The organism is Aeromonas sp. 97A (assembly GCF_051919185.1).
In the GTDB taxonomy this organism is placed as follows: Bacteria; Pseudomonadota; Gammaproteobacteria; order Enterobacterales; family Aeromonadaceae; genus Aeromonas; species Aeromonas veronii.
This window is the reverse complement of record NZ_JBQBFF010000001.1, coordinates 1,152,883-1,209,811: the sequence shown is the minus strand read 5'-3', so window position 1 is coordinate 1,209,811 and position 56,929 is coordinate 1,152,883. Positions and strand designations below refer to the sequence as shown.

Annotated in this window: 55 protein-coding genes and 5 tRNA genes (2 of these 60 running past the window's edge); 34 read left to right on the top strand and 26 right to left on the bottom strand. The window is 56.9% G+C overall.

All coding sequences use genetic code 11. From position 1 onward, the window contains the following. The 5 genes from arcC to ygeW form a co-directional block, all read right to left on the bottom strand. A protein-coding gene (arcC, locus tag ACTG27_RS05500; RefSeq protein ID WP_439979247.1) for a carbamate kinase crosses the window boundary here: on the bottom strand, positions 1-339 show its 5' end (the start). 594 nt of this gene lie to the left of the window's left edge; the window shows 339 of its 933 coding nt (coding positions 1-339); the start codon lies at positions 337-339; its stop codon lies off the left edge, out of view. Positions 340-434: 95 nt separating this feature from the next. Then, a complete protein-coding gene (gene hydA, locus ACTG27_RS05495; RefSeq protein ID WP_439980498.1) occupies positions 435-1,859 on the bottom strand; it encodes a dihydropyrimidinase in 1,425 nt (474 codons plus the stop codon). A 114-nt stretch (positions 1,860-1,973) separates the two neighbouring features. Then, positions 1,974-3,191 (bottom strand): YgeY family selenium metabolism-linked hydrolase, encoded by a 1,218-nt coding sequence (locus ACTG27_RS05490; RefSeq protein WP_164536767.1) that lies wholly within the window; start codon positions 3,189-3,191, stop codon positions 1,974-1,976. A 139-nt stretch (positions 3,192-3,330) separates the two neighbouring features. Further along, entirely contained in the window at positions 3,331-4,530 is a 1,200-nt protein-coding gene (gene dpaL / locus ACTG27_RS05485) for a diaminopropionate ammonia-lyase (RefSeq protein WP_439979246.1), read from the bottom strand. Between the two features lie 156 nt (positions 4,531-4,686). Continuing rightward, complete coding sequence (ygeW, locus tag ACTG27_RS05480; RefSeq protein WP_439979245.1) at positions 4,687-5,874, bottom strand: knotted carbamoyltransferase YgeW; 1,188 nt, start codon at positions 5,872-5,874, stop codon at positions 4,687-4,689. 610 nt (positions 5,875-6,484) lie between these two features. Here ygeW and ACTG27_RS05475 point away from each other — a divergent pair. After that, positions 6,485-7,078 (top strand): hypothetical protein, encoded by a 594-nt coding sequence (locus ACTG27_RS05475; RefSeq protein WP_439979244.1) that lies wholly within the window; start codon positions 6,485-6,487, stop codon positions 7,076-7,078. Between the two features lie 41 nt (positions 7,079-7,119). Here the strand turns inward: ACTG27_RS05475 and ACTG27_RS05470 are convergent, their stop codons facing one another. Then, positions 7,120-8,124, bottom strand: coding sequence for a Wadjet anti-phage system protein JetD domain-containing protein (locus tag ACTG27_RS05470; protein ID WP_439979243.1), 1,005 nt, complete (start codon positions 8,122-8,124; stop codon positions 7,120-7,122). 212 nt (positions 8,125-8,336) lie between these two features. On the opposite strand from ACTG27_RS05470, the gene ACTG27_RS05465 reads away from it, so the two are divergent. The 3 genes from ACTG27_RS05465 (at position 8,337) to ACTG27_RS05455 (ending at position 11,184) form a co-directional block, all read left to right on the top strand. Next, positions 8,337-9,578 carry an esterase/lipase family protein gene (locus ACTG27_RS05465; protein WP_042080841.1) on the top strand — a complete coding sequence of 414 codons (1,242 nt, stop codon included), beginning with the start codon at positions 8,337-8,339 and terminating at the stop codon, positions 9,576-9,578. A 477-nt stretch (positions 9,579-10,055) separates the two neighbouring features. Further along, positions 10,056-10,259, top strand: a complete 204-nt coding sequence (locus ACTG27_RS05460) for a hypothetical protein (RefSeq protein WP_439979242.1) — start codon at positions 10,056-10,058, stop codon at positions 10,257-10,259. 298 nt (positions 10,260-10,557) lie between these two features. Beyond that, entirely contained in the window at positions 10,558-11,184 is a 627-nt protein-coding gene (locus ACTG27_RS05455; RefSeq protein ID WP_042055942.1) for a heme-binding beta-barrel domain-containing protein, read from the top strand. A gap of 36 nt (positions 11,185-11,220) precedes the next feature. On the opposite strand, the gene ACTG27_RS05450 is transcribed toward ACTG27_RS05455, so the two are convergent. From ACTG27_RS05450 to cmoM, 6 genes are all read right to left on the bottom strand, one after another. Next, complete coding sequence (locus tag ACTG27_RS05450; protein WP_439979241.1) at positions 11,221-11,748, bottom strand: DUF6979 family protein; 528 nt, start codon at positions 11,746-11,748, stop codon at positions 11,221-11,223. 158 nt (positions 11,749-11,906) lie between these two features. Continuing rightward, the gene (locus tag ACTG27_RS05445; protein WP_252657331.1) at positions 11,907-12,320 is read right to left on the bottom strand and encodes a septal ring lytic transglycosylase RlpA family protein; all 414 of its coding nucleotides are present in this window, start codon (positions 12,318-12,320) and stop codon (positions 11,907-11,909) included. A 438-nt stretch (positions 12,321-12,758) separates the two neighbouring features. Further along, the gene (gene mukB, locus ACTG27_RS05440; protein ID WP_439979240.1) at positions 12,759-17,186 is read right to left on the bottom strand and encodes a chromosome partition protein MukB; all 4,428 of its coding nucleotides are present in this window, start codon (positions 17,184-17,186) and stop codon (positions 12,759-12,761) included. 3 nt (positions 17,187-17,189) lie between these two features. Further along, positions 17,190-17,909 carry a chromosome partition protein MukE gene (gene mukE / locus ACTG27_RS05435; protein ID WP_005345759.1) on the bottom strand — a complete coding sequence of 240 codons (720 nt, stop codon included), beginning with the start codon at positions 17,907-17,909 and terminating at the stop codon, positions 17,190-17,192. After that, on the bottom strand, positions 17,890-19,224 hold the full coding sequence (gene mukF, locus ACTG27_RS05430) for a chromosome partition protein MukF (RefSeq protein WP_005345760.1): 1,335 nt from the start codon (positions 19,222-19,224) through the stop codon (positions 17,890-17,892). The genes mukE and mukF overlap by 20 nt, the downstream gene beginning before the upstream one ends. 100 nt (positions 19,225-19,324) lie before the next feature. After that, a complete protein-coding gene (gene cmoM, locus ACTG27_RS05425; protein ID WP_227273728.1) occupies positions 19,325-20,101 on the bottom strand; it encodes a tRNA uridine 5-oxyacetic acid(34) methyltransferase CmoM in 777 nt (258 codons plus the stop codon). Between the two features lie 101 nt (positions 20,102-20,202). Here cmoM and elyC point away from each other — a divergent pair, with 101 nt between their 5' ends. The 3 genes from elyC (at position 20,203) to pfkA (ending at position 22,985) form a co-directional block, all read left to right on the top strand. After that, a complete protein-coding gene (gene elyC, locus ACTG27_RS05420; protein WP_439979239.1) occupies positions 20,203-20,973 on the top strand; it encodes an envelope biogenesis factor ElyC in 771 nt (256 codons plus the stop codon). A gap of 135 nt (positions 20,974-21,108) precedes the next feature. Then, on the top strand, positions 21,109-21,864 hold the full coding sequence (gene tpiA, locus ACTG27_RS05415; protein ID WP_047440675.1) for a triose-phosphate isomerase: 756 nt from the start codon (positions 21,109-21,111) through the stop codon (positions 21,862-21,864). A 149-nt stretch (positions 21,865-22,013) separates the two neighbouring features. Continuing rightward, entirely contained in the window at positions 22,014-22,985 is a 972-nt protein-coding gene (gene pfkA, locus ACTG27_RS05410) for a 6-phosphofructokinase (RefSeq protein ID WP_005336840.1), read from the top strand. Positions 22,986-24,618: 1,633 nt separating this feature from the next. Here the strand turns inward: pfkA and ACTG27_RS05405 are convergent. After that, on the bottom strand, positions 24,619-25,860 hold the full coding sequence (locus ACTG27_RS05405; RefSeq protein ID WP_005352303.1) for a dicarboxylate/amino acid:cation symporter: 1,242 nt from the start codon (positions 25,858-25,860) through the stop codon (positions 24,619-24,621). A 270-nt stretch (positions 25,861-26,130) separates the two neighbouring features. On the opposite strand from ACTG27_RS05405, the gene ACTG27_RS05400 reads away from it, so the two are divergent. From ACTG27_RS05400 to ACTG27_RS05390, 3 genes are all read left to right on the top strand, one after another. Continuing rightward, positions 26,131-26,415 (top strand): pyrimidine/purine nucleoside phosphorylase, encoded by a 285-nt coding sequence (locus tag ACTG27_RS05400; protein ID WP_005336842.1) that lies wholly within the window; start codon positions 26,131-26,133, stop codon positions 26,413-26,415. 153 nt (positions 26,416-26,568) lie between these two features. Next, a complete protein-coding gene (locus tag ACTG27_RS05395) occupies positions 26,569-27,954 on the top strand; it encodes an L-serine ammonia-lyase (RefSeq protein WP_216953648.1) in 1,386 nt (461 codons plus the stop codon). Between the two features lie 275 nt (positions 27,955-28,229). Next, the gene (locus ACTG27_RS05390; RefSeq protein WP_005336844.1) at positions 28,230-29,600 is read left to right on the top strand and encodes an L-serine ammonia-lyase; all 1,371 of its coding nucleotides are present in this window, start codon (positions 28,230-28,232) and stop codon (positions 29,598-29,600) included. Between the two features lie 854 nt (positions 29,601-30,454). Here ACTG27_RS05390 and ACTG27_RS05385 read toward each other — a convergent pair. Continuing rightward, entirely contained in the window at positions 30,455-30,733 is a 279-nt protein-coding gene (locus tag ACTG27_RS05385; protein ID WP_439979237.1) for a YcgL domain-containing protein, read from the bottom strand. Between the two features lie 107 nt (positions 30,734-30,840). Between ACTG27_RS05385 and minC the strand changes: the two genes are divergently transcribed. The 5 genes from minC (at position 30,841) to mtgA (ending at position 33,960) form a co-directional block, all read left to right on the top strand. Beyond that, positions 30,841-31,560 carry a septum site-determining protein MinC gene (minC, locus tag ACTG27_RS05380; protein WP_120414345.1) on the top strand — a complete coding sequence of 240 codons (720 nt, stop codon included), beginning with the start codon at positions 30,841-30,843 and terminating at the stop codon, positions 31,558-31,560. A gap of 18 nt (positions 31,561-31,578) precedes the next feature. Then, on the top strand, positions 31,579-32,391 hold the full coding sequence (gene minD, locus ACTG27_RS05375; RefSeq protein ID WP_005336847.1) for a septum site-determining protein MinD: 813 nt from the start codon (positions 31,579-31,581) through the stop codon (positions 32,389-32,391). Between the two features lie 2 nt (positions 32,392-32,393). Further along, a complete protein-coding gene (gene minE / locus ACTG27_RS05370; RefSeq protein ID WP_005336848.1) occupies positions 32,394-32,660 on the top strand; it encodes a cell division topological specificity factor MinE in 267 nt (88 codons plus the stop codon). Positions 32,661-32,857: 197 nt separating this feature from the next. Further along, positions 32,858-33,184 (top strand): HI1450 family dsDNA-mimic protein, encoded by a 327-nt coding sequence (locus tag ACTG27_RS05365; RefSeq protein ID WP_005352317.1) that lies wholly within the window; start codon positions 32,858-32,860, stop codon positions 33,182-33,184. Next, the gene (gene mtgA / locus ACTG27_RS05360) at positions 33,169-33,960 is read left to right on the top strand and encodes a monofunctional biosynthetic peptidoglycan transglycosylase (protein ID WP_421341655.1); all 792 of its coding nucleotides are present in this window, start codon (positions 33,169-33,171) and stop codon (positions 33,958-33,960) included. The genes ACTG27_RS05365 and mtgA overlap by 16 nt, the downstream gene beginning before the upstream one ends. Positions 33,961-33,963: 3 nt before the next feature. Here the strand turns inward: mtgA and ACTG27_RS05355 are convergent, their stop codons facing one another. Next, positions 33,964-34,092: a hypothetical protein gene (locus ACTG27_RS05355; protein ID WP_256689486.1), complete on the bottom strand. Its 129-nt coding sequence runs from the start codon at positions 34,090-34,092 to the stop codon at positions 33,964-33,966. 147 nt (positions 34,093-34,239) lie between these two features. Between ACTG27_RS05355 and ACTG27_RS05350 the strand changes: the two genes are divergently transcribed. Continuing rightward, entirely contained in the window at positions 34,240-34,563 is a 324-nt protein-coding gene (locus ACTG27_RS05350; protein WP_005336851.1) for an HI1450 family dsDNA-mimic protein, read from the top strand. 55 nt (positions 34,564-34,618) lie between these two features. On the opposite strand, the gene ACTG27_RS05345 is transcribed toward ACTG27_RS05350, so the two are convergent. Both ACTG27_RS05345 and ACTG27_RS05340 read right to left on the bottom strand, forming a co-directional pair. Next, the gene (locus ACTG27_RS05345; protein WP_439979236.1) at positions 34,619-34,930 is read right to left on the bottom strand and encodes a DUF1289 domain-containing protein; all 312 of its coding nucleotides are present in this window, start codon (positions 34,928-34,930) and stop codon (positions 34,619-34,621) included. 1 nt (position 34,931) lies between these two features. After that, complete coding sequence (locus ACTG27_RS05340) at positions 34,932-35,810, bottom strand: CvfB family protein (RefSeq protein ID WP_005345791.1); 879 nt, start codon at positions 35,808-35,810, stop codon at positions 34,932-34,934. A 231-nt stretch (positions 35,811-36,041) separates the two neighbouring features. Here ACTG27_RS05340 and ACTG27_RS05335 point away from each other — a divergent pair, with 231 nt between their 5' ends. From ACTG27_RS05335 to ACTG27_RS05320, 4 genes are all read left to right on the top strand, one after another. Further along, a complete protein-coding gene (locus tag ACTG27_RS05335) occupies positions 36,042-37,256 on the top strand; it encodes a UPF0149 family protein (protein WP_421274498.1) in 1,215 nt (404 codons plus the stop codon). Between the two features lie 170 nt (positions 37,257-37,426). Then, positions 37,427-37,891 carry a MarR family winged helix-turn-helix transcriptional regulator gene (locus tag ACTG27_RS05330; protein WP_005336856.1) on the top strand — a complete coding sequence of 155 codons (465 nt, stop codon included), beginning with the start codon at positions 37,427-37,429 and terminating at the stop codon, positions 37,889-37,891. Positions 37,892-37,893: 2 nt separating this feature from the next. Continuing rightward, positions 37,894-38,082, top strand: coding sequence for a DUF4250 domain-containing protein (locus ACTG27_RS05325; protein WP_019445848.1), 189 nt, complete (start codon positions 37,894-37,896; stop codon positions 38,080-38,082). A 163-nt stretch (positions 38,083-38,245) separates the two neighbouring features. Continuing rightward, on the top strand, positions 38,246-38,425 hold the full coding sequence (locus ACTG27_RS05320) for a hypothetical protein (RefSeq protein ID WP_005336860.1): 180 nt from the start codon (positions 38,246-38,248) through the stop codon (positions 38,423-38,425). A gap of 182 nt (positions 38,426-38,607) precedes the next feature. Here the strand turns inward: ACTG27_RS05320 and ACTG27_RS05315 are convergent, their stop codons facing one another. Next, complete coding sequence (locus ACTG27_RS05315; protein ID WP_439980497.1) at positions 38,608-39,135, bottom strand: NAD(P)H-dependent oxidoreductase; 528 nt, start codon at positions 39,133-39,135, stop codon at positions 38,608-38,610. Positions 39,136-39,338: 203 nt separating this feature from the next. On the opposite strand from ACTG27_RS05315, the gene ACTG27_RS05310 reads away from it, so the two are divergent. The 6 genes from ACTG27_RS05310 to ACTG27_RS05285 all read left to right on the top strand — a co-directional run bounded on the left by ACTG27_RS05310 (position 39,339) and on the right by ACTG27_RS05285 (position 45,385). Next, positions 39,339-40,601, top strand: coding sequence for an IS1380-like element ISEcp1 family transposase (locus tag ACTG27_RS05310; protein WP_000608644.1), 1,263 nt, complete (start codon positions 39,339-39,341; stop codon positions 40,599-40,601). Between the two features lie 239 nt (positions 40,602-40,840). Beyond that, entirely contained in the window at positions 40,841-41,482 is a 642-nt protein-coding gene (locus tag ACTG27_RS05305) for an MBL fold metallo-hydrolase (protein WP_000134999.1), read from the top strand. 498 nt (positions 41,483-41,980) lie between these two features. Next, positions 41,981-42,871, top strand: a complete 891-nt coding sequence (locus ACTG27_RS05300; protein WP_421274497.1) for a DMT family transporter — start codon at positions 41,981-41,983, stop codon at positions 42,869-42,871. 84 nt (positions 42,872-42,955) lie between these two features. After that, on the top strand, positions 42,956-44,134 hold the full coding sequence (gene purT / locus ACTG27_RS05295) for a formate-dependent phosphoribosylglycinamide formyltransferase (RefSeq protein WP_439979235.1): 1,179 nt from the start codon (positions 42,956-42,958) through the stop codon (positions 44,132-44,134). A 125-nt stretch (positions 44,135-44,259) separates the two neighbouring features. After that, positions 44,260-44,919 (top strand): hexitol phosphatase HxpB, encoded by a 660-nt coding sequence (gene hxpB, locus ACTG27_RS05290; protein ID WP_439979234.1) that lies wholly within the window; start codon positions 44,260-44,262, stop codon positions 44,917-44,919. A 262-nt stretch (positions 44,920-45,181) separates the two neighbouring features. Beyond that, a complete protein-coding gene (locus tag ACTG27_RS05285) occupies positions 45,182-45,385 on the top strand; it encodes a CPXCG motif-containing cysteine-rich protein (RefSeq protein ID WP_005336871.1) in 204 nt (67 codons plus the stop codon). Between the two features lie 174 nt (positions 45,386-45,559). Here the strand turns inward: ACTG27_RS05285 and ACTG27_RS05280 are convergent, their stop codons facing one another. Beyond that, positions 45,560-46,177 carry a riboflavin synthase subunit alpha gene (locus ACTG27_RS05280; protein ID WP_429075062.1) on the bottom strand — a complete coding sequence of 206 codons (618 nt, stop codon included), beginning with the start codon at positions 46,175-46,177 and terminating at the stop codon, positions 45,560-45,562. 103 nt (positions 46,178-46,280) lie between these two features. Beyond that, positions 46,281-47,183, bottom strand: coding sequence for a DMT family transporter (locus ACTG27_RS05275; RefSeq protein ID WP_439979233.1), 903 nt, complete (start codon positions 47,181-47,183; stop codon positions 46,281-46,283). 130 nt (positions 47,184-47,313) lie between these two features. On the opposite strand from ACTG27_RS05275, the gene ACTG27_RS05270 reads away from it, so the two are divergent. The 7 genes from ACTG27_RS05270 (at position 47,314) to ACTG27_RS05240 (ending at position 49,694) form a co-directional block, all read left to right on the top strand. After that, on the top strand, positions 47,314-47,520 hold the full coding sequence (locus tag ACTG27_RS05270; RefSeq protein ID WP_005352334.1) for a YaeP family protein: 207 nt from the start codon (positions 47,314-47,316) through the stop codon (positions 47,518-47,520). A gap of 147 nt (positions 47,521-47,667) precedes the next feature. After that, positions 47,668-49,047, top strand: coding sequence for an MATE family efflux transporter (locus ACTG27_RS05265; protein WP_439979232.1), 1,380 nt, complete (start codon positions 47,668-47,670; stop codon positions 49,045-49,047). Positions 49,048-49,206: 159 nt separating this feature from the next. Continuing rightward, a tRNA-Val gene (locus ACTG27_RS05260) sits at positions 49,207-49,283 on the top strand. 13 nt (positions 49,284-49,296) lie between these two features. After that, positions 49,297-49,373, top strand: a tRNA-Val gene (locus ACTG27_RS05255). 18 nt (positions 49,374-49,391) lie between these two features. Beyond that, positions 49,392-49,468: transfer RNA gene (locus ACTG27_RS05250), tRNA-Val, on the top strand. A 34-nt stretch (positions 49,469-49,502) separates the two neighbouring features. After that, positions 49,503-49,579: transfer RNA gene (locus ACTG27_RS05245), tRNA-Val, on the top strand. A 38-nt stretch (positions 49,580-49,617) separates the two neighbouring features. Then, positions 49,618-49,694: transfer RNA gene (locus ACTG27_RS05240), tRNA-Val, on the top strand. A 170-nt stretch (positions 49,695-49,864) separates the two neighbouring features. Here ACTG27_RS05240 and ACTG27_RS05235 read toward each other — a convergent pair. The 6 genes from ACTG27_RS05235 to fadR form a co-directional block, all read right to left on the bottom strand. Continuing rightward, the gene (locus ACTG27_RS05235) at positions 49,865-51,700 is read right to left on the bottom strand and encodes a sigma 54-interacting transcriptional regulator (protein ID WP_439979231.1); all 1,836 of its coding nucleotides are present in this window, start codon (positions 51,698-51,700) and stop codon (positions 49,865-49,867) included. Between the two features lie 283 nt (positions 51,701-51,983). Further along, positions 51,984-52,448: a hypothetical protein gene (locus ACTG27_RS05230; protein WP_005360970.1), complete on the bottom strand. Its 465-nt coding sequence runs from the start codon at positions 52,446-52,448 to the stop codon at positions 51,984-51,986. Between the two features lie 224 nt (positions 52,449-52,672). Then, the gene (locus ACTG27_RS05225) at positions 52,673-53,557 is read right to left on the bottom strand and encodes an AEC family transporter (protein WP_005360972.1); all 885 of its coding nucleotides are present in this window, start codon (positions 53,555-53,557) and stop codon (positions 52,673-52,675) included. A 12-nt stretch (positions 53,558-53,569) separates the two neighbouring features. Next, entirely contained in the window at positions 53,570-54,127 is a 558-nt protein-coding gene (locus ACTG27_RS05220) for a YaeQ family protein (protein ID WP_439979230.1), read from the bottom strand. 188 nt (positions 54,128-54,315) lie between these two features. Next, positions 54,316-54,456, bottom strand: a complete 141-nt coding sequence (locus tag ACTG27_RS05215) for a TIGR02808 family protein (RefSeq protein ID WP_439979229.1) — start codon at positions 54,454-54,456, stop codon at positions 54,316-54,318. A 265-nt stretch (positions 54,457-54,721) separates the two neighbouring features. Beyond that, positions 54,722-55,435 carry a fatty acid metabolism transcriptional regulator FadR gene (gene fadR / locus ACTG27_RS05210; protein WP_026034983.1) on the bottom strand — a complete coding sequence of 238 codons (714 nt, stop codon included), beginning with the start codon at positions 55,433-55,435 and terminating at the stop codon, positions 54,722-54,724. Between the two features lie 333 nt (positions 55,436-55,768). Between fadR and nhaB the strand changes: the two genes are divergently transcribed. Continuing rightward, on the top strand, positions 55,769-56,929 hold the 5' portion of the coding sequence (gene nhaB / locus ACTG27_RS05205; RefSeq protein WP_120414355.1) for a Na(+)/H(+) antiporter NhaB. It continues 420 nt past the right edge of the window; the window shows 1,161 of its 1,581 coding nt (coding positions 1-1,161); it begins with the start codon at positions 55,769-55,771; its stop codon lies off the right edge, out of view.

Genomic DNA, 56,929 nt, shown 5'->3' with positions numbered 1-56,929 from the left:
CACCTGGGTCACCAGAGTGGCTACCGGCTTGTGGATGCCGCGTTCCAGCAGAGCTTCGCGCAGGGCGTTTTGCAGGTCATAACCGATATAACCCTGACTCAGGGCCACGCAGACCGACATGGGCAGATGGGGCGCCTTGGAGTCATGACGGGCCGCCACCTCGAACGCCTGCTGGATCATCCCTACCTGCGGGCCGTTGCCGTGGGTCACCACCACTTCATGCCCCTGAGCGATCAGGTCGGCAATGGTGCCCGCCGTGCTCTGCACCGCCTTCATCTGCTCGGGCAGGTTGTTGCCCAGCGCATTGCCACCAAGGGCCAGTACGATTCTCTGTTTCATCTTGTTATCTCCAGTGATGGGACAAGCCGGCGCGATACCGGCCCACCTTTCGTTGTTCACATAACCTTGCTGATTTGCGTGTTTCGAACGAATTGTCAGCCTGCAGCCACGGGGCAAGGCAAGTGCAGATCCGGCGCCAACGCCGGATCAAAGGGCGCTCTGGCCAGAAAGCGGCCATGACCACGCCGCCCCAGAAACTCGCCATCGCGAGCGACTATCTCGCCACGGCTCAGGGTCATTCTGATCCGGCCGGGACAGCGCATCCCCTCATAGGGGCTGTAGTCGCCGTTGTCATGCAGCAGTGGGTGAGAAATCAGGGTGTCACCGCGGGGATCCATGATCACCAGATCGGCGTCAGACCCCGCTTGCAGGTTGCCTTTGCGCGGCCAGAGGCCAAACAGGCGCGCCGGGTTGGTGCTGGTGAGGGCCACAAAGCGCGATGGCGAGATGCGCCCACCGAGCACCCCGTGGGCAAACAGCAGCAGCATCCGGTTCTCGACGCCCGGCAAGCCGTTGGGGCAGCGGCTGAAATCGCCCCCCGAGAGGGTCATGCGCTGGGCGTGGGAGAAGTTACAGTGATCGGTCGCCACCGTATCGATGTCGCCCGCAGCGATGCCGACCCACAGCTTGTCCTGCTCGCGGCGCGAGCGCAGCGGCGGGCTCAGCAGATAGTCGACCCCGTTCTCCTTGTAATAACACTGCTCATCGAGCAGCAGATATTGCGGGCAGGTCTCCACCCAGACCGGTTGGCCCTGCCGACGCGCCAGCTTCAGATACTCCAGCCCCAGTCCGTTGGAGAGGTGGACGATATAGAGCGGCGCATTGCCCGCGAGCCCCGCCAGGTTGATCATCCGGGCGATCGCCTCCGCCTCGCACTCCAGCGGGCGACTTTGCGGGTGATACCAGGGCTCATGGTGACCGGCGGCCAATAGGGCCGCCCGGCGCGCCGCGATGGCGGCATCATTCTCGGGATGGACGGTGGCAAGCGCCCCCACCTCTTTGAGGCGGGCCAAGGCACGCAGCACGTCATGGTCCCCCAGCTTGTACTGGTAGGTGAGATAGAGCTTGAAGCTGCTGATCCCCTCCTCCTGCACCATGGCGGCCATCTCATTAAGGATGGCGTCATCCACATGCTGGATCACGCCGTGAAAGCTGTAGTCGATCACCGCCTGATCGGCGGCGTAATCGTGATAGCGGGCCAGCTGGTGATGCAGATTGCACCCCGCCGGGCCAAATCCCATGTGGTCGATGATGGTGGTGGTGCCACCACAGGCGGCGGCACGGGTACCGCTGAAAAAGTCATCGCAACTGCGGGCAATCCCGACATCGATGTTGAAGTGGGTGTGGACATCGATGCCACCCGGCATCACATAGCAGCCGCTGGCATCGATCACCTCGGTTTCGCCATCGGGCTGGATATCGGCGGCACGGGCGCGGATCACCCCGTTTTCGATCAGCAGATCCTGACGATATTCACCCTGCGCATCGACCAACACACCGTTTTTGATCAGCCGTTTCATCCCCACCACCTCGAACATCACTTCAAACAGCAAAACCCCGCCTCAACACAGACGGGGCACTTGCCACACTTGCGACAGCCGGGCGGCGATGGCAGTCACCACCCGGCAGCCCCCTTACTTGTCCAGCTCGGCCAGATAGAGCATGGGGATCACGGCGTACATGGCGGCGCACTTGACCAGATGCTCTTTCCAGGTCTTCTCGTTCGGCGCGTGGGCTTCCGGCTCTTTACCCGGGCCAAAACCGATGACCGGAATACCGTGGCGCCCCATGATGGAGACCCCGTTGGTCGAGAAGGTCCACTTGTCTACCACCGGCTCCTTGTTGAACAGCTCGCGATAAGCCTTGGAGAGGGTTTTGACGGTGATGTGATCCTCTTCCACCTTCCAGGTCGGGAAGTAGCACTCGGTCGGATAGACCAGACCGGTGTAAGCCGGACGGTCGTACTGGTACATGGAGACCTCGGCACCGGCGGCTTGTACCGCTGGCAGGGCGCGGATCTCATCCAGCGCACCTTGCCAGGTCTCGCCCCAGGTCAGACGACGGTCGATGGAGACGGCGCAGCTATCCGCCACGGCGCAGCGGCTCGGCGAAGTGAAGAAGATCTCGGAGACGGTCAGGGTACCCTTGCCGAGGAAGTCGTCATGACCGAGGTTGTGGCTGAGCTCCTGCAATTCGCCGAGGATCGGGCCCATCTTGAAGATGGCGTTGTCACCGCGCTCCGGCGCGGAGCCGTGGCAGCTGACGCCCTGCACCTCGACGCGGATCTCCATCCGGCCACGCTGGCCACGATAGATCTGGCAGTCGGTGGGCTCGGTACTGACCACGAACTCGGGACGGATCTTGCTCTGCTCGATGATGTACTGCCAGCAGAGGCCATCGCAGTCCTCTTCCTGCACGGTGCCGGTCACCAGCAGGGTGTACTCGTCTTCCAGTCCCAGATCCTTGATGATCTTGCCCGCATAGACCATGGAGGCCATGCCCCCTTCCTGATCGGATGCACCGCGGCCGCCGATGATCTCGTGATCTTCCATCCCCTCATAGGGGTCAAAAGTCCAGTTGGCGCGGTTGCCGACACCGACGGTATCGATGTGGGCATCCATGGCGATCAGGTGCGGACCGTGGCCGATATAGCCCAGCACGTTGCCCATGGGGTCGATCTCGACCTTGTCAAAGCCAACCTTCTCCATCTCCTGCTTGATGCGCAGCACGACGCGCTCTTCATCGCAGCTCTCGCTCGGGATGGCGATCATGTCGCGCAGGAACTGACTCATCTCGGCCTTGTACTGGTAGGCCTTCTCCAACACCATTTCAAACGGAATTTGCTTGCTCATTGTGATTCTCCATAACAACTGAGAGTGCGCAGCCTGTTCGTCGGCAGCGCCCTGTGCCCGTTACCGCGCCCCGTTGGCGAGGCGCGATCAATGCTTCAATTCGTGTCTCTGCTCTCGCAGGGATTACTCACAGCCGGGGTTAATCGCAGGCAGGATGTTTGCCTTCCCACACCACTTCCCGGTAGTGCTTCACATCGGTGTCCCCTTCGGTGTTGATGATGAGTACCACCGAGTTGCTATCCAGCCCCAGACGTTCCATCAGCGCCGCGCGATCCGGGTGGTGACGCACTGCCGCCAGTACGCCGGTACCGACCGAGCCGGACTCACCGGAGATGATGCGGGGGTCATTGCCAAGAGGGTTGCCAAGCACTCTCATGCCCAGTGCCGACACCTTGTCGTGACAGGAGATGAACTGGGTGGTGCAGCCCCTGAGCAGCGGCCAGCCAAGCGGGTTGGGCTCACCGCAGGCGAGACCGGCCATGATGGTGCGCATGTCTCCCCCCACGTTGACCATCTCCCCCGCCACGCCGGAGCGATAGATGCAGTCGGCCTGATCCGGCTCGACCACGATACTGTGCAGGTTTTTCGCCCCGAAGCAGTCCACCAGATAACCGAGCACGCCGCCCGCCAGCGCCCCTACCCCGGCCTGCAGCAGCACGTGGGTGGGCTGCTTGATGCCCATATCCTGCATCTGCTCGACCGCTTCGTCGGCCAGGGTGGAGTAACCCTGCATGATCCAGGTCGGGATCTTGGTGTAACCCTCCCAGGCGGTGTCCTGCACTATGTGCCAACCGCGCTCTTCGGCCATCTTCATGGTCAGGCGCACGGTATCGTCGTAGTTCATGTCGGTGACGATGCACTCGGCACCGAGATTGAGAATGTGGTCAACCCGCTCCTGGGCAGAGCCCTTGGGCATGTAGACCACCGCATGCTGACCCACCTGCTTGGCGGCCCAGGCGACGCCACGACCGTGGTTGCCATCTGTGGTGGTGGCGAAGGTCATCGGCTCCTTGATGGTGCGTTTGATGAGATCGAAGGAGAAATCCTCGACTGCCACCCCGTATTTTTCACAGAGCAGGTTGGCGATGGCGTAGACGCCACCCAGCATTTTGAAGGCATTGAGACCAAAGCGTTTTGACTCATCCTTGACCAGAATATTTTTTACCCCGATATAGGCGGCCAGAGCTTTCAGGTCGCACAGGGGTGTCGGTTCATAACCGGCCAGTTTTTTATGAAAGGCGCGGGCCTTTTGTGCTTCGGCGCGAGAAAACAGGGGAGATGGTTCACCGGTAAAAAAACGGTTATCGGCAATATCCATCTTCAGAGAAAATTGGGACATGCGTACCTCATCCAGATTATGGGGTCGGGAGCCATCTCACCGAGAAATCCGATATTCAGATACCACGGGGAGAAAACTCACGACAATTCCGCTGTTGTTGCAGGCAGGGGAATGATTACCCCTGCCCTTTCTTTTATTTATTTCAGCCAACGCTACTTATTTAACCCGCTTCTGGGCCTCTTTCAGCAGCGTTTCGAGGGTCTCTCCCGGGGCGGAGAATTTACGAGCCATGATCATGGCGGCGATAATATAGGGCTTCCAGCTCGCCTCTTTATAAGTGGAGATACGATATTTCTCGAATACCCCTTCGGTAACTTCGCCCTCTTTACAGGAGACACCGGAAATATCGGCCGGCAGGCAGTGCATATAGAGCGCTTCGCCACCCTTGGTGAGCTTCATCATCTCTTCGGTGCAGTGCCAATCCTTGTGCTTGGCGTTCTGCTCAAGGCAGTGTTTCTCCAGATCTTTGAGGCCGGCGTGGTCATTGGCGCGCAGCAACTCGGTGCGCTGCTCCATCACCTTGTAGGGGGCCCAGGACTTGGGATAGACGATGTCGGCATCCTTGAACGCCTCTTCCATGGAGGTGACCTGACGGAAGCTGCCGCCGGAGGCCTTGGCGTTCTCCTTGGCCACTTCGATCACATCCGGGATCAGGTCATACCCCTCCGGGTGGGCCAGGGTCACGTCCATACCGAAACGGGTCATCAGGCCGATGATGCCCTGCGGCACGGAGAGCGGCTTGCCGTAGCTCGGGGAGTAAGCCCAGGTCATCGCAATCTTCTTGCCCTTGAGGTTTTCCAGGCTGCCGAAGTGCTCCTGCAACCAGGCCAGATCAGCCATGGACTGGGTCGGGTGATCAATGTCGCACTGCAGGTTGACCAGCGCCGGACGCTGGGGCAGCACCCCCTTCTCGAACCCTTCATCCAGCGCGGCGCCCACCTCGCGCATGTAGGCGTTACCGGCGCCCAGATACATGTCATCGCGGATCCCGATGGCATCGGCGCAAAACGAGATCATATTGGCGGTTTCACGGACGGTTTCGCCATGGGCGATCTGGGATTTGCCCTCATCCAGATCCTGCTGGGCCAGACCGAGCAGATTCAGCGCAGAGGCGTAAGAGAAGCGGGTTCGGGTGGAGTTATCGCGGAAAACCGAGATACCGAGCCCGCTGTTAAACAGTTTGGTGCAGATATTTTCGGCGCGCAGGGTCTTGAGGGATTCGGCCAGTTTCAATACCAGCTCCAACTCCTGAGGCGTTTGCTCCCAGGTCAGCAGAAAATCTTTTTCATGCAGGTTGGATTTGAGTGCTCTGATCTCTTTGATTAATTCGTTAACTGCTTTCATCGTTCGCCCCAATCATTGGATGAGATATGGATAGCTCCCCTTTCACTCACGATGTCACCAGCATCCCGGTTGTGGGTGAGCGCGTCGGTTAGCGTCGATATGAGGCAATCAATAACCGTGCCAAACCAATAAAATGCAGGCAGATATTAATAGATGGCGAAAGTGTGTGATGCCACCCACAAAATCAGCGGCTATTTAAGCGGTTTATTCAATAAAAAGGTGAGCAGATCAGCCAAACCATAAAATAGCAAGGTGATAATAATCAGAGGCGATATCTCGGCGTCGGTGAGAATTATCATCAAAGGTCAGTATCAGGGGCTGAAATGATATCAGCGGGGTTGCCGTTATCATTATGATAATGCCCGCAACACCTTTTCTCTTGGAATGATCTCTCCAGCGTTGACACTGCTGCTATCTCGCCTCCCCTGCGCTCCCCGCCCGAATCACCTCTCACCATATCTTCCGGCCACATCGCTGGGCGCGGTTGGCCCAAGGTGCTAACGTGAATACGCCAGCTGCGCATCTGTCTCGGATGCTCAGGATAGGCCGACGTTCACTGCCGCAACTGCGCGGATGAACCTGCATGACTTACATCTTTGAGGGATTATCTATGTCCAGGAATGCTGCTCTGCTCATCACCCTGACCCTGCTCGGGCTCACCCCTGCCCACGCCATCAGCGCCAAATATGCCGAGCAACTGGAGCGATCCGGCTGCACCCAGGTCACCGAGGCGCAGGGCTGTGACATTCACAAAACCAAAGCGGAAAATGCCAAGGCGGGATTTGGCACGGCCGCCCCGGCCGCGGAGGGCGGTCTGAATCTGAGCAATGAGCAGAAGCTGGAGCGCTCGGGCTGCACTCAGGTGAGCGAACTCAATGGCTGCGATATCAACAAGACCAAGGCTGAGAACGCGGCTACCGGTGTTGGCAATGCTCCGGCCGCGGCAACCAGCGGCAGCCCCTATGCGGGCAACTGGATCGCCACCTTCCCCCAAACCGGCGCCACCGTGGCCAATATCCGCATCGATGGCAAGGATCAGGTGTGGGTCAACGACAAGAAGGTCAATGCCAAGAAATCCGATGGCGCACTGGTGTTCAAGGATGGCATGGTCATCTACACCATTCAGGGGGATCGCCGCATCAAGGGTGAAGATGGCTGGGTCGATAATGATGCCGGCACCAAGGGGCCCATCAACGCCAAGTAAGCAGCTGACCACGAAATGACGGGGAGCACAGGCTCCCCGTTTCACCCCTGATTGCCCATATCTTCCAATGACCAGCTCCGCCAGTGAGGGGCCAGCATCAAAACCTCCTGCTCCAGCCAAGTCCCGTCTGTGATCAGTTTATCGAGCCAGGGAACATCTGCCGACGTGCCATGACCATCAACCTGCTCAGCCTGCTTCGTCACACGCCAGGGCACCTTGCCGCTGTCCGTTACAAAGGTGCGAACAGGGCGGGCATAGTGCTCCAGATAAGGTTGCAGCTCACAGGGAAGCCAGAGCATGGCCGGTCGATTTAGCTCGCGCGCCAGCTCGATGGCAATGTCGATACCCCGTTGATCGAGATCGCCAAAATGGGCCCACTGCACGCCCGCAGGCAGCAGCGGGATCAGCTGTTTGGCCAGGGTAGTATTGCGACCGGGGGCAAAGAGCAGCAGTTGCCCGGGTTGCAGCGGGTAGTCGACAAAGGCACCCTTGTTCTCCACCGTAATGACAAGCTCCCCTTGCCAGCCGATGGCCGCCAGCGTGCCCAGAGTCCGCTCCGGCAACGCCAACTCTCCCAGCAGCGCCATCATTGCCGTCATATCGTGCTGTTGACCTTGCCGATCGACCAGTGAGAGCGGTTCGAGGGTGCGGATGCGGATCACCTCATCTTGCGTGAGCGACAAGTTCGCAAGCTGTGGCGCTGCAAGGGATGCTGATCGCGGATGCTTGCTGTCCCCATGCCAGAGGGCATAAATGCAGGCCTGATTGAGCTGTGGAGGCAAACTCATCCCAAGGCTTCGCAGCTGCTTATGCTTGTCCGGTTTGGGGGGCGCTGCCCGAGCCAGTTGTCCGGTCAGATAAGCCCGCCCCGCGTCGGTCAACGCATAATGAGCACCTCGGCCAACCGGCTTGATCCCGGCCACTGCCTGCAACAGATGCTTCAACTCGCGGCCATGCCGACTCTCAAGGGAGCAGCCCTTTCCGTTCTGGCTATCGAGCAACCGTGCACACAAATCCTGTACCCGCATCTCATCAAACAGCGACATCCTCACCTCTCCATGTGGCTTCATATGACGAAGTAGAGGTGATTTTCCCTGTCATTACCGTGACCGGCTTCGCAAGCGGTTCTTATCAGCCCCGCCATGCATGGCCCGTTACTGGTAAACCCGCTACAAAGGGCGCAAGCTGGTTTGATATAGAGATACGCTGCGCTCTTCGCGGCACGACAACGCGACACCCGCTTTCACAAGGGCTTGCCATGACCGACGCCACAGACCCCTCGCCATCCTCTTCCTGGTATCTTTCGGATATCCGCGAGCTAGCGCACCTGCTGACTCTGGCGCTGCCCGCCGCGGTAGAGATCACCGAAGCGGTACATCAGGCGGTACTGAGTGGTATGGGGCTCAAGGGACGGGATGAGGGAAAAACAGCCGGGATCACCGGGCTGGTCTACAAGGGGGTACATGGCGCCGCCAACAACCTAAGCAGCGGCATCAACCAACTGCTCAGCCGCCTGCCAGCCACACCGCCGCTCCACCAGATCCCCGAGACCCCGAAACGTGCGGCCCTGATCGCCACACTCAACGGCGTGTTGGGGGACAAGCTGGTCGAGCACCACAATGCCCTCGCCACCCCCATGACCCTGCGCTATCAGGGCAAGCCCCTCGATTGGCAGGCGATGCCGGAGGATCTACCCCGCGAGGGACGGGTGCTGCTGATGATCCATGGCCTCTGCATGAACGATCTGCAGTGGCAGACCGAGCATCAAGGCAAACCGGTCAATCACGGAGAGCAACTTGCCAACGCGCTTGGCTATCAGCCTCTTTACCTGCGCTACAACTCGGGCTTACCCATTGCACAAAACGGACAGGCGCTGGCCCTGCTGCTGGAGCAGTTGCTCGCCCACTGGCCGGGAGAGCTCAAAGAGATAACGATAATGGGCTACAGCATGGGGGGACTGGTTGCCCGCAGCGCCTGCCACCATGCCAGCCAGACCGGGCTCACCTGGCCTGCGCACCTTGCCAACCTGATATTTCTCGGCACACCACACCACGGCGCACCGCTCGAACATGCCGGTCACTGGCTGGAGCAGTTGCTGCCCGCTACCGCCTACAGCGAACCCTTCGTCAGGCTGGCACGGCTGCGCAGTGCTGGCATCAGGGATCTACGCCACGGCAAGGTGAGCGATGAAGTGGCCCAACCCGACCCTGCCGCGCCCTTGCGCGATCCCCGCGTCCCACTCCCCTTGCCCGGTGGTGTCAACTGCTATGCCATCGCCGCGACCACTGCCGCCAAGCGCAGCCTGCTGGCCGACCGGCTGATTGGCGATGGACTGGTGCCGCTACGCAGCGCCCTCGGTCAGCACAACGAAGCGCGCCATCAGCTGGCTTTTCTTCCTGCCCATACCCTGATTGTCTATCGCACCAGCCATATGGCCCTGCTGGCCAGCCCGCAGGTTGGCCAGCAACTGCTGCGCTGGCTCAGCCCCTTGCAGCCATAACACTGGCTATTAAAGCAACAGAATGCTGGTTCACAAAGGAGCCCTGTGGCACTCTGGGACGTCAAAGGGAAGACCCACACTGACATCTGATGTGTCCCCACTGCAAAGGAGCGCCACCGATGGCCAAAGCAAGCAAGAAAGAGATCAAAAAGAAGATCGCCGCTCGTCTTGAGAAAATTGCCAAGCATGAAGGCAAGATCAAGAAGCTGAAGAAGGCCCTGAAGTAGGGCCCATCGCATAAGAAAAACCGCCAATAGGCGGTTTTTTCATCCCCCTTTCGCCCCTTTACCATCGTTTTGATACCAATGGCCTTGATGTAAACGCCTCAAGCACACCTTCGCAGAACACCCCGACTGAAGCCACGCACGTTCTCATCACCGCTATTTGGTCTAACAGCGCCAATCGGGCGCCGCGCGCGCCCATGCCAGCAACTACCTTCAACGGAGTGTTTGATATGAGCCAGCAGTGGAGCGCCATATGTACTCTTACACCCTCACCTTCAAGGAAGATGTCGATCGCCTGACCGCCCCCGAGCAGGAGATCACCTTGCAAAGCCCTGCCCAGGCGGGGGATTTTATTATCCTCTCCGACGGCAGCCGCCATCAGGTGATGTTTGTCACCCACCGCGCCCACTACAGCAGCGTCTATCTCGATAAAGGGGTCAGGGTGCCGCAGAGTTAGTGGCTATCGCCTTCAATTGATGGGGCTGAGTGAAATATTCACGCTGTTGACATAATAATCATCGTATCATGTCAATGTTCCTTTATCTCTATCACGATATATCTGAGGAAGCGCGATGAAAAAATACAACATTGTCTTGTATCAAATTCAATTTATTTAGCCACGAAAAAGCAAATCATACCTCACAAAAACGAACCACCATCACTCAATATCATTGACCACATCCTTGGTCCGTTATAACAATTACTTTGCTGAACATATTTATTCGCAAGTCATTATTAGTGATGGAGTTATCACAATGAATAAAGTTATCTTACCCATAGCATTAATTACCTGTGCCACGCTCGCTCACGCAGAGTCCAGCACTATTATCAACGGTCTGGATTTTGGTCCATTAGCTCAGTTGGCTGGCACATGGAAAAGCACCGATGCTGGTGGTGTAGATGTAGCACCCGGCCAGGAGGGTAGCAAAGTTGGCAAAGGGGGGCCAGCAGTGGAACCCTTTTACGAAGTCATTACTTTTGAACCGGCTGCCGATGCTAAAAATGCCAGCGAACAATATCTGGTAGCCATGTATTACAAACAGGAAGTATTCAGAAAAAGCGATAATGGGAAATTTCATGACCAACGCGGCTATCTGATTTATGACAAGACTAATCAGCTTGTTTACAACTCATACTGTATACCCCGTGCAGTCTGTGTGGTCACTGAAGGCAAAGCGGGTAACAAAATCGAGTTCAAGACGGGCAAGCGCGGTATTGCGGAAAGCAATTATATGACCATTAATGATTCCACCACGGATTTCTCGATGACTCTGGACTTCTCAGAGAAAGATCTCCTCAAATACAGTCAAACCACCAACCTGATGGTGTATGGCAAGCCATTCGCACACTCCGATAGTGCATCCCTGACCAGAACCAATTGATGTTTCATAGCCAAGGTATTCATTACCTTGGCTTTTTTATATTCGTCGATAGTCTATCATGATGGCATCCCTATCCCACTCGGGATTGAGCACACCGGCATACCAGAGTGTCAGAATGACATCCATCTGATTGTTATGCTTCACAACCTTGCCGCTCTTACAGGCCGAGATCACCTCCAGCCATAACTGCTCGGGATTAATCGGTTTGGTAATATCCTTGTGTGACAATAAATCAATGGCAGCCAACACATATGCTCTGGTTTTGGTAGCAGCTACATAATGAACTGGCATGATGCAACTGATACAACCAAGACTGCAAAGAGTCAAAAAAGTTACCTTTGGATTATTTTTGATTTTTCCTGTACTGATATCACCACCAAATGCTTCAGCAATAGCCATATCCCAGGCGGTGGCATGCCCATAATTATTCTGCACCATCAGATGAACAGCTCTCAGCGCTGCACCACCATATTTACCATAGATAATCATCACTAATCCCTCCGTTTGCCCCATAGTAAGGCCGAACAGGCGAGATAAGCTAAAATAAATATCAATCACGATCATCGATTTTTTCCATTGATAACAAATCAATTTTTAGCTGCATTAAATATTGATCCATGTCAATGTTATATCTTTATCTACCGAAAGGCTGACTGGTCGATGTCAGCCTTCCAATATCATTCATCAACATCCATTTTCGTGTATAAACGGGTTCACCCAGCCTAGAGCACCTCTATTTTTACTTTGATAATCCCGTCGCGAATATTGCCGATGGTGCTAAAAGCCGATTTGGAGAGATCGATAATACGCCCGCTTTTAAAGGCGCCACGATCATTGACCTTGACCACTACGCTCTTGCCGTTGGCGAGGTTGGTCACCCGCACCATGGAGCCAAAGGGCAATTCCATATGGGCGGCGCTATTGAGGTTGTTGCGATAGAGCTCGCCGCTGGCGGTCTTTTTACCGTGATAGCGGTCGGCATAATAGCTGGCATAACCGGTCTCGCTATAGCCGCGCCAGCTGCCGCCGTGGCTCTCGTCATAGCGGCTGCTACAGGCTGCCAGCAGCAGGCAGACAAACAACAGCCCCCCTTTGCAGGCCGATTGCACCACTCCCTCTCTCCCGATGCCGCGCATCTACTTCTCCTCGCTCACCTTGCCGGATAGATAGCCCGGCTGATCATCTCGCGTCGCAGTAACGGGGAGATTCTCCCCATACCGGCAAGCCACCGCAATGTAGGCGGCCCCTTGCCATCATGGCGCCCAGCCCTGTTGCCAACGCAGTGGTCACCGCGATTGTTGCAATAAACACAGGCTTTAAATCACCACTGTTGCACCCAAGAGACAATCAAGGGGCCACTTTTCTGCTCTCGTTTGCCAACAAGCGCACGCAAACACCCTCCGATCTGCGTCCGCAACGCAGCACAACAAGAGGGATACTTATTAACCAGAACCGGGCAAGCCCGTTCATCCGCTGCCTTATCCCATCGCAGGCTGCGCCGCTACTTTGCCATATTTTTCCAATAAAAAGGGAGGCGAATGCCTCCCTTTTCTCCAGCTATTTGCCCATCAGAGTCAGGCGATCAGCTTGTCGTCGGCGAAGCCGAAGCCGCGCAGACCCACCACATGCACGTGCTCGTGCTTGCCCTGCACCTTGCGGATGAGCTTGTAGGTGGTGCCCTTCTCCGGGCTGATGTTCTCCGGCGCCGCGATAAGCAGCTGCATATCCTGACGCTCGCACAGTTCGAACAGGGTGGCGATGGATTTGCCATCCAGACGGGCCGCTTCGTCGAGGAACAGCAGACGGCAGGGGGCGATATCCTTGCCGCGCAGACGGCGGGACTCCTCCTCCCAGCTGATCAGCACCATCAGCAGGATGGCCTGACCGGTACCGATCGCCTCACCGGTAGAGAGCGCACCGCTCTCGGCACGCAGCCAGCCATCGGCCCCGCGCTGCACCTCGATCTCCAGCTCCAGATAGTTGCGATAGTCGAGCAGCACGTCGCCCATCACCTGATAGCTGCGATCCCCCTGCTCGATCTGCGGGTTCAGGCGCTGGAACAGCTTGGCCATCGCCTCGGAGAAGCTGAGCTCCTTGTCGGCGAACAGATCGTTGTGCATGGCGGTTTGATCGGCCAGCGCCGTCAGCAGACGGGTGTGGGCCTCGCGGATATTGACGTTGAGGCGCACCCCGCGCACCAGACCGAAGGCGATGTTCTGCAAGCCCTGGTTGAGCACCCGGATGCGGTTCTGCTCGCGGCGGATGATGTTGGTGATCTTGGCCGCCACCTCGTGAGAGGAGAGCGACAGATGGGTTTCCCGCTGCTTGAGCTCGTCTGCCAGACGCGCCAGCTCGATCTCCATCTCCTCGATCGCCTCAACCGGATCATCGGAGCGGATGATGTCGTTGCGGATGCGATCCTTGAGGTAACGGTAGACCTGCACGTAGAAGGCGACTTTCTGCTCGGTGCTGCGGTTGCCCTCGGAGAGACGCAGCGCATCGCGCAGGGCCTCGTCGTGGGCCACCGCCACCCGCAGGGCGCCGAGGGCCTTGTCCGACATGGAACGCAGCTCGTCGCCGTCGAGGTACGCCAGCTCGCGCTTGTTGAGGCGCTTCTCGACATCGGTCTCCCGCGCCAGGCGCACCACCCGTGACCAACTTGCCTTGTGACCCACCAGAGATTTACGGGCGCTGTAGTAATCCTTGCCTTCCAGCTTGAGACGGCCGCCAAGGGATTCGATCTCGCGCTTGGTGACCTGCAACTGGGCCTCGGCGCTGGTGCGACGGGAACGGGTACGGATCAGCAGCTCTTCAATCTCTTTCTTGTGAGCGCGCGCCTTCTCTTCCATGTCGTCAGAGAGGGTCAGGCCCATGGCCGCCAGCTCCTGCTCGAACTCGGTCAGGGTCTGGCGCTTAGCCTCGACGCTGGAGTTCAGCGCGGTGCGCAACTGCAACGCCTCGGTGTGACGCTGGGCAATCTGCTTGTGCTGCTCGCCAGCGGTGCGGGCAGCCAGCTCAGCAGCTTTCAGCTTCTCTTTGAGTCGCTCGCTCATTTCAGACGCCTTGCCCAGCAGGTCTTGCGCATCCTGATAGGCAAAGTGCGGCAGACGGGCCACCAGCTGATCGAGGGCATAGCAACGGCGCTTCTGCGCGGCCAGCAGGTCGCTCACCTCATCGTAAGCCGCCTGCAGGGCGGCAAGATCCTGCGGATCCTGACGCAGCACTTGCACCATGGTTTCCAGCTTTTCCAGCGACTTGCCGTGTTTGGCGATAAAGGCTTCGGCCTGTTTCAGCGCTTCCACATCGGCATGAGCCGCCTCGAGGCGGGCCGCCAGTTCAGTTTCGGCAAACAGGTGGGCAAAGGGCAGCATCCCCTGCACCAGCTGGATATGGCGGGTCAGCTGGGCGGCGGCCGCTTTGGCATCACTCAGCTGCTTGTCGCACTCACCGATGGCACCTTGCAGCGCGCGCAGCTCGGCCTGTTTGGCCTGCACTTCGGCTTCGGGGTCGGGGCGGAAGGCGATATCCAGATGCTGGCCGATAAAGTCGCGAAAGTGACCGTAGAGACGGTGATACTTCTGCTGCTCGAAGGCGGCCTTGGCGTAGCCCTCGATCAGACCTTCGCGCTCAAGGTCGAGCTGCTCGATCCGCTTTTCCCGGGCGGCGCGACCAAACAGCGGCAGCTCGGGATAGCGGGAGAAGCGCACCTGACGCTTGCTGGTGCGCACCAGCACGGCGTCTCCCAGCTCGTCCGCTTCCACCAGATCCTCGTCAAAGGAGTCGGGGTTGCCCTGAATCAGGTAGATATCTTCCGGGCAATCTTCCAGCTTTTTCAGCCGCTCGATGGCACCCTCAAGGTCCAGCACCACCAAAGCGCTGCGAGCCGGGCCATAGAGCGCCGAGTAGTAAGGGGCATCGTCGATGGAGATATCGTCATAGACGTCGGAGAGCAGCACGCCCCCTACCTGCTCAGCAATGCGGGCAAGACGGGGATCCGCCTCGCCAGCCCCCAGCTGCAGGTTGCGAATTTGCAGCTCCAGCGCCTGTTTCTGCGCAGCGATCCGATTGCTCTCCTGCTCGAACTCGCGCTCCTTGTCGAGCACAGTCTGCATACCGGCCGAAAGCTCTTCGGCGGTGGCGAGCGGCAAGCCGCTCTGCTCGCGCAACTGCTCGAGCTTTTCAAAGGATTTGAGCCAGCGCGGCGCCAGCTTGGTGAGCTCCGCAATATCGCGACCCAGCTGGGTGCCCTGATGCTCGAGGCTGGCGCGGCGCTGGTTCACCTCGGCCTGCTGCTCGGAAAGCTCCTCCTGACGGGTGCGCTGGGCTTCGAGGAAGATCTCCAGCTCATCGCTGCTGGCAATCAGCTGGCCAGAGGCCTGCTGCAGCTCGTCACGCAGCTTGAAGAGGCTCTTCTGGCTTTCGCTCTCTTTCTCGAGGCGAGCTAGGGCAGCGCGCAGCCCCTGCCCTTGGGCAATGCGGGCCTTGTCTTCGATGTGACGCTTGAGCAGCGCCTGCGCGGTGGGCCAGGCGGCCTCACGCACTGTTTCCGGAGCGATGCTGAGCAGCAGCGCCAGCGCCGCTTCATGCTCGGCCACCGCCGCCTTGGCCAGCGCCAGCTGCTGCTCGGCCCCCAGCACCCGGCTGGTGAGGCTCTGCTCGGCGGAGCGGAACTGGTGCAGGGTGTCGCTCGCCTGTTCGGCGGTCAGCCCCGGCAGCTCGCACTGCTCGCGGGCAGCATCGAGGGCCTGCACCGCCTGACGATATTGGATGGCGCGGGTCTGCTGGATATCGAGCGCCTGCTGGTAGTCGGCCAGCTGGGTCTTGAGGCTGTCGACTTCTGCCTGTGCCAGCTCCTTGCGCTCTTCCACTTCCAGCAGTTGGCCGTGGATCTCCTCCACCACCGCTTGCTGCTGCTCGAGTTTGTCAGAGAGATCCGCCAGATCGGCGCGATACATCTCGATCTTCTTCTGCAAGCTGACAGCCGCCATCACCTTGGCCAGATGCTCGGAGGCAGACTCCAGCTCGTCGGTCAGCAATTTTTCGCGGTTGGTGAGCTGCTCCACCTCGTCCGCCAGATAGATAGCGCGCTGCTTCTCTTCGGCCAGAATGCGGCGCTTGTCCGCCAGCTCCTGGCGCGCCTTGAGGGCCAGCTCGGAGAGACGGCTCTTTTCGGCGGCGTTACGCACATAGTCGGCGGCCACATAATGGGTGGTCTCGGTGATCAGGTTCTTGAACAGATCCCGCTGACCCTGGGTTTCCTTGATGGCCTCCAGCGTGCGGCGGTTTTCGTAGATGGCCGCCTCCATGTCTGCAAACGCCTTGCGCACCCCGGAGTTCTCCGGCAGCAAGTATTCGCGCAGGGAACGGCTGATGGACGAGGAGATGCCGCCGTAGAGGGAGGCTTCGATCAGGCGATAGAACTTGCCGCGATCTTTTTGATCACGCAGCTTCTTCGGGGTGATGCCGAACTCGAACATGAAGTTGTGATAGTCGGTCACCGTATTGAATTTGGCGACTTTCAGCGCCCCAAGCTCGGCGGCCGCCCCTTTCAGGTCGGTAAAGGCGCGTACCCGCCCCTTGCCGCCATCGAGCTTCTCCAGCAGCAGATCGGTCGGTGCCAGATTCTCCGGCACATCCACCAGCGCGAACGGGGTGATGTTGACCTTGTTGTCACGGTTGGCCACCTGCTCGAGGTGCACGCCGACCCAGATCCGCTGTTCGCGGCTGTTCATCACTTCCAAAAGCGAATAGCAGTGGCCGCGCTGCAGCTTGCCGTAGAGCCCCTTGTCACGGGAGGCGCTGCTGGAGCCCGCTTCCGTGGTATTGCGGAAGTGAAGCAGTGACTGGTCGGGGATGAGCGCCGCGATAAAGGCCGCCATGGTGGTGGACTTGCCCGCGCCGTTGCCGCCGGAAAGGGTAGTGACCAGCTGGTCGAGATCAAAGGTCCGGGCAAAGAAGCCGTTCCAATTGACCATGGTCAGAGATTTGAACTTGCCTCGCACCGGTTATACCTCCAGATCCAGTTGTTCTTCATCGAGATCCGCCTCGATGTCATCAAAGAGCGAGTCGCTGCTCGGCATTTCGTCGTCGTGGAAGATGGCTTCACCCTCCTGGATCATCCGCAGCTGGACGGCGCGCGGATCTTCATCGGAGCGTACGTCGGCGGCGAAACGGAACACCGATTCGTTGACCCGGAATTTATCCCCGTTGCCAAGGGCGGTGATCATGCCAAGGCGGCGCAGACGGCGCATGGAGGTACGGATCTTTTCGAGCAACTTCTTCTTGTCGAGATCGGTACCGCCGGAGCGGCTGTTGACCATCCGCAGCAGCTGCTTCTCGTCGGCGAGGCTCAGCACCTCTTCTTGCAGCTCGGCCATGGCGAATACCCCTTCCGAGGCCAGACGATCCGGGCTCAGGTAGAGGTAGCAGAGCACCTTGCCCACCAGCATATCGAGCTCGGAGAGCACAGTGGTGCCGATGTCGGAGCTCGGGCGCGGGCGCAGGTAGAAGAAGCCTTCCGGCGCCTTGATCAGCTCCACCTGATAGCGGCCGTAGAAGATCTCCAGCTCGCTGTGATATTCGACCAACGCCGAATGCTGCTCGAACTCGTCGGCACTGATGTGGCGACCGGAGCGCAAGGCGGTGTCGATGCGCGGAAACAAGGGGTTGGCAATCGCCTCTGCAAGGCGCAGCGGCAAGGGAAACTCAGTATTGATCAATGACATAGGCCTGAACCTTGGATCCAGCTTGGTTAATGGGTTTCCATGCGGGTTGGCGATGCAGCTCGCGCTCGCCGCTGGCATGGCCCAGGCGCACGGCCTGGTCGATCAGAAGACGCGCCACATCGAAGTGGGCATGAGCCGGATAGTCCAGCAGGTATTCGCGCAGCACATCGGCCAGATCCAGCTGCTGGCCCTGCTCGGGGTAGCGGGCCAGATAGCGCTCGATGCGCTCGGCCAGCTCCTGGTTGATGTCTACCATCTCGACGTACTCCATCTCGAGGGGCACCTCACCGGTCACCTCCTCGTCGTGGATGGCGATGGTCTCGTCGCGCAGCTCCAGCAGACGGGGCTCTTCGGCCACCCGCAGTTGCCAGTTGTGCTGCTCGAAGTTGCGGATGGACTCGCGCAGCCGCTGGCTGAAGGCGCGGTTCTTGTCCATATCGATGGCGTTGCGGATAAATTTGTGGACGTGTCTGTCGTAGCGGGACCAGAGCTCGATGCACTGCTGACCCCAGCTGGTGATGACGTCAAGACGACCTTGCAAGGCGTGAGTCAGCTCCTCGACGTGGAACAGATCGTCGCGCCCCTGCGCCGCTTCCTGAATGTTGAGCAGCCCCGCCTGCAGGCGGTGGCCAGCAGCGTCCAAAGTATCTTGCAGCTCGCGCAGGGTCTGGCCGGTCTCGTGCAGCAGCTTTTCGCAGCTGTGAATGGCATCGACCCAGTTCTGGGTCAGCAGGGCCGCGATCTCGCTTTTGACCTGATTCTGCTGCTCATCCATGGCGCGCTGGGTGAGATCGATACGTCCCAGGGTCTCTTCCAGCGAGAAGGTGAGGCGCGGCAGCACCTCGGCATCCCACTGCTCGCGGGTGTTGGTTTCAAGCGCCGCCTTGCGGGCTGTGTCGAGCTCGGCAGCCAGGTGTTCGAGCAGAATTGAGAGCTTGATGGAGTCAACCTGACGCTGATCCATAAAGAAGTCGACGATGCTCACACCCAGGCGCGACAGGCGGTAGAGGCTCTCCCCCGCCACCATGTCGGTGTTGAAACGCGACAGCAGTTGTTGGCGAATAAGATCGTTGATGGCGTTGTTGGCGCGACCGGTGAGGGTCTCGTCCATCTGGCCGAAGGCGCTGCTGACATAGCCAAAGGCGTCGTGCAGCGCCGCCTCCGACAGATCCGACTCATCTTCGGACAGGGTCTTGATTGCAATCAGAAAGGCCAGCCGGTCGGTCGGCAGGCTCAACGCCAACCCCTCCTGCCTGACCCACCCTACTAGCTCCGGCAAAGAACGCTCTGGCAGGGTACGGGATGTACTCATCATGATGTTGTCATCTCGTTGTTGTATTGGGCGCAAAATCGTGCGCGCGGCTACATCCGGTAGCATCGAAAACATGGTTCACATCGACGTGAACAGCGAGCAATCAGCTGGTCGGCTTCTGGGCCATCACATGGATATAGCGACCGAGGGAGACAAAAGGCTCCTGACGGCAATATTGCTGCTCCATGGCCAGCAGATCGTCGAACTTCTCCACCTGATCCTGCTTGTGACGCATATAGTCGTGGATCACCCGCACCCCGGTCTTGCCGATGATGCGCAGCCCCCCGCGACCAATCCAGTCATAGACCTGCTCCGGCAGCTGGGGATTGGTGGGCGTAAGCGCTGTCTGGCGCTTCTTGCGAAGACCAAGGCGCACATAGTCAAAATTGCCCACCACCAGGCTCTGGAACAGCAAACCATGACGGTTGTAGAAAAGCAGCGACAGTATGCCCCCGGCATTGACGAAAGGGAACAGACCCAGCAAGGTCTGGCGCGGCTCGGCAAGCCACTCCAGCACCGCATGGCAGAGCACCAGATCAAAGGTCCCGGTCACGTGTTGCTTCAGATCCTGGATGGGGCAATGGATGAGACGGATTTTGTCTTCCAGCCCCTTCTCAGCGATCTGGCTGCGGGCCAGTTCCAGCATTTCTGCTGACAGATCGCACAGCTCCACCTGATGGCCCATGGCCGCCAACTTCTGGGCGAAATAGCCAAAACCGCCCCCCGCATCGAGGATGCGCAGCGGTCGGTTGCCAAGGCGGGCCAAGCAGGCTTCGATGTCGCTCCAGACAATGGTGGTGCGGATGCGCCCCTTGGTGGAGTCGTAAATGTTGCGGGCGAACTTGTCGGCGCGCCCGTCAAAACTCTGATCGTGCTTCAAGGAGAAACTCAACATTAGCGCCACAGGGTTGTGGCCATCCCAAAAAAGAGAGGTATTCTGTCACATCCCGAATTTGCTGAAAACTCAAGGAAGTGTCTGCCGTGTTTGTGCTCAAAAAGTGGCTGGGTCAACTGTTGATGCCGCTCCCCTTCTCCCTCTCCCTGCTGCTGGTCGCCCTGCTGCTGCTCTGGTTCACCCGATTTCAGAAAACCGGCAAGCTGCTGGCCACTCTCTCGCTGCTCATTGTGGCGCTGATGGGAATGCGACCGATGAGCTATGAACTGGCCCGCGGGCTGGAGCAGACCTACCCACCGTTCGAGGTGAGCCAGCATCCCAACGTCGAGGCGATCGTGGTGCTCGGCAATGGCCATGTCAGCGACCCGGCGGTGCCGATGCGCAGTTGGCAGAACAATATCTCGCTGGCACGGACTCTCGAAGGGGTTCGCCTCGCCCAGGCCTATCCCGACGCCGAGCTGGTGTTCTCCGGCTATGTGTCGGGGGATACCCTCTCCAATGCCGAGGTCAATGCCCGGATGGCCGAGAGCCTTGGCATTCCCCGTTCGCGGATGACGTTGTTTGAAAACAACAAAGACACTCATGATGAAGCGGTCAGTATCAGCCGCCATCTGAAAGAAAAAGAGGTGGCGCTGGTCAGTTCGGCCACTCATTTGCCGCGCGCCATGGCCCTCTATCAGGGTCAGGGACTCAAGGCCGTGCCGGCCCCCACCGACTACACCGCCAAGCAGAGCCAGGTGGCCCAGCCCCTCTACAGTTATTTACCCAAAGGGCGTTATCTGATGTATTCCGAAGCTGCCATCCACGAATGGATTGGGGTATGGTGGGCTCGCTTGCGGGGGCAGGTTAACGAATGAGCGATCAAGCGTTTCATTCCTGATTTGGATCAGGAAAGCGAAAAAAAATTACGTCATTTGCCGCCGGGTCAGCTATCTTGGGCTCGGTTCAATTCATATAATGTCGCGCAATCAAATGCCTAGGAGATATACAAGATGAGACAGCACCTGGTAATGGGTAACTGGAAACTGAACGGCACCAAGGCTTCTGTAGAAGCTCTGATCAAAGGACTGACCCCGGCTGCTGCCGCTCATCCTTCTGTGCAAGTCGCCGTCTGCCCGCCGGTTATCTTTTTGGGTCTGGTTGAGCAACTGACCGCTGGCAGCAAGATTGCCTACGGTGCCCAGAACGCTGACGTTCACGAGTCTGGCGCCTTCACCGGCGAAAACGCCCCCTCCATGCTGAAAGCCTTTGGTTGCACCTACTCTCTGGTCGGCCACAGCGAGCGTCGTACCCTGCACGCAGAGACCGACGACGTGGTTGCAGCCAAGTACGAAGCGATCCAGAAAGGCGGCCTGATCCCGGTTCTGTGCATCGGTGAAACTCTGGAGCAGTTCGAAGCCGGCGTGACCAAGAACGTGGTTGAGACCCAGCTGAAAGCTGTTATCGACCGTTGCGGCATCGCCTCCTTCAACAACGCCGTTATCGCTTACGAGCCGGTATGGGCCATCGGTACTGGCAAGACTGCCACTCCGGAGATCGCTCAGTCCGTTCACGCTCACATCCGTCAATACCTGGCCGGTTTTGATGCCGCCGTTGCTGCCAAAGTACAGATCCTGTACGGCGGTTCCGTCACTGGCGCCACTGCTGCCGACCTGTTCGGTCAGCCGGACATCGACGGTGGCCTGGTCGGTGGTGCGTCCCTGAAAGTGGACGACTTCTCCCAGATCATCGCTGGCGCTGCCAAGTAATCGTTGATTACGGCAAAGAGAGGGGCTCGTCCCCTCTCTTGTATCGCTTTTCCTATGGTGGCCCCCGCATCCCATATGAAAGCCGATATAGTAAAAGTGGCTTGTCTATTTAAACATTCGTATTTGACAACTCAGATCCAGAGGCACTCATGACCAAACAAATCAAACGTATTGGTGTTTTGACCAGTGGTGGCGACGCACCCGGTATGAACGCAGCCATTCGCGCCGTGGTTCGCGCCGGTTTGCATCATGGCCTGGAAGTTTACGGTATTTATGATGGCTACCTCGGCCTGCACCAGGATCGCATCGTCAAGCTGGAGCGTCACAGCGTTTCCGACGTGGTGAACCGTGGTGGTACTTTCCTCGGCTCCGCCCGTTTCCCTGCTTTCAAAGACCCCGCAGTGCGCGCCGAAGCGATCGAAAACCTGAAAAAACACGGTATCGATGCGCTGGTCGTCATCGGTGGTGACGGCTCCTACATGGGTGCCAAGAAGCTGACCGAAGAGGGTTTCCCCTGCATCGGCCTGCCGGGCACTATCGACAACGACATCGCCGGTACCGACTTCACCATCGGTTTTGATACTGCTCTGAACGTGGTGGTTGACGCCATCGACCGTCTGCGCGACACCTGCAGCTCCCATCACCGTATCTCCGTGGTCGAGATCATGGGCCGCCACTGTGGCGATCTGGCCATGTCTGCCGCCGTTGCCGGTGGTGCCGAATATGTGATCGTGCCGGAAGTAGCCTTCGACAAAGAGAAGCTGCTCAAGCAGATCAAGGAAGGTGAAGCCAAGGGCAAGAAGCACGCCATCATCACTATCTGTGAACATGTAACCGACGTGAACGCGCTGGCCAAGGACATCGAAGCCCTGACCGGTCGTGAAACCCGCGCTACCATCCTGGGCCACATCCAGCGTGGCGGTGCCCCGACTGCTCGTGACCGCATCATGTCCAGCCGTATGGGTGCTTACGCCGTTGAGCAGCTGCTGGCTGGTCACGGTGGTCGCTGCGTCGGTATCCAGCGCAACGAGCTGGTCCACCACGACATTATCGACTGCATCGAGAACATGAAGCGTCCGTTCGATCAGGAGCTGTACAACCTCTCCACCACCCTGTTCTAAGCCACGCGGCTTTTTACCGCCTGTTGATGACAAAAACCCTCCATCGGAGGGTTTTTTAATATCTTACACAAACGGGTGCATCGGTACGCTGTGTGCCCCTCACCATACGGGTTGTCTGATTCCCTACCCTTGCGCCATCTGACAGATCACTAGCCTTCCCCTCCTCACAGCAATCGGCATCAGCTTACGAACAGAGTTCCGGTATCGTCGTGGATGTTTTATCACTGCGCACCGGATTGCGTTGACCTGCGCTCTGGCGCCCCTGAAACCAGCTTGTTCAGCCTCCTCGTCATACGCCACTTTTTATATCTCAATCTTGCAGAAGGGATTCAGATATCTTCCCCAACCATGCTCCGGCGCAGTTCTCGTATTGCACTCACATGACTCACGCAGATGCACCGGCCACGCGGATCGCTACTCGCGCCCAGCCCAGCCCAGCCCAGCCCAGCCCAGCCCAGCCCAGCCCAGCCAGAGAATACGCCTGTGGCCTATTGCGCACCTCACTCTTGCTGCGGCCATGTCTATTCCGAGGCCGACGGGAAAATTGGCGGTGATAAAACAGCCAGCTGCCACTCTGTATCCCCCCGATGCACGGCTCTCATCCCTATGAACCCAGTGTATTGCTGTATAAATGCGGAGACTCTGGACTGATAAAGTGATGGTGCGACAAGGGCTGGCAACCAGATTGCCTCCATAGACTTCTTTTGGATGGGCTATCTACGTCAGGAATCGTCAAATCATTGCCTTGCACACTTTTTATGGCCTTAATGACACTATTACGAGGGTGAAAACTTATAAAGCGTCATTTGAGCCACACACAAAACCCACCACCAAACCAACCAACAGCTCATTAACCAATTGAATTTAAATGAAATAACCATAAAAACAGAATCTTGAATGCTAACCCCGCCAGATGAGGTGATAAAATCAGCTCAATATGACAAAAATGGCCATTTCAACAAACCGAAGACACAAAACAGCTGTTTTATCAATTCACACCTTGTTTTACCCCCTTGTTATGGTATCTTGACTACATCAACCAACAACTTAGGGAGAGAAAAATGAAAGAGTTTGTCGTTACTGCCGTTTTCACGGTGTTTTTCACCCTGGTTGCTGTCTCTCTGCCCTCACTGTCACAGTTCTGAGCCGGATAGAGAGGCATCAATCCGGACCGACCCTCTTTGCCATGTCTGTTTAATCGCCATCAACTGGTGCTTTTCAGTAATAATGCCGAGATGGTCAACATAGATATGATTTCATCACGTTGACGCTGTTTCTTTCGCCACAAGGGTGTAACCAGGATGGTTTAACCATATGGCCTGATGGAGTAGAACCAGCAGCAGATCATATCCGAGGGGAGCAAGGCTCCCCTTTTTGTTACCCGCCGTTTGACAATCCCCTACCCCGGCATCTACAACAGGCCGGTTGAAGCCATACGGCACATGCCCACAACTGATGTTTTCCCCTCCTGTACTTGCCATTCAACACAGCTAAATCCGTCAGCAATCTCTTGTGCACACCTTTGCTCTGATACTTCTCCGGCAGATATAAAAAAGCCCCCGCCATCATGGCAGGGGCTCGCGTTACGCAGTGTCAGCTTAAGGCTGTTATATCTCAGCCCAGCTCAAAGCAGTTATGCCTTGTTCCAGCGCTGTGGGTCATATTCCGGGCTGAAGCGGTCAACAATGACAGCACAGGCCGCATCGCCGGTAATATTGAGGGAGGTGCGGATCATGTCGAACAGACGATCCAGCGCGAACAGCAGCGGCAAGCCTTCGATGGGGATCCCGGCCGCCAGCAGCACGGCAACCACCAGGAAGCTTGGGCCCGGCACACCGGCTTGGCCGATCGCCCCCAGAGTGGAGGTCACAATGATGGCCGCCCAGGCACCGACGCTCAGATCGATGTTGTAAACCTGCGCGAAGAAGATGGCGACCAGACCGTAATAGATGGCGTTGCCGCTCATGTTGATGGTGGCACCCAGCGGCAACACGAAGGAGGCTGTCGCGTTGGTCACTTTCAGATCATGCTCGCAGGTCTCCATATTGACCGGCAGGGTTGCCATGGAAGAGGCGGTGGAGAAGGCCACGATCTGCGGCTTCTTCATGGCAGAGAGGTACTTCATTACCGGCGTGTTGGAGAACATCATCACCAGCAGCGGATAAACCACAAAGCCGAAGATAAGGATGGCAGCCACATAGACCACGAACAGCTTGAGTACCAGGGTCAGCACATCGAAGCCATAGGTACCGATGGCTTCCGCCATCAGACCGAACACCCCGAGCGGCGCGATGATCATCACCTTGTTGATCATCCAGACGAAGGCATCCACCAGGGTATTGAGCCCATCGACCAGTGGCTTGGCCCGCTCGCGCGGCTGTTTGGCCAGCGCAATGCCGAGGAACATGCAGAACACCAGGATCTGCAGGATGTTCGCTTCGTTGAGGGAGTTGAAGACGTTGGTGGGGATCATGCCAAGCAAGGTGGCGACTGCATCCGGCAACGCCCCTTTATCGGCGTAGTCACCACCAAACATGGAGGCGACGGAAGCGAAATCGACCCCGACACCCGGTTTGAAGATCTGCCCCATTACCAGTGCCAGCAACACGGCCAACGCTGAGGTCACGAGGAAGAAGGCCAGCGTAGCCGCACCGATCTTGCCCGCAGCCGGGCTGGCGCCCAGATTGGCGGCGCCGGAGAGGATGGCAACCGCCACCAGCGGGATCACCAGCATTTTGATCAGCTGGATAAACAGGGTACCGAGCGGTGCAAACACGGTGGCTTGTTCACCCATGAACGCGCCGACCACTGCGCCCAGTACCATGGCGACCACAACCTGGAAGCCGATGTTTTTAATGAGTCCTTTAGTTAACACAATATGTTCCTTTATGTAGCAAAATTCACACTTTTCCCAGTGCAATTAACCAAACAGGGGAATGAGCGGCTGCCCATTCCCCTGTTTGCGCGTGTTATCTCACATTTAATTGCTGTTTTAAATCAGCAAATCATTAACCTTGGCTATTAATAAGTTTGCGAAAAAATGAAGATTCAAAGCGGTCTCGGCGATTTTTACCTCATCCCCCATGACAACTGGCAAAAGATTGTGCTAGTTTGGCTGCACAAACGTACACACAGGGATGTAAAGATGCTGAAAGTTAACGAGTATTTCGACGGAAATGTAAAATCCATCGGTTTCGAACAAAAAGGCGAGAAATCAACCGTCGGGGTGATGAACGCCGGTGACTACCTGTTCAACACTGCCGCCCCCGAACGGATGACAGTGATCAAGGGCGCCCTCACCATCCAGCTGGCTGATGAAGATGAGTGGCACACCTACAGCCAGGGTGAATCCTTCCTGGTGGCCGGTCACTCCTCCTTCAAACTGGAAGTGAAAACCCCCACAGCTTATCTGTGCGAATTTCTCGACTGATCAGGCCGGTTGAAGGGGATCAGCCCCTTCAACCTTCTTGGTTCCCCCCAGCCCTATTATCTGTGTCCATGTCACAGCACCGCACATCCCCGCTTTCCATCCACGGCAAAAATCCTAGAATAAACAGACATAAACCATCACCGGATTGATGTCATGATCAGCGTGTTTGACCTGTTTTCCATCGGAATTGGCCCCTCCTCTTCCCATACCGTCGGCCCCATGCGTGCCTCTTATGCCTTCGTCCAGCAGCTCAAGCTGCAAGGGCATCTGCCACAGGTCACGCGGGTCGAAGTGGAGTGTTACGGCTCGCTGGGCCAGACCGGCAAAGGGCACGGCACCGGCAAGGCGATCATTCTGGGGCTGTCGGGCTTTGAACCGGAATCGGTCGATATCGATGCCATCCCCGCCATTCTGGCGCAAGTGGAAAAGGAGCAGAACCTGCAGTTGGCTGGCGAACAGCCAAGCCATTTTCCCCGCACCGGTGCCATCATCTTCAACCGCCGCAAAACCCTGCCGGCCCACACCAATGGCATGACTCTGCGCGCCTTTGATAAAGAGGAAAACCTGCGCTTCAGCCAGACCTACTACTCCATCGGGGGCGGCTTCATCATTGAAGAGAGCCACTTTGCCACCGCCAAAGAAGAGGCCGCCAAGTCCGATGCCGAACATCCAGTCCCCTACCCGTTCGACAGCGGCGCCCAGCTACTGGCCCACTGTCAGGAGAGCGGCCTCTCCATCTCGGGGCTTATCCTCGCCAATGAGCGGGTATTTCGTAGCGATGAGCAGATAAAAGCGGGGCTGCGCAAGATCTGGCAGGCGATGCAGGGCTGCGTCGAGCGAGGCTGCAAGAGCGAAGGGGTGCTGCCGGGCGGCCTCAAGGTTCGGCGCCGCGCCCCGGGGCTGTTCCGCCAGCTAAGCTGCGAGACCAACTTCAACAAGGATCCGCTGATGGTAATGGAGTGGGTCGACTTGTTTGCGCTGGCCGTCAACGAGGAGAACGCCGCCGGTGGCCGGGTGGTGACCGCCCCCACCAATGGCGCCGCGGGCATCATTCCCGCCGTGCTGCACTACTACGATCGCTTCGTCCACAAGGTGGATGACGAGACGCTGATCCGCTACTTCCTCACCGCGGCTGCCATCGGCATCTTATATAAGAAGAACGCCTCCCTCTCCGGCGCCGAAGTGGGTTGTCAGGGAGAAGTGGGAGTCGCCTGTTCCATGGCGGCTGGCGCGCTGACCGAACTGCTGGGTGGCAGCCCGGCCATGGTGGAGAACGCCGCCGAAATAGGCATGGAGCACAATCTCGGCCTCACCTGCGATCCCATCGGCGGACTGGTGCAGGTGCCCTGCATCGAGCGCAACGCCATGGGGGCGGTCAAGGCGATCAATGCCGCCCGCCTCGCCCTGCGCGGCACCGGCGAGCACAAGGTGTCGCTCGACAAGGTGATCAAGACCATGTGGGAGACCGGCAACGACATGAAGACCAAATACAAGGAGACGGCCCGTGGCGGCCTCGCCGTTAACATTACCGAATGTTAAAAAACGGCAAATGACTCCATTTGGTTCCTAAATGCCCGGCATCGCCGGGTATTTTTATGGGCAAACGCTTAACAAAATGGATAAGCACAAAAATAAATTTTATACTCGCGCCTCAGATTCAACAAAAATAGATCTATTTCAACTTTTTTTAGGTCTGGAGCCGTTACACTACGGTTATCTGGTTCTGTGACCTGCGCTGACAAGCGCGTTCCATGGATCTCCCAAATTTCTGTGAGTGGGCATGCCGCCCCCTTCTACCCTGAGGTAATAGTGACATGATCAGCGTTTTTGATATCTTCAAAATCGGTGTAGGCCCCTCTTCTTCCCACACTGTTGGCCCGATGAAAGCGGCCAAACAGTTTGTTGACGAGCTGCGCGCGGGCGGCAAGATCCGCGATGTAACCCGGATCAATGTCGATGTTTACGGCTCCCTCTCCTGGACTGGCAAAGGCCACCATACCGACACTGCCATCATCATGGGCCTGGCTGGCAACCTGCCGGAAAATGTCGATATCGATGCCATCCCCGAGTTTATCTCCCGTGTTGAGCAGACCGAGCGCCTGCCGATCGGCCTGCACTGCCACACCGTCAGCTTCCCGCGTGACGCCATGGTATTCCACGACGAAGCCCTGCCGCTGCACGAAAACGGCATGAAGCTGACTGCTCTGATCGAAGATGAAGTAGTCTATAGCAAGACCTACTACTCCATCGGTGGCGGTTTCATCGTTGACGAAGAGAACTTCGGCAAGGCTGACAGCGGCGACATGTCCGTACGCTATCCGTTCAAGAGCGCCGCTGAGCTGGTTGCCCATTGCAGCCAGACCGGTCTCTCCATCTCTGCCCTGATGATGGAAAACGAGAAGTGCTTCAACACTCCGGAAGAGATCTACAAGAAGTTCGGCAAGATCTGGAACACCATGCGTGAAGGTATCGAGCGCGGCTGCCGTACCGAAGGTGTTCTCTCCGGCCCGCTGCGCGTACCCCGTCGTGCCGCGCCGCTCTACCGTCAGCTCAACACCAACGAGAACCTCTCGAGCGATCCGATGAACATCGTTGACTGGGTCAACATGTTCGCTCTGGCCGTGAGTGAAGAGAACGCAGCCGGTGGCCGCGTGGTCACTGCCCCGACCAACGGCGCTGCCGGTATCATCCCGGCCGTACTGGCTTACTACGACAAGTTCATCCAGCCGGTTGGCCGCGACGAGTACACCCGTTTCTATCTGGCTGCCGGTGCCGTCGGCATCCTCTATAAGATGAACGCCTCCATCTCCGGCGCCGAAGTGGGCTGCCAGGGTGAAGTGGGTGTCTCCTGCTCCATGGCCGCTGCCGGTCTGACCGAGCTGATGGGCGGTAGCCCGGAGCACGTCTGCGAAGCTGCCGAGATCGGCATGGAACACAACCTGGGTCTGACCTGTGATCCGGTTGCCGGTCAGGTACAGGTGCCTTGCATCGAGCGTAACGCCATCGCAGCCATGAAAGCGGTCAACGCCTCCCGTATGGCCCTGCGTCGTACCTCCAAGCCGCGCGTCTCCCTGGACAAGGTAATCGAGACCATGTACATCACCGGCAAGGACATGGACTCCAAGTACCGTGAAACCTCCCGTGGTGGTCTGGCCATCAAGGTGATGCAGGTTGCTTGCGAATAAATAGGGGTTGCGACCCTCATCTGAACAAAGGCGGGATATCCCGCCTTTTTTATTGCCCGAATGGGATGCCGGGCACTTATACCGGCATACCGACCATTTCACTGTAGGGCGTCGCTGATATACCCCTGCTATGCCACCGCAATGCGGATTGCCTTGTCTGCATACCTCTCTGATGACATACCTTGATTAACTCTTCTCAATGCATTGAGAGGGACATTACGCCCCGATATGAAACCTTTACCTGCTATCTTGCCCCAGCCACGCTTTCACACCTAATCGATATCGAGATGGTCCCTCATCTCAATATCCCCCTTTGGTCATACCCTTGTTTGGCAAGACGCGGTTACCGCTCACCCTGCGGATTATCACGCCGCCACATTGATTGCCTCCTATGTGGCACTTTCGTGATCAGGGCAAACAATCAAGTACACAAACAGGGGGTTAGCTCATCATTTTGGCCACAGCGCATCGCGCAAACTGGTTTTAGTACAGTTATCACCGCCCTCTTTACGCCCTATTTGATGTAAAACGCATCAAGCAGTGGAGGCCAAAAAAGCGCCCAAAGAAGGGGCTGAAAATAATCGATGAATGAGCCAATAGCCGTTGAAATGGAGGATATGAGTACGCGCCACTCGCTATTTTTGTGAGCGCCAGCAAAGGTTGAGGATATGGTGTTGGGAGCAGATTGACTTTCTATTTAAACAGCGAAAAGTGAATATCCCCAAAGGGAGGGTTTAATTTGGCCAGATCCTGTCACGGGATTATCGCAGGCCACCTCACCGGGGCCGGAATGCGTCATGCAAAGTCACAAAGAATTAGCCCCGCTGGGCAGAACGCACCACGGGGCTGGATATTCAGGATGGTTTTTTCAGGCTGGCCTTGTGCTGCTCCAGCAAATTCTCGGAGGGCGGCGGCACCTGCAGGTAGAACCCCTGGTTGGTCAGCGCGGCCATCACCTTGCCGACATCAGCCAGACCCAAGGGCTTGGCCGGATCCAGCTTGGTCATCAGCACCAGCTCGGGACGCCCGAATGCGCTCAGCAATGGCTCGGGAACGCGGGAGAAATCCTCTCTTTTTTCAACAAAAAGGTAGGTCTCGGCTTTTTTGCGACTTTTATAGACTGCACACAACATGGAAATTGATATAATCCGACGAGTTTATTGCCTCTGATGGGGGCAAACTATAACATCAGGAATTGAATAACAATAACGGATTAGCATCTCTGCCTCGGGGAAGATTCATGGTTGAGCGCGATAACGAATTGAAAGGGACCACCTTCACTATTTCTGTGTTGCATATCAGCGATGGCGAGCCTGAGCGGATACGTCAGTTGTTGGCCGAAAAAGTGGCCCAGGCACCCTACTTTTTTAATTGTGCGCCGCTGGTGATCAATGTTTCCCGACTGGAACATATTCCCGATTTCGAACAGCTCAAGGAGCTGGTGGAGTCCGAAGAGTTTGTGCTGGTCGGCATCACAGGGGCACGCAGTGAAGAGATGAAGACAGCCGCCAAGGCGGTGGGACTGGCGGTGATGGCCTCGGGCAAGAGTCGCAAGAGCGAACCGGAACCCGAGCCTGCCCCCGCGCCAACCGCCCCTGAGGTGGTTCCCGAGCCCGAACCCGCCCCCTTGATCCCGAGCAAGGTACATGTGGGACCTGTTCGTTCCGGCCAGCAGATTTACGCCGCCGGCACCTCGCTGGTGGTGCTGGGGTCCGTCAGTCCGGGAGCTGAAGTGCTCGCCGACGACAGCATTCATATTTATGGCACCCTGCGTGGCAGAGCCATTGCCGGTGCCCGGGGCAACACCCAGGCCCGGATCTATTGCCAGCAATTACAGGCCGAGCTGCTTTCCATCGCGGGCACATTCCAGCTGAGCGATGCATTGCCGGCAGGCCTGATCCAGCAACCGGTACACGTCCGGCTGGACAACGAACAACTCCGAATAGACCGTATCAAATAGAGTTACAAGGAAGCGAGAATGGCGCGAATCATAGTCGTTACATCGGGTAAAGGTGGCGTTGGCAAGACCACAACCAGTGCGGCCCTGAGCACCGGCTTAGCCCAGCGTGGTCACAAGACAGTGGTCATTGACTTTGACATCGGTCTGAGAAACCTGGATCTCATCATGGGCTGCGAGCGGCGCGTGGTGTATGACTTCGTCAACGTCATCAATGGGGAAGCAAACCTCAATCAGGCGCTGATCAAGGACAAACGCTCGGAAAATCTGTTTATCCTGCCCGCCTCCCAGACCCGGGACAAAGATGCCCTCACCCGTGAGGGGGTCGAGAAGATCCTGGATCAGCTGGCGGAGATGAAGTTCGATTACATCGTCTGCGACTCCCCGGCGGGGATCGAGGCGGGCGCACTGATGGCACTCTATTTTGCCGATGAAGCGATCGTCACCACCAACCCGGAAGTCTCTTCCGTGCGTGACTCCGACCGCATCCTTGGTATCCTGGCCTCCAAGTCCCGTCGCGCCGAGCGTGGCGAAGACCCCATCAAGGAGCACCTGCTGCTGACCCGCTACTGCCCGACCCGCGTCAACCGCGGCGACATGCTGAGCGTGCAGGATGTGCAGGAGATCCTGGCCATCCCGCTGCTCGGGGTGATCCCGGAGTCCCAGGCGGTGCTGCGCGCCTCCAACTCCGGCGAACCGGTTATTCTGGACAAGGAGTCCGATGCCGGTCAGGCCTACGAAGATGCGGTGTCCCGCCTGCTGGGCGATGCCAAGGAATTTCGTTTTCTGGAAGAAGAGAAGAAGGGCTTCTTTAGCCGACTGTTCGGGAGTTAAACATGTCATTATTGGATTATTTTCGTTCCAACAAGAAACAGAACACCGCACAACTGGCCAAAGAGCGGTTGCAGATCATTGTTGCTCACGAGCGTTCATCCAGAGGGGGGCCGGATTACCTGCCCCAGCTCAAGCAGGACATCCTCGATGTGATCCGCAAATACGTCAACATTGATCCGGAGAAGATAACCGTCCAACTGGATCAGAAGAGTGATGAGCTGTCGGTACTGGAGCTCAACATCACCTTCGCCGATGACAAGAAGGGATGAGCTGACGCCCTATGCGTGACCCCTTCCCCCAATGAAGACCGGATCCTGTCACTGGATCCGGTTTTTTATTGGCACAAAAACAGGCCACAGCGGCTCGCCTCATCTCGCCAAGGGGTCTGCCGACCGCTAGAATAGCGCCGCCCCGCAGGCTGTGATCTGCGATGGCACCTTTTTCTCTTTTCTGGAACAGACCGCTTATGTCTATGAATGACGAAATGCACAGCGTCGAGGAACTGCTCGATACCGCCCTCGAACTCTTTATGGAGCTGGCCTCTGACAACCTGCCGGAGCAGGAGATCGCCCGCTTCAATCAGGAGTTCAACGATCGCGGCCTGCTGGCCGAAACCGACCCTGCCGATGACTGGGAAGCGGACGTGGGTTTTGCCGTGAGCGACACCGACTATGCCGAGATCTGGGTAGGCCTTGGCAATGAAGAACAAGAGTATGAGCATCTGTTTGCCCGCATGCTGCTCTCCCGCCGTGTTGACGAGAAGTTCTGCCACATCGAATGGCTGCCCCAATAATTCCGGATCCCGATGATCCCAGCCACTATCAGTGGGAGTCTGACCATGACTCTGTGGCCCCTGAACGTCCATCTGCATCGCTTGGGCGCCGGGTGTTGAGGTGGGCAGGCAAGATCGCGCTGGCCGGGCTGCTCTGCTCGGTCGGCTCGGTCGCCTTGCTGCGTTTTATCGATCCGCCGATGTGGAGCTGGCGTATTGAGCGGGCCCTCTTTCCGCCCGCCAAGATCACCCAGGTGCGTCATGAATGGGTGGCTCTGGAGTCCATCTCCAAAGAACTGCAACTGGCGGTGATCGCCGCCGAGGATCAGCGCTTTGCCGATCACAACGGCTTTGACATGGATGCCATCAACGCCGCACTCAAGCACAACCAGCACAGCGAACGGGTGCGCGGTGCCAGCACCCTCAGCCAGCAGACCGCCAAGAACCTCTTTATGTGGAGTGATCGCAGCTTCCTGCGCAAGGGGCTGGAGGCCTGGTTTACCCTGCTGATGGAGCTGGGTTGGGACAAGGCCCGCATTCTCGAGGTCTATCTCAATATCGTGGAGTTCGGCCCCGGCATCTATGGCGCCGAAGCCGCTGCCCGCACCTACTTTGGCAAACCGGCCAGCCGCTTGACCCGCTACGAGTCATCCCTGCTGGCCGCCGCCCTGCCCAATCCGTGGCGTTATCGGGTCAAGCCCCCTTCACCCTATGTGCAAAAGCGCTCGGTCTGGATCCGCCGCCAGATGGGACAACTGGGCCAGATCACCCTCAATCGGGTGCATCAGGCCGACTGATCCTCAGGGCTCATCGGGTTTCTCCGGTGGGCCCAGATGGCCGCCCACCATCTCGCGGTGAAGCGGCAGATAGTGCCACCACCAGGCCTCGCGCCGTCGCTTGATCTGTTGCCGCCGTCCCCGCTGCTTCATCCCCTTACTCCCTGCCAGATGATCCGCGCCTTAACCATACTCCCCCAACGGCAACTTGGACAGGTCAGGCACGCCCGGCGGACTGGTCTGGCCGCCACAGCCAATAATTGTTACAGTAGCGAACCTCGATGTATCTGGAGTGATTTCATGGAACAGCGTACCCCGGATCAGCTGGTCGAATGGGCCTATGATCAGTTTCTTGAGCAGGCCGCCGATATGCTGGCCCCCGAACAAATAGTCGACATCACCCTGGAGTTTGAGCAGCGTGGCGCCGTGGAGGCGACTCTGCCCAATGCCGACTGGTCGACCGAGCTGGGTGAGCCGGTCGATATGGAGCGCTGGGTCGAAGTGTGGGTCGGTTTGCTGGATCATCAGGATGAGTTTGAGGTGATCTTCGCCACCTTCCTGCTGCCCCGTCTGCTGACCGAAGATCAAGTGCATGTGCGCTGGCATCGCCAGCAACAGGCATAAGAAAGGCGCCATCGGCGCCTTTCTTGTTTCTGTGCACTCTTATTGCTGTTCTCTGCTAATCCTGCGCCGCGATGGCCTTGGCCAGACAGCGGCGGCACCAGCAAGCGCTGGCCTCATGCATCGGCAATACCGGCAACTGGCTGCACCAGCACTGGGCGATGGTCTGACCGGCAGAGATGGCGCAATAGGCCGGTTCGCCACAACCCGGGCAGCAGTGGGTACTTTTCGAGCCATCCAGCTCGGCCATCACCGCCAGCTGGGCTTTGCTATCCATCGCCGACCAGTGGCCGATCTCGGTCAAGGTACGGCCACAACCCAGGCAAAGCCCATCTTTCGCCTTGCAGAGGCCAACACAGGGACTCGGCATCTTATTCGCTATCCTGCGCCTGCTCGCCTGCTTGTACCTGCGCGGCACCGGCGTCGGTCAGGGTAATGGCGTTATCTTCGATGACAATCTTGCCCTGCTTGTAGAGGCCGCCGATCGCCTTCTTGAAGGTGCCCTTGCTCATGCTGAACAGCTTGTAGATGAGCTCGGGTTCGCTCTTGTCACCCACCGCCAGACTGCCGCCCTGCTTTTTCATCCGGCTCAGAATGCGTTCACCGGCGTCATCAACACGCGCAAGACCCGGCTTTTGCAGGGTCAGATCGAGCTTGCCATCTTCGCGCACCTGCTTGACCCAGGCGGTTTGCGGCCGACCGGTCATCACCCGGCCAAACACCTCGTTCTTGAACAGCATGCCGGGATACTGACCGTTGACGATCACCTTGATACCCAGGGGTGAATGTTCGCCCGGCAGCGCGGTCACTTCGTCACCGACCTTGAAGTTGCTGCCGGCCGGGGTCAGGAAACGCTCGATGCGGCTGGTGCCGACCATGCGCCCTTCGTTATCCAGTTGCAGACGCACCAGATAAACGTGGCCCACCTGCATCGGCTTGTTCTGCTCACGGCTGGGCACAAACAGATCCTTTTTCATGCCCCAGTCGAGGAAGGCACCAATCTTGTTGGCATTGACCACTTTCAGACCGGCAAATTCGTCCACCATGGCAAATGGCTTGTCGGTGGTGATCACCGGCTCGCAATCGGCATCCAGATAGAGGAAGACCTGCACGCTATCCCCCTCTTTCACCCCTTCCGGCAGTTGACGTTTGGGCAGCAGCAGTTCACCGTACTCATCGGCCGCAAGCCAGGCGCCACGGTCTTCGAGTTCAACAACGGTGAGGGTGTTCATCTTGCCAATCTGTATCATGGTGCTCTCTTTTTTCATTACCCGGATGGGCCAACTGAACATGGCCCCTATGGGCGCGCATGTTACCTCAAGAGCGGTGATCCGGCCTAGTCCCCAAGCCACCACGAGCCGCTCTTTCGCCCTTATCTTATCCGCCAATGGTGATTAAATCGCCAAACAGGCGGCCATTTGCTGCAAATAACCCCACTTTTAGGTAGACTTCGCGGCTGTTCAAATCCAGAGGAACTGTCGATGAACCCATCCACTCGTACCCGCCATCTTAATCAATGGATCCAGAGCCACAGCGATCAGGACATGACCTACCCGGCCCTGCACGGTTTTCTCTGTGCCCGTCTGGTGGGGCCAGAGACCCCTGACTGGCAACGCCCGCTGGCTGGTCTGCTGGAACAGGATGCCGAGTTGGATGAAAAAAGCGCAGAAGCCCTCAACCACCTGATCGCCGAACTGGAATCCCAAGCCGACGACGCCCAGCTGGCCCTGCCGAGTCAATGCCGCCTGCCCAGCGATAACCCCGAGCAGGTGTTCGAACAGAGCCACCCCCTCGGTCAATGGTGTTATGGCTTCAGCATGGGTTTTGCCACCTGGCCCAAGCCGAAGGATTTGAACGACCCGACCACCCAGTACCGCTTCAGTCTGGCCGCAGAGCTGAGCCTGTTTCGCGACAAGCAGATGGCCCAGATGCTCTATAGCGCCGCCGCCAGCGAGCTTCCCTTTGTCGAGTTCTGCAAACGCCAGCGCCAGAACATGAAAACCGCCCTCAACCAGTTACTCAACCTCGACCAGTATCAGGCCGCCCCCAGCACCGATGTCGCCCTCAATGGCGAGCAGGCCCAACAGTGGCAGACCTGGTTCGAGCTGGCCGACAGCTGCCGCGATCATCAGGCCCGCCTCGGCTGGTTCGAGAAGATCATCGCCGATGCCACTCCGCTCTTTGATGAAGCCTTCTGGCAGCAAATCGCCGGCCACGGCTGGAGTGCCTCCGAGCTGCGTCCTCTGCTGGCCGCCAGAGCCGGCCGCGCCGACTGCCTGCTGCGCCTTGGCAAGCTGGGCGAGGCCAAAGCCGAATATCTGGAGCTGCTGAAAATCTGCATGGCCGATGAGCTGGGTTGCCGCTATAACCTCTCCACCCTCTATGCACTGCAAGGGGATTGGCAGGCGCTGACCGCCCTGCTGGTGCGCTTTGATGAAGCTTCCAGCTGGTTGCTTTATAACAAGGCGCTGATGATCTTTGCCACCGAGGGTGCCGAGGCAGCCAAGCCCCATCTGCGGGTCGCCATCGAGGCCAACCCGCACATTCCGGCCTGCCTGCTGGGTCAGCGCAAGCTGCCCAAACAGGAGCCACAAAGCTGGCAAGCGGGCAGCCGCGACGAGGCCGCGCTCTACGCTATCCACACTCGTGAGGCCTGGCTCAAGCAGAACGCCCTCATCTGGTTGCGTAAAGGCTGAACAGCATTGGCTTAAAATCCCGTCGGTCAGACCCGGTTTTTCCTTGAGGGCGTGCGCCACCGCACATTTCATCGCAACCGGGTCAGACAAATCAGCTTGAGTTTCGTATCATCAATGTCAAAGTATCAAAAGAAACTGCATCTGATGCAGCCGTCACAGCAGGGTGTAATATGTCAAAAATCATAGCGTTACTCGCTCACTACCCGCCCTATCAGTTGGTACATGCCGCCGAGATGCTACGGGATACCTTCGAACAGTTTTATGAGCAGCGTTACCAGCTGACCGTGCCGCAATGGCGCCTGATGATGGTGCTCGGCCCCAACTACCCCATCAGCCAGAAAGAGCTGGTCGAGGCGAGCGGCATGGACAAGGTGCGCATCTCCCGCGAGATCCGCCGTCTGGTCGAAAAAGGGATCATCTTTACCGAGAGCAGCGAGCAGGACAAACGCATCAGCCTGGTCTCCCTCACCAATGCCGGGCTCGCCCTCTTCCTGCAGCTCAAGAGTGAAGCTGGCAGCTGGCAACACACCCTGACCGACTATCTGCCGAGCGAATCCCGCGAGGCGATCCGCCAGCATCTGCACAGCGTCAGCGCCGCCATTGAGCAGCTGCAATCACTGGATCGGGAGAAATAATCATGGATTTGAAAAAGTTCGCCACCATGGACATCAACATGCTGCTGAGCGTCGTCAATATGCAGCTGCGTGATCGCTATGACGATCTGGATGATCTCTGCAAGGCTCAGGAGATCGATCAGGCTGCACTGGAAGCGCGGCTCGCCAGCGGCGATTTTCACTACCAGCCAGCGCAGAAACAGTTCAGATAAAGAGAGCTAGCGGGATCGGGATCACAGCGCCAGTGATGGCGCTGGCTCTGCGGTAAAAACCTGATATGGTCTGAAGAGCCCCAACAGGGTGATGCACGGATACATCACCCTGTCACAAGAGGGCATTAAAATCGTTTCAGGTGAGCAAACCAAGGATGACCCCATGATATTGATGACCCGACAGAGCCTGTTGATCACGCTCTGTACCCTGTTGATGATCAGCCTCTTCACGCCCCACTTGCCGCAAAGTACCGAACAGTGGCTGACCACCCTCTTGCTTGGCCTGCTGGTCGCGGTGGCATTGCTGCTGGTGCGTGGTTGTCGCCGCTTTATGATGGAGTAGTGACTCCGCCAGAGCCTCTATACCGACCGCTTGCCGCGATGCTCTCTGCAGCAGCAACGTCTGTCGCAATCATATCTAGCCAAAAAACAAACGCAGCCTGATGGCTGCGCTGTGGTATCTGGCGGGCAACCCCTTGAAGAGATAACCCCTGACGGGATAAAGAGCCCTTATAGAGAGAACCCTTAGATAGCCAGAGCCTCAAGCTGCGCTTTGGCCGCTTCCATCCCCTTGCTCTGGGCATCCGGACCCATCCCCATCCCTTCGGCGTAGATGAAATCCACCTCTTTGATACCGATGAAACCGAGCACGGTACGCATGTAGGGGGTCACCAGATCGGTGGCGCTGCCGACGTGCATGCCGCCGCGGGGGCTGATCACCAGCGCACGGGTATTTTCAACCATACCCACCGGACCGGTCTCGGTGTAGCGGAAGGTGACGCCAGCGCGAGCCACCAGATCGATCCAGTTTTTCAGCTGGGTCGGGATGTTGAAGTTGTACATGGGGGCCGCAATCACCACCAGATCGCTCGCTTTGAGTTCGGCGATCAGCTCGTCGGACTGGGCGATCACCGCCAGTTGACGCTCGTTCAGGTTATCACCACCGCGCAGGCCGGAGGCCAGCTCGCCATCCAGCACCGGCAGGTTGAGGGCCGCCAGATCACGCACGGTGACGGCATCATCCTGATGGTCAGCCAGGAAGCCATCGATCAGGGCGTTGGATTGGGAATCCTAGATTCTACGTCAGTACTTCAAAAAGCATAATCAAAGCCTTGATAAATATGCATTCCTTCGAAATTCAGCTTTCACCCATTGGGTGAAAGAAAAGTGCTCAAAAATATGTTAAATTATCAGCTTTTATGACTCGATATATGGTAAAATAATAGTAAGAAAAGTAGTAAAAAGGGGTTCTAATTATGATTAATAAAATTGATTTCAAAGCTAAGAATCTAACATCAAATGCAGGTCTTTTTCTGCTCCTTGAGAATGCAAAAAGCAATGGGATTTTTGATTTTATTGAAAATGACCTCGTATTTGATAATGACTCAACAAATAAAATCAAGATGAATCATATAAAGACCATGCTCTGCGGTCACTTCATTGGCATTGATAAGTTAGAACGTCTAAAGCTACTTCAAAATGATCCCCTCGTCAACGAGTTTGATATTTCCGTAAAAGAACCTGAAACAGTGTCACGGTTTCTAGGAAACTTCAACTTCAAGACAACCCAAATGTTTAGAGACATTAATTTTAAAGTCTTTAAAAAACTGCTCACTAAAAGTAAATTGACATCCATTACGATTGATATTGATAGTAGTGTAATTAACGTAGAAGGTCATCAAGAAGGTGCGTCAAAAGGATATAATCCTAAGAAACTGGGAAACCGATGCTACAATATCCAATTTGCATTTTGCGACGAATTAAAAGCATATGTTACCGGATTTGTAAGAAGTGGCAATACTTACACTGCAAACGGTGCTGCGGAAATGATCAAAGAAATTGTTGCTAACATCAAATCAGACGATTTAGAAATTTTATTTCGAATGGATAGTGGCTACTTTGATGAAAAAATTATCGAAACGATAGAATCTCTTGGATGCAAATATTTAATTAAAGCCAAAAGTTATTCTACACTCACCTCACAAGCAACGAATTCATCAATTGTATTCGTTAAAGGAGAAGAAGGTAGAGAAACTACAGAACTGTATACAAAATTAGTTAAATGGGAAAAAGACAGAAGATTTGTCGTATCTCGCGTACTGAAACCAGAAAAAGAAAGAGCACAATTATCACTTTTAGAAGGTTCCGAATACGACTACTTTTTCTTTGTAACAAATACTACCTTGCTTTCTGAAAAAGTAGTTATATACTATGAAAAGCGTGGTAATGCTGAAAACTATATCAAAGAAGCCAAATACGACATGGCGGTGGGTCATCTCTTGCTAAAGTCATTTTGGGCGAATGAAGCCGTGTTTCAAATGATGATGCTTTCATATAACCTATTTTTGTTGTTCAAGTTTGATTCCTTGGACTCTTCAGAATACAGACAGCAAATAAAGACCTTTCGTTTGAAGTATGTATTTCTTGCAGCAAAAATAATCAAAACCGCAAGATATGTAATCATGAAGTTGTCGGAAAACTATCCGTACAAGGGAGTGTATGAAAAATGTCTGGTATAATAAGAATATCATCAATAAAATTGAGTGTTGCTCTGTGGATAACTTGCAGAGTTTATTAAGTATCATTGCAGCAAAGATGAAATCAATGATTTATCAAAAATGATTGAAAGGTGGTTGTAAATAATGTTACAATGTGTGAGAAGCAGTCTAAATTCTTCGTGAAATAGTGATTTTTGAAGCTAATAAAAAACACACGTGGAATTTAGGTTAGACTATAAATAGAAAAAGGCGTTTTGACAATGACAGAGATTATCAAAGATTTATACCAATTTACAGAGGTAATGGAGCCGATTAAGCTTTCAATGCACCAATACTTATTGATGACAAATGAGCCTGTTCTCATTCAGACCGGAGCCGTATCACAAGCGCAAACTACCATTCCTAAGTTGCAAGAGTTGCTCGGTGAACGCAAAATAAAATACATTCTAATTTCTCATTTTGAATCAGACGAATGTGGCGGACTTGCTTTGGTTCTCAAAGAACATCCCGAAGCTGTCGCGGTTTGTTCCGAAACCACAGCAAGACAACTGATGGGGTTTGGTATTACTAACAATGTGCTTATTAAAAAGCCGAATGAAATATTTGCCGGAGATGATTTTGAATTTCAAACTATCAGTTACCCATCTGAAATGCATATGTGGGAAGGACTTTTATTTTTTGAAAAGAAACGTGGTATTTTCTTTAGCAGCGACCTCATGTTCGGCATGGGTGAGAATCACGGACAAGTTATCGAAAGCAGTTGGGACGCAGCGGTAAAATCAAGCGGCGCAGATACATTGCCCAATCAAGAATCCGGACAAAAGCTATCCTCGGATTTGAGTGAGATTGAACCTAAGTTCGTTGCTTCCGGTCATGGGTTTTGCATTACGATTGTAGGATAAATCAAGCAAATAGACCTTGCAAAATAAGCATTTGCAAATATACCACTTCATAAAACCGTATACTGTAATTATCAAGATTTTGAACGATATTGAAAAACAGTAACTTAAAGGCTCGATATATTTATAATATATCGAGCTTTTTTCATGTCTAAAAACTTGGGGGTATATAGTGAAAAATACCGTCCCAACGTCCCAAAGGCTGATAAGTAGGCGCATTATATGGGGGAATATTGACCCAGGATGCTGGATTTGAGTACGAGGATATTGGCCATGGTGAAACTCCATTTGGTTGTCGGTTGAACAGCGTTGCTGTCGATGGAGGTCACTCTAAACATTGTGCTTATTTGCTGATAGCGAAAATAGATGCTCAACTTGTTCAAATTTTTTGATGCAAGGCCACTTCCTCGCCAGCCAACCCTGCGGCCGCGCTTCAACCCTTGGCAGAACAAACGATTGCCGTTATGATCCGCCGCACTTTTTTCCAGCGACCCGGATCCCATGATACCCTCGCGCAGGCACTCTCCTCTGGCCGGTGCAGTCTGGATGATGGTGGCAGGACTCTGCTTCGCCGCCGTCAACAGCCTGAGCCAGTATGTCAGCTTCAAGCTTGGCCTCCCATCGACCCAAGTCGCTTTTCATCAATACCTGATCGCCCTGATCTGCCTGCTGCCCTGGCTGGTTCGTCATGGCTTGCGCCAATCCCTGATGACCAATCAGTTCCGGTTGCACCTGTTGCGGGTATTGCTGGCGGTGATCGGCATCCAGCTCTGGCTCTGGGCACTGGCGTACCCCGTCCCCATCTGGCAGGGGATCGCTCTGCTAATGACCTCACCGCTGTTTGCCACCCTGGGCTCCGCCCTGCTGCTCAAGGAGCAGGTGAGCCGCGCCCGCATTCTGGCCACCCTGGCGGGCTTTGCCGGCGCCATGCTGATCCTCGCCCCCTGGACTGACGAGTTCAACTGGGCCTCCCTGCTGCCGGTGGCGGCGGCGCTGTTCTGGGCCGGCTACTCCCTGATGGTGCGCTATCAGGCGGCCAACGAATCATCCCACACCATAGTGGTGTATCTGCTTATTTTCAGTACCCCGTTCAACGTCATGCTGGCACTGCCGGAGTGGCAGTGGCCGAGCGAGAGCCAGTGGCTGCTGGTAACCGCCTCCGGTGTGCTGACGGCACTGGCCCAGATGTCCATCGCGCGCGCTTACAGCGTGGCAGAGGCCTCCTTCGTGCAGCCTTTCGATTTTGCCAAGCTGCCGATGAACGTGCTGGCGGGCTGGCTGGTATTTGGCTGGGCGCCCCCCGGCCGTCTGTGGCTTGGCGCCGCTATCATCATTGGCGCCATTACCTTGCTGACCCATCTGGAGCAGCACGCTCACAAACCCGTTTCCTGAGGTACGCCATGCGTGCCTCTTTTTTGTCCGCTATTTGTGTAATAGCGATCATCAACAATGACCATCGACATCAGGAGAGATCGTATGTTTGGAACCGCAACCCGCCCCGGCGCCACCCGTGCCCTGCTGCTGGGCTCCGGCGAACTTGGCAAGGAGGTCGCCATCGAGTTGCAACGGTTCGGGATCGAAGTGATCGCCGCCGACCGCTACCCCAATGCCCCCGCCATGCAGGTGGCCCATGCCGCCCGGGTGCTGGATATGCTCGATGGCAACGCCCTGCGTGCCCTGGTTGCCGAGGTTAAACCCGACCTCATCATCCCCGAGATCGAGGCCATCGCCACCGATACCCTGGCCGCCCTTGAGCAAGAAGGGGTCAGGGTAGTGCCCAACGCCCGCGCTACCCAGCTCACCATGAACCGGGAAGGGATCCGCCGCCTCGCTGCCGAGACCCTGGGTCTGCCCACCTCCCCCTACCGCTTTGCCCAGAGCAAAGAGGAGTTCGTTGCCGCCGTCGAGGCTATCGGCCTGCCCTGCGTGGTGAAACCTGTGATGAGCTCGTCCGGCAAGGGACAGAGCGTACTGCGCGATCTCGCCAAGATCGATGAGAGCTGGACCTACGCCCAGGAGGGTGGCCGCGCCGGCCGTGGCAAGGTGATCGTCGAGGGCTTCGTTCCCTTCGAGTACGAAATCACCCTGCTCACGGTACGCGCCGTCGATGGCATTCACTTCTGCGACCCTATCGGCCACCGGCAGGAAGATGGCGACTACCGCGAATCCTGGCAGCCACAGGTGATGAGCGAGCTGGCGCTGGCCCGATCCAAAGAGGTAGCGGCCAAGGTGGTTGAGGCCCTCGGTGGTTACGGCCTGTTCGGGGTCGAACTCTTCATCAAGGGGGATGATGTGTGGTTCAGCGAGGTATCGCCGCGTCCCCACGATACCGGCATGGTGACCCTGATCTCGCAAGATCTCTCCGAGTTCGCCCTGCACGTGCGCGCCATTCTGGGGCTGCCGGTCGGCACCATCACCCAGTATGGGCCGAGCGCTTCCGCCGTGGTACTGCGCGAAGGGCACAGCCAGGACATCCGCTATCAGGGGATTGGTGAGGCATTGGCGCTGGTGCCGGGTGCCCAGCTGCGGCTGTTTGGCAAACCGGAGATCGCCGGTCGCCGCCGTCTTGGCGTGGCGCTGGCCCGCGCAGCGGATTGCCAGGATGCGGTAGAGAAAGCCAAAGCCGTGGCCGCCAAGGTCGAGGTGCTGTTCTAAGTGCTTTTTGCCACAGCAAAACAAACGTTTGCCGATGTGATCGGGCGCAAGGGGCATGGCAATGCCCCTTTTGCATTTGCCCGTCAGGCTTATAATCCCCTCTTCAAATTTGTCAGGAGTACAAGATGTTAGCTGCCGTGATCTTCGATATGGATGGTGTTCTGATCGACTCGGAACCCTTTTGGCAACGGGCCCAGATCGCCGTTTTCTCCGAACTGGGTCACCCCCACACCGTCGAGGATTGTGAATCGACCATCGGCGTGCGCATCGATCAGCTGGTTGCCCACTGGTACCGCCTTCGCCCGTGGAGCGGCCCGACTCAGGAAGAGGTGGTACAGCGCATTCTGGATCAGGTCAACGCCCTGATCCTCTCCGAAGGTCAGGCCAAAGCCGGTGTGCTGGAGGCGCTCGACCTTATCAAAGCCCGCGGCCTGAAAGTGGGTCTGGCGACCTCCTCACCCTTTGCGATGGTAGAAGCGGTACTCGGCAAACTCGGCATTCGCGATCGTTTTATGGCGGTGCACTCCGCAGAGGTGGAGCGTTTCGGCAAACCGCACCCCGATGTCTATATCCACGCCGCCGAGAAACTGGGGGTAGAGCCGGTTCATTGTCTGGCCATCGAAGACAGTTTTACCGGCCTGCTGGCGGCCAAGGCGGCCTCCATGACAGCGTTGATCGTGCCGGATCCCGCTTTAGTGGGTGACCCACGCTTGGCCATCGCCAACTACCAGCTAAGCTCGCTGGCCGAGCTCAATGCCGACATGTTGGCCAGCTGGGTCGCGTAACGCCTCGTTACGCACCCCATATCCTACTCGCAGGGGGCAGCTGGCCCCCTGTTATTGCCAAACAACCGTTGGCAATCCGCCTCTTGTCACCCGCGATCAGCAACCAGACGGCTCTTATCCTGAACGGCCCACGCAACCAGTTGGGCCTTGCCATTTCTAAGGCTTGATCTCTGTCATAAACGTGCGTTTGCTCGCGGTTAACCCCCTGCAGCCCGACTAGAATCAGGGTAGATAGGCGGCCCCTAGGCCCGAGGAGGTTATCATGATCGAGTACACCAGCAAGCGCATCGTCTGCCCTCACTGTGGCCACCATACCCGGGTCGAGCTGGATGCCAGCCAGGGTGATCAGGAGTTTTACGAAGATTGCATGGCCTGTTGCAATCCGATCCACCTGCGGCTTCACCGCGACGAAGCCCGCGACTGTTTGCAGTTGTTTGTGGATGCAGACGACGAGCAACTGTTTTGATTGCGAGTCACAAAAGGCCGAGCAACTGTTTTGATTGTGAGTCACAAAAGGCCGAGCAGATGTTGTGACTGCGAGTCATAAAAAGTTGAGTAGATATTTTCACCATGTAAATAACAAGGGCCTGCACACTGCAGGCCCTTGCTTATGAGGCGATTAACACCGAGCCGTTTCCTTTCAGTTACCCGCGCGCGCCGCCAGTACCCGCTCCACCGTATCGACGATGGCCTGGGTCTGGGGATCGATCTCGATATTGGTCTGCCAGCCAGCCTTGACCCAACCCAGGTTGGTGCGAGCCAAGGTCTCGGGGATCAGGTGAACGCAGAACTCCCGCTCGCGCACCTCGCCGATGGTCAGGCTGATGCCGTCGATGCCGATGTATCCCTTGGTCAGCACATATTTCATCAGCTCGGGAGCAAGGCGATACCACACCTGACGGTTGTTGGGGGTGTCGATCACCGAGGTGACCTCTGCCATGCCGATGATATGGCCAGACATGGCATGACCGCCGATCTCGTCACCAAAGCGGGCAGCCCGCTCCACATTGACCTTGTCCCCCACCTTTAACAGGCCGAGGTTGGTGAGACGCAGGGTCTCCTGCATCAAATCGAAGCTGACCAGATCCCCCTCAACCCGGGTAACGGTCAGGCAGCAGCCGTTGTGGGCGACCGAGGCGCCGAGGACCAGCCCTTCCCCCCACGCCGAGCTTGGCATGCGGATCACGTGGGTACGAAATGAAGCACTCTCTTCGATGGCGACCAGCTCGGCCACACCTTGCACAATTCCGGTAAACATCATCACCTCTTTGTTTCTGGTAACACGCTCTGTTTTTTATCGCGGCCTGTGGCCGCTTCTTTTACACAATCCGTTTTTTACACAATTCGTTTCATACAAGCCGTCACACCTGCTCCGCCGCCTCAGACCGCGCCAGCACACTCGCCCGGCGCTGGGAATGGATGACCACTATGCCAGCCAGCACGATGAGCAGACACCCCGCCATACTACTGAGAGTCGGCATTTCACCAAACATCAGATAGCCGCAGAGGGTAGAAAAAAAGATCTGGAAATAGAAGAAGGGCGCCAGAGTAGAGGCCTGCGCATACTGCATCGCCTTGATAAGGCAATATTGGGAGAGCAGGGTCACCACTGGTAGCGCCAGCAGATAGGGCAAGTCAGCAAGCCCGGGGAAGTGCCACAGTGCAGGCTGCCAGCAGAGCGTCACCATTGCCACCATCCCCAGCATGAAGCAGGTGACGATCAGGATATCGAGGGTGGTCAGACGTGGATCCACCAGCTTGGTGATGAGGTTGTAGCCGGTGTTGGCCAGCACGATGACCAGTGGCAGCAGGTAGTAGAGGTTCGCGTCGCTCCCGTCGGGATGAATCACCACCAGCACGCCAAACAGCCCCAGCAACACGGCCGCTACCTTGGCCCGGGTCAGACGCTCCCTGAAAAAGAGGACACCGGCCACCACAAAGGCCAGCGAACCAAGCTGGCAGATGATGGTGTAGACATTGAGCGGCACATGGGCCAGCGCAATCACCGAGACCAGCGCACAGACCAGAAACAGCAGCGAACGCAGCAATAGCCAGCGATCCACCGCCAGCAGCGCCGACACGGTGCGCTTTGGCAACAACAGCAGCAGACCGAGAAAAGGAACAAAGAAGCGAAACCAGACCATCTCCATCACGGAGTAGCCATGGAGTACCAGATATTTGTCCGCACCATCCTTGAGCGTCAGGGCGAGAAGAGCAAACAGCGTCAGGAAGATCGCCAGTGAATTGCGCGAAGAGAGCAGCATCAAAGAGGCCGAAACAGGAAAAGGGGGTAACCAAACTAACGGGCTTGCCGCAAATTACAACCGCGAGACTGACAAAATGGGAGCAAAACCGCTATATTTGCTCGCCTTTTTACTTTCAAGGAAGCAAATCATGATGGTTTATGAGTGCTGTGAAGCGATCCGTATCGCCTATAACCAGATTGGCTCCGGCGAGCAGGGCTACGTGCCGAAGGCCATCGCCGCCACTATCCGCGCCCTCAACGCGGTCGCCGCCGATGAGCGGGTGCCCGCCGAACTGCGTGAACAGGCCGCCTATGCTGCCGCCAACCTGCTGATCAGCGATCACGAAGACGCCTGATCCCGCTGCCGGGGCGGCAACTATTTCGTCCTGGATGAATTTCAGGCTAAAATGCCTCCCCCACCCTTTGCATGCCCGCCCGGGTATGCAAAGGCTCTTCCCGATTTCCGCTCTTTCTCTATCTATCTGATCCACTCGGAGGTGTCAGTGCAACGTTATTGGTCCGAGGCGAAGCAGCTCGTCCGTCTAGCCAGCCCCATACTGGTCGCCCAGGTCGCCCAGGTCGCCATGAACTTCGTCGATACCGTGATGGCGGGTCAGGTGAGTGCGGTCGATCTGGCCGCCGTGTCGGTGGCCTCCAGCTTCTGGCTACCGGTGATCCTGCTGGTGCAGGGGATCATCATGGCGCTCACCCCCATCGTTTCCCAGCTCAACGGCGCCCGCAAGCGGGATCAAATCCGCCCGGCCGTCCATCAGGGTTTCTGGCTGGCGCTCATCGTCACCCCGCTGGCGATGGTTGCACTCTATTACAGCCCGCTGGCGCTGCAGTTCATGGATGTGGAGCCGGTGATGGCGGCCAAGACCACCGGCTACCTGCACGCCATCCTGTGGGGTCTGCCCGCCTTCGTGATGTTCCAGGTGCTGCGCAACTTCAGTGAGGGTCTCTCCCACACCATGCCCACCATGGTGATCGGCTTTGTCGGGCTGGCGGTCAATATTCCCGCCAACTACATCTTCATCCACGGTCACTTCGGCATGCCCAAGCTCGGCGGGGTCGGCTGTGGCGTCGCTACCGCCATCGTGCTGTGGGCCATGCTGCTGGCGATGATCCTCTATGTGAAGCTCTCCCGTCACTTCACCGAGATCCGCCTCTTCTCTCAGCTGGCGCGCCCCAACGGCAGCCGGATCTGGCGCCTGTTTCGCTTGGGGTTCCCCATCGCCATGGCGATCTTCTGCGAGGTGACCCTGTTTACCGTGGTGGCACTGATGCTGGCCCCCTTCGGTGCCGAGACGGTGGCGAGTCACCAGATTGCCCTCAACTTTTCCAGCCTGGTGTTTATGCTGCCCCTCTCCATCGGGGTGGGTGTCACCATCCGGGTTGGCCACAGTATCGGTGAAGGGCAGCCCCATCACGCCCGGGTGGCGGCTCGCACCGGCTTAATGCTGGGAATGGCCATCGCCGCGGCCACTGCCGCCATGACGGTGCTGCTGCGCGAGCAGATCGCCTCCATCTATACCGATGATCAGCAGGTGATCGTCCTGGCGGCCATCTTGCTGTTCTTCGCCGCCATCTATCAAATCTCCGACTCGGTGCAGGTGGTCGCGGCCGCCGCACTACGCGGTTACAAGGATACCCAGGCGATCTTCTACGTCACCATCGTCGCCTACTGGGGACTGGGGCTGCCCACCGGCATGATCCTGGGTCTGACCGACTGGCTGGTGCCGCGGATGGGGCCCCAAGGCTTCTGGATCGGCTTTATCGTCGGCCTCACCAGTGCGGCCCTGATGCTGGGGGCGAGATTGCGCTACATCTATGGTCGTTTTGCCACTCCGGAAGCCTGCACTACCCTGTCGCGATCTCAGTAACAGGGCTTGGCGAGCGACAACTCGCCTGCAAAATCAACAGGCTGCGCAAGAACTGGGCAAACAGTCTCCTTTGTGCATATGGCCTGTTGACAGCCTTGGGGGGCATGGGTAGTATGCCGACCACGTCAGCAGCGCTGGCGTAGTGAAGTAAGAGAAAGTGGGTTTATAGCTCAGTTGGTTAGAGCACTACCTTGACATGGTAGGGGTCGTTGGTTCGAATCCAATTAAACCCACCACTTTTTCTGTGATGCGTCCTTAGCTCAGCTGGTTAGAGCACCACCTTGACATGGTGGGGGTCGGTGGTTCGAATCCACTAGGACGCACCATTACAGAACACTGATTATGCGTCCTTAGCTCAGCTGGTTAGAGCATCACCTTGACATGGTGGGGGTCGGTGGTTCGAATCCACTAGGACGCACCATTCAGTTTCAAAACTTTGCAGATATTCCAGATGTGGGTTTATAGCTCAGTTGGTTGGAGCACTACCTTGACATGGTAGGGGTCGTTGGTTCGAATCCAATTAAACCCACCACTTCTGCATAAAGAAATAATAGTCGCATTGCGCACCCTGCGTCCTTAGCTCAGCTGGTTAGAGCATCACCTTGACATGGTGGGGGTCGGTGGTTCGAATCCACTAGGACGCACCAGATTAAAAAAGCCCGCTCATCGAGCGGGCTTTTTGCATTCTACCATGCAGCCACTCCCCTGCCCCGCCAATCCGTTCAGCACAATTCGGCAATGGCGCAGAGCCTTGTTCCCATAAAAAAACCCGTGTCATCCGATAAACGACACGGGCCGGATAGATGCCGCCAGATCTTCAGCTCTGCACGGCAATCTCGTACTTCTTTATCTTGCGATAGAGGGTGGCAATCCCAATCCCCAGCGCCTGTGCGGCCAATTTTTTGTTGCCAAGCCGCTGCAGGGTCTCTTCTATCATCTGTTTTTCCATGCTCTCAAGACCGCTCTCACCCGGAACGGGCTCAGGCAGTTTCTCCGGCGTGGCGGCGAGCGGAGCTGTGGCAGGCACATTGAACGCCGCATCCAGATTGGTCACCGGGATCGACTGGGCGGAGACGTGATGAGGCTCCTGATTGCGGATGACGTTGGGGGGCAGCAGGCTGGCGTCAATCACCTCGCCCGCCTGGCTGACGTTGACCAGATATTCGATGAGGTTGCTGAGCTCGCGCACGTTGCCCGGCCAGCGATACCCCTTGAGCAGCGCCATCACCTCAGGTGCCAGACCGGGATAGACGATGCCAATGCGGCTGGTGTGCAGGTTGAGGAAGTAGTGGGTCAGCAGCTCCACGTCCCCTTCCCGCTCCCGCAGCGGCGGCAGGTTGAGGGGGATGACGTTGATGCGATAGTAGAGATCTTCACGAAACTTCCCTTCGGCGATGTATTGATCGAGATGCTGGTGAGTGGCGGCGATGATGCGAATATCCACCGGCACCGGTCGGCTGGCCCCGATGGGGGTCACCTCCCGCAGCTCCAGCACCCGCAGCAGCTTGGCCTGCATGGTGAGCGGCATATCGCCAATCTCGTCAAGGAACAGGGTGCCCTGATGAGCCGCCTGAATAAGACCCTGCTTACCACCGCTGGAGGCGCCGGTAAAGGAGCCCTTCACATAACCAAACAGCTCGCTCTCCAGCAGTTGTTCGGGAATGGCGGCACAGTTGATAGCGATGAACGGCTTGTCCTGCCGCGGACTCAGGCGATGGACAGCGCGGGCCACCACCTCTTTACCTGTGCCGCTCTCGCCACAAATCAGCACGCTGGAAGGACTCTGGGCGATGCGGTGCAGCAGTCGCTTGAGGGTGCGCATTGGCTTGCTCTCGCCGATCAGCTGATCGATCCGCACATCCGGATCCGGCTCCTGAACCTGACCGGAGTGGGACTGGTGAAACGCCATCAGAAAGAGCTGCTGGCCCTGCACATGGTGCAATTGACCGATGATCAGCTCCTGACGACCCTCAAAGGTGATGATGTGCTGAAGATGACCACTCAGCCCCTGTTGGGAGAAGGTAAGCGGGCGGATCCCCACTTCGCGCCCCTGCAGCTGTTCCTGCTGGCAACCCAGATGATGGAGCGCCACCTCGTTGGCGTAGAGCAGTTGACTCTTGTCATCGAGCAGCAGGCAGCCCTGATCCATGTTGGTCATCAGATTGAGGAACACCTTGTTGACCCCGTCCGACAACCCGCGCGAATCGAGCAACTTGGCCACAAAGATGGTGGAGATGTGGCGCACATAGTCGCACACATCCTGCAGATTGTTGTTGAGGCGCGCCTGCTGCTCGTCGCTGAAGGCCACCAGACTGATCACGCCGATGCAGCGCTCGTCCACCATGATGGGCACCCCGAGGAAGGCGCGCTCACGGCAGCTCTCCTTGCAGGTACAACCGTCACACACGGGATCATCGCTGGTGTGGGTAACGATCTTCTCCCGCTGGTTATCAATCACATAGCGCAGCAGGCGGGAGTCGCCCTCCAGCTGACGTCCGAAGAACTTGCCATAGGGCCCGGTGCCAGCCACCCGAACCATATCGGCATCCACAATCTCGACCTCAAGCTGCAGCACACTGGCCAGCATCTTGGCAAAGCGCAAGATGGTCGGCTGGATCTGCATCAACAGACACTGGTTGCTCACGGATCTCATCCATCATTCCTTTTTGTTCTTGTTCTTTTCCCCCTAAAGGGAGTCATGCTGGCCAGATACTAAGGGATATCAGGGGGAACTACTTCGGGGGGGATCACGAAAAGGGAAAATGATCCGCATCCTCTGCGACTTCCGAGGCACAGATAAAATTCAATAAAAACATAAAGATGAAAACACATGCAGTGAGATAAGCCACTCGGGCCAACCAAGCCTGCTGATCCGCAAAGTCCATCGACAGATCATGCTGAATGTGGGGAAACCAACCACTGATATGGTACGTGACTCACGCGCCGCGTACCTGTTTCAAGACTTGGCACTCATGGTCGAAATCCGCTTTATCTTGCGGCTGAATGTAACTTTGCCAGCGGGCAAACAGCTCGGCCGTCGGATAACGATGCAGACGAATACCGGTGCGATAGAGTTTGGGAAAAAGTGGGTCTGGCTGGGATCTCACGACCAGACCGCGCAGTTTCTCGCCAGAGGGAATGGCAATCACCAGCTCATCCCCCTCTTTCAACCGTATGGCCCCCAGAATACCGATGCCGCCGATGGCTATGTCGCGCACCACCACATAGGGCACCGGGTTGAGCAACTCCAGAAACCAGTTGCGACGGCGACATTCCGCCTTGTAACCACCGCCACTGAGGATAAAACGGCGGTGTCTGCGCCAGTCATAACCGGTAGGCAATGCCGGGTCATAGCGCGATTTTGCCTGCCCCACAGGATCAGATTGCTCACTTGTGCTCATCCGGTTTCCCTCACTGGCATTGGTTAAACAGTGTCAGTCAGCTCTTTTTCAACTATAGCTGTCGCCGTCAGGCCCGGGGCTCGGGGGCCGGATGCGGAGACAACAGATATATCACGGAAGCTCATGATAAATAGAGATGACATGGATGAGATGCGAACGACTGTGACTCGGTTCGATCAAGCAATTGGCCAGTGAGTCGCACCGTCGCACCAATGCAATCTGGCTTAGCCGGGCAGATGAAGTGCCAACCAGACCGCCAGCGGGATCACCAGCACAGAGAGGGCATTGCCGCCGAGCACGATACTGGCCACCTTGTCCGGCTGACAGTGATACTGCTCGCAGAGCATGTAATTCAAGACCGCAGGGGGCAAGGAAACCGACAACATCAACAGCGGGATCCACTCCGTCTTGAGCGGCAACAGCCAGATCGCCAGCAGCAGCGACAATCCCCCCGCCAGCAGATAGAGCAGGTTGCACTTGAGCGCGAGGCCAAGGTGATCGAGCTCTCCCTCCATCAGGCGAATACCCAGCGCAAAGAGCATCAGGGGCACCGAGATCTGGCCGAGCAGCGAGGCCGTGGTCACCACATATTCCGGCAGCGTAATGTGCAGATTGGCCACCAGCAAACCGGCCAGCGCGGCCCACAACACAGGGCTGCGCAGCCACAGCCAGCGGGAGGTATTGGCCGAGAGGATAAACATGCCGACCGAGAAGTGCAGCAGATTGGAGAGCACAAAGAGGATCACGATGGCCCCCAGTTGCTGTTCGCCAAATGCCAGCACCATCAAGGGGATACCAAGATTGCCGGTATTTCGGAACATGGCGGGCAAGATCAGGGCTGCCCGCTCAATCCCTTTGAGTTTGAGCAGTGCGAGCAGCAGACCGGGTAACAGAATAACCAGCGCCCCCGCAGCAATCAGCGGCATATGCTCCGCCAGCGCCAGCGGATACTTGACCAGCGCGGAGAAGACCAGCGCCGGGGTAAACAGCTCGATATTGGCCCGATTGACGTAACCGAGCGCGGCCCCCGGTCGCAATCGCCCGTAGAGGGCGCCGAGCCCGACCACACCGAACACCGGAATGACGATATTGAGCAGGGCGCTGAACATGGGCGGCGTCCGTTACAGTTCGCGAGCCGGTTTGCCCATCAGCACCACCGGATCCAGCGTCACTTCCAGTGCGCCGTTACTGACCCAGAGCTGACCATCGGAAATAGTGCAGGTGAGCTGCATGGTACGCTCGACCATGGCGGTGAGCGGCAGTGTCTGGCTGTCGGAGAGTTCGATGATGCTGAGGTTGTCATGCTGGCTCAGCTTGCCCTGGTTCTGCTTCCACCAGACGCTGGTGCCACGACCGCCGTAGAGATAGAGCACCACCTGACGGGCGCGGTTGCAGGCTTTTTTGAGCCGTTTTTCATCGGGCTGACCCAGCTCGATCCAGAGCTCTACTTCGTCCGAGTAGTTCTTGCACCAGAGCTCGGGTTCATCATCGGCGCTCAATCCCTTGGTGAATTCCAGTCGCTCGGCAGCGTGCCAGGCAAAGGCCGCCAGCCGGATCATCATCCGCTCATCAGTTTCGGAGGGGTGGCGCGCCAGCGTGAGGGAGAAGTCCTGATACAGATTGCGATCCATATCAGACAAACTGATCTGGGCCTTGAATACGGTTGCCTTGAGAGCCATAGAAAACCTTGAACACCTGATAAGAGAAGGGTGAGTGGGAAATACGGGCGCCAGTGTAATCAAAATCGGCGGCAGGTTCGACCATCCTGACCAAAGATTTCCCCTTCCCTGCCGGGATAAGTGCTTTAAAAGACACAAAAAACAAATGCCAGTCCGAAGACTGGCATTTGGCAGCATGGAGAAGCGACTCACTTATCGGCGGACTGTACCCCGAACGCATTCAGCAGCATGCAACAGGTCACTGCCACCGCCACGAATCCGCTCAGAAAGATAAAGGGCATGGCCCCGTATCCCAGTACTGTCCAGATGGTGTGTTCAAGAAGACTCATTGTTGTGTCCTTCATCCGGTGAAAGGTGTGTTCCTTCTGGCGGATATTGGCTCCGCTCTTGATGCCTCCATTTGACCTCAATCAGCGGTTGGGTCCTATGCCACCAAAGTGATAAATGCAGGGTTCATTTGCGCTGGATCAAGCTTTTTGGCCAAATATCCATGCAGTTCAAGCAATTACCACCGCCAGTCAAGGATAGACACAAACACAGCAGAATAAAAAAACGCGCCGGATGGCGCGTTTCTTGGACAGCACAGGCAAGGGATCAGTTGTCGCACAGATCGCTTGGCATGTCCTGACGCAGGCGGGTCCACAGCTTGCCGGACTCGATACCGTACTGACGCACCGTCATGAACACGGCTTCGTGGTTCTTGGTCTCCGCCAGATTGAGCAGGGTCTTGTAGTAGGCATCTGCGGTCTCGCGAGCCTGCTTGTCGGAGAAGTAGTAGCTGCCGACCCGGCTGTACAACCCTTTGAAACCGTTCAGGATCAAAGCATAGATCGGATTGCCGGAAGCAAACGCCAGCTGGTGGTGCAGGCGATAATCGAACTCGGCATAAGCCTGTGCGTTGTTCTCGACCCCATCGGCGCCACGCAGGATCTCGGCGGCCTGTTCCGGATTGTGACGGATCGCCCCGCGGATAAAGATGGTGCAGATATGGGTACGGGCGGAGAGCAGCTGAGCTATCAGATCAGGTACCTTGTCCTGATCCAGACGAGCCAACGTCTCCAGAATATTGAGGCCGGAGGTTTCCCAGAAATTGTTCACCTTGGTCGGCTTGCCATGCTGTATGGTCAACCAGCCATCACGGGCCAGTCGCTGCAGCACTTCGCGCAAGGTCGTCCGCGTCACCCCGATCAACTCGGATAATTCACGCTCGGCGGGCAGAATAGATCCGGGAGGAAAGCGATTGTTCCAGATGGACTCGATGATGTATTCCTCGGCAAACCCAGCTGGGCTCTGCGCTTTTATAACCATGAATTGACTCTGTTGTAATGCGTAAAAAGGCTGACGAATGATATCAAAGCGATGATGGCTGGCAAGCATAAGGTCAGTCCTCTGCTCACATATGGCAAATATAGTGTTGGGAATATGTATCTAATCGCCGCAGGGGAGCCAGCCAACCCCGACAAGGTGGTTATAAAACAGACACATGGGCAGAGATCCATCGGCTATCATTTATAATCGTCACGCTTTTTGATTAAAATCACGAGGAATCAGACAGATAAAGGCCAACATCCGGAGGCACAGGTCGAATCATCCTTGACTGCATAGAAGCAGATCCTAACAACAAAGTTGAGACCCATTATCATGCCAATAAGCCTAGGGCAGGCATTCGCCAAGAACTTCTTGGGCAATGCACCACAGTGGTATAAAAGCGCCATCTTGCTATTTCTGGTAATCAATCCGATTGCCTTCCACCTTGATCCTTTCATTGCGGGCTGGTTACTGGTCGTTGAGTTTATCTTCACCCTGGCCATGGCCCTCAAATGCTACCCCCTGCAACCGGGTGGTCTGCTCGCGATCGAAGCCGTGTTGATCGGCATGACCTCCGCCGATCAGGTCAAACACGAGCTGGTCGCCAATATCGAGGTGCTGCTGTTGCTGGTGTTCATGGTGGCAGGCATCTATTTCATGAAGCAGCTGCTGCTCTATGTCTTCACCAAGCTGCTGATCGGCGTACGCTCCAAGATCCTGCTCTCCCTCTCCTTCTGTCTGGTCTCCGCCTTCCTGTCAGCTTTTCTCGATGCCCTGACCGTGATTGCCGTGGTGATCAGCGTCGCCACCGGTTTCTATGCCATCTATCACAAGGTCTCGTCTGGCAAGGAGTTTGGTCACAGCCATGACCATACCGATGATAAGGAAGTCGCCGAGCTCAATCGCCAGGATCTCGACGATTTTCGCGCCTTCCTGCGCAGCCTGATGATGCATGCCGCCATCGGTACCGCGCTGGGTGGGGTCTGCACCCTGGTGGGCGAGCCGCAAAACCTCATCATCGGCGAACAAGCCAGCTGGAACTTCGCCGAATTTGCCATTCGCATGTCACCCGTCACCGTCCCCGTCTTTATCTGCGGTCTGCTGACCTGCGTGCTGGTAGAGCAGTTCCGCTGGTTTGGCTATGGTGCACGCCTGCCGGACACGGTGCGTGCCATCATGGAGGAGTACAATCGCTACGAAGAGGCAAAACGCAGCCCGCAAGACAAGGCCAAGCTGATCGTTCAGGCGTTGATTGCGGTCTGGCTGATTGTCGGCCTGGCCATGCACCTGGCAGCCGTTGGCCTGATTGGCCTCTCGGTTATCGTGCTGGCCACCTCCCTGACCGGGATCACCGAGGAGCACTCGCTGGGTAAAGCCTTCCAGGAGGCACTCCCCTTCACAGCCCTGCTGGCGGTCTTCTTCAGCGTGGTCGCCGTCATCATCGATCAGCAGCTGTTCAAGCCGGTGATCCAGCTGGTACTGGCAGCCAAACCG

Coding starts and splice junctions, on each gene's coding strand:
- hydA (WP_439980498.1), bottom strand. CDS start 1,859: ATGAAACGGCTGATCAAAAACGGTGTGTTGGTCGATGCGCAGGGTGAA.
- ACTG27_RS05490 (WP_164536767.1), bottom strand. CDS start 3,191: ATGAGCAAGCAAATTCCGTTTGAAATGGTGTTGGAGAAGGCCTACCAG.
- dpaL (WP_439979246.1), bottom strand. CDS start 4,530: ATGTCCCAATTTTCTCTGAAGATGGATATTGCCGATAACCGTTTTTTT.
- ygeW (WP_439979245.1), bottom strand. CDS start 5,874: ATGAAAGCAGTTAACGAATTAATCAAAGAGATCAGAGCACTCAAATCC.
- ACTG27_RS05475 (WP_439979244.1), top strand. CDS start 6,485: ATGTCCAGGAATGCTGCTCTGCTCATCACCCTGACCCTGCTCGGGCTC.
- ACTG27_RS05470 (WP_439979243.1), bottom strand. CDS start 8,124: ATGTCGCTGTTTGATGAGATGCGGGTACAGGATTTGTGTGCACGGTTG.
- ACTG27_RS05465 (WP_042080841.1), top strand. CDS start 8,337: ATGACCGACGCCACAGACCCCTCGCCATCCTCTTCCTGGTATCTTTCG.
- ACTG27_RS05460 (WP_439979242.1), top strand. CDS start 10,056: ATGTACTCTTACACCCTCACCTTCAAGGAAGATGTCGATCGCCTGACC.
- ACTG27_RS05455 (WP_042055942.1), top strand. CDS start 10,558: ATGAATAAAGTTATCTTACCCATAGCATTAATTACCTGTGCCACGCTC.
- ACTG27_RS05450 (WP_439979241.1), bottom strand. CDS start 11,748: ATGATCGTGATTGATATTTATTTTAGCTTATCTCGCCTGTTCGGCCTT.
- ACTG27_RS05445 (WP_252657331.1), bottom strand. CDS start 12,320: ATGCGCGGCATCGGGAGAGAGGGAGTGGTGCAATCGGCCTGCAAAGGG.
- mukE (WP_005345759.1), bottom strand. CDS start 17,909: ATGTCATTGATCAATACTGAGTTTCCCTTGCCGCTGCGCCTTGCAGAG.
- mukF (WP_005345760.1), bottom strand. CDS start 19,224: ATGATGAGTACATCCCGTACCCTGCCAGAGCGTTCTTTGCCGGAGCTA.
- tpiA (WP_047440675.1), top strand. CDS start 21,109: ATGAGACAGCACCTGGTAATGGGTAACTGGAAACTGAACGGCACCAAG.
- pfkA (WP_005336840.1), top strand. CDS start 22,014: ATGACCAAACAAATCAAACGTATTGGTGTTTTGACCAGTGGTGGCGAC.
- ACTG27_RS05400 (WP_005336842.1), top strand. CDS start 26,131: ATGCTGAAAGTTAACGAGTATTTCGACGGAAATGTAAAATCCATCGGT.
- ACTG27_RS05395 (WP_216953648.1), top strand. CDS start 26,569: ATGATCAGCGTGTTTGACCTGTTTTCCATCGGAATTGGCCCCTCCTCT.
- ACTG27_RS05390 (WP_005336844.1), top strand. CDS start 28,230: ATGATCAGCGTTTTTGATATCTTCAAAATCGGTGTAGGCCCCTCTTCT.
- ACTG27_RS05385 (WP_439979237.1), bottom strand. CDS start 30,733: ATGTTGTGTGCAGTCTATAAAAGTCGCAAAAAAGCCGAGACCTACCTT.
- minC (WP_120414345.1), top strand. CDS start 30,841: ATGGTTGAGCGCGATAACGAATTGAAAGGGACCACCTTCACTATTTCT.
- minD (WP_005336847.1), top strand. CDS start 31,579: ATGGCGCGAATCATAGTCGTTACATCGGGTAAAGGTGGCGTTGGCAAG.
- minE (WP_005336848.1), top strand. CDS start 32,394: ATGTCATTATTGGATTATTTTCGTTCCAACAAGAAACAGAACACCGCA.
- ACTG27_RS05365 (WP_005352317.1), top strand. CDS start 32,858: ATGTCTATGAATGACGAAATGCACAGCGTCGAGGAACTGCTCGATACC.
- mtgA (WP_421341655.1), top strand. CDS start 33,169: ATGGCTGCCCCAATAATTCCGGATCCCGATGATCCCAGCCACTATCAG.
- ACTG27_RS05355 (WP_256689486.1), bottom strand. CDS start 34,092: ATGAAGCAGCGGGGACGGCGGCAACAGATCAAGCGACGGCGCGAGGCC.
- ACTG27_RS05350 (WP_005336851.1), top strand. CDS start 34,240: ATGGAACAGCGTACCCCGGATCAGCTGGTCGAATGGGCCTATGATCAG.
- ACTG27_RS05345 (WP_439979236.1), bottom strand. CDS start 34,930: ATGCCGAGTCCCTGTGTTGGCCTCTGCAAGGCGAAAGATGGGCTTTGC.
- ACTG27_RS05340 (WP_005345791.1), bottom strand. CDS start 35,810: ATGATACAGATTGGCAAGATGAACACCCTCACCGTTGTTGAACTCGAA.
- ACTG27_RS05335 (WP_421274498.1), top strand. CDS start 36,042: ATGAACCCATCCACTCGTACCCGCCATCTTAATCAATGGATCCAGAGC.
- ACTG27_RS05330 (WP_005336856.1), top strand. CDS start 37,427: ATGTCAAAAATCATAGCGTTACTCGCTCACTACCCGCCCTATCAGTTG.
- ACTG27_RS05325 (WP_019445848.1), top strand. CDS start 37,894: ATGGATTTGAAAAAGTTCGCCACCATGGACATCAACATGCTGCTGAGC.
- ACTG27_RS05320 (WP_005336860.1), top strand. CDS start 38,246: ATGATATTGATGACCCGACAGAGCCTGTTGATCACGCTCTGTACCCTG.
- ACTG27_RS05310 (WP_000608644.1), top strand. CDS start 39,339: ATGATTAATAAAATTGATTTCAAAGCTAAGAATCTAACATCAAATGCA.
- ACTG27_RS05305 (WP_000134999.1), top strand. CDS start 40,841: ATGACAGAGATTATCAAAGATTTATACCAATTTACAGAGGTAATGGAG.
- ACTG27_RS05300 (WP_421274497.1), top strand. CDS start 41,981: ATGATACCCTCGCGCAGGCACTCTCCTCTGGCCGGTGCAGTCTGGATG.
- purT (WP_439979235.1), top strand. CDS start 42,956: ATGTTTGGAACCGCAACCCGCCCCGGCGCCACCCGTGCCCTGCTGCTG.
- hxpB (WP_439979234.1), top strand. CDS start 44,260: ATGTTAGCTGCCGTGATCTTCGATATGGATGGTGTTCTGATCGACTCG.
- ACTG27_RS05285 (WP_005336871.1), top strand. CDS start 45,182: ATGATCGAGTACACCAGCAAGCGCATCGTCTGCCCTCACTGTGGCCAC.
- ACTG27_RS05280 (WP_429075062.1), bottom strand. CDS start 46,177: ATGTTTACCGGAATTGTGCAAGGTGTGGCCGAGCTGGTCGCCATCGAA.
- ACTG27_RS05275 (WP_439979233.1), bottom strand. CDS start 47,183: ATGCTGCTCTCTTCGCGCAATTCACTGGCGATCTTCCTGACGCTGTTT.
- ACTG27_RS05270 (WP_005352334.1), top strand. CDS start 47,314: ATGATGGTTTATGAGTGCTGTGAAGCGATCCGTATCGCCTATAACCAG.
- ACTG27_RS05235 (WP_439979231.1), bottom strand. CDS start 51,700: ATGAGATCCGTGAGCAACCAGTGTCTGTTGATGCAGATCCAGCCGACC.
- ACTG27_RS05230 (WP_005360970.1), bottom strand. CDS start 52,448: ATGAGCACAAGTGAGCAATCTGATCCTGTGGGGCAGGCAAAATCGCGC.
- ACTG27_RS05225 (WP_005360972.1), bottom strand. CDS start 53,557: ATGTTCAGCGCCCTGCTCAATATCGTCATTCCGGTGTTCGGTGTGGTC.
- ACTG27_RS05220 (WP_439979230.1), bottom strand. CDS start 54,127: ATGGCTCTCAAGGCAACCGTATTCAAGGCCCAGATCAGTTTGTCTGAT.
- ACTG27_RS05215 (WP_439979229.1), bottom strand. CDS start 54,456: ATGAGTCTTCTTGAACACACCATCTGGACAGTACTGGGATACGGGGCC.
- fadR (WP_026034983.1), bottom strand. CDS start 55,435: ATGGTTATAAAAGCGCAGAGCCCAGCTGGGTTTGCCGAGGAATACATC.